The organism is Luteibacter sp. TLI7-4A (assembly GCF_056754745.1).
In genome coordinates this window covers 1-55,882 of the sequence record NZ_JBPGWO010000001.1, presented here as the reverse complement: position 1 = coordinate 55,882, position 55,882 = coordinate 1, and the positions used below count along the sequence as shown (strand labels likewise).

The window sequence follows — 55,882 nt, the reverse complement described above, 5'->3', positions numbered from 1 at the left end:
AACCGAGCACGAAGGTCTCGTGATCGCCGAGGCGATGGAGCAGCGCGAGGCTACGGCCACCTCCGTGCGAGCGGCTGCCGGTGACCCTCAGCAGGCCGTCGGCGCGGCGCGTGTATATGCGTTCACGCGGCCCGTCGATCGTGGACTGCCGCCAGGCACCCTCGCCGCGGGCGGCGGCGTACAGATCGCCCGTCACCGGGACGAGCACCACGCCGAGCACGCTGCGATGGTCCTCGATGAGCGCGATGTTCACCGTGAACTCGCCATTGCGCTTCACGAATTCGCGCGTGCCATCGAGCGGGTCGACCAGCCAGTAGCGCCGCCAGGTACGCCGCTCGGCCCAGGGCGCGGCGAGCGCCTCCTCGGAAATCACCGGCACACCGGGAGCCAGTCGATGCAGGCCTTCCGCGATGATGCGCTGGGCGGCGAGGTCGGCGGCGGTCACGGGTGAGTCGTCGTCCTTGCTGATCACTTCGAAATCCTGCGCATACACCGCGAGGATCGCCTCGGCGGCCTGTCGCGCGATGGCGCAGACCGGATCGAGCCATGCTGCCGGCGATACGCTCATGCGGGACGGTACCGTCCGGCCAGGTATTCGCGGGCCATGAACAGCGCGGCGATCGAGCGGCCTTCGGTCACATCGTCACGTGCGAGCAGCTCGTGCAGCTTGTCCATCCGCCAGGGCACCACTTCCAGTTCCTCGGGCTCGTCGCCTTGCAGGCGCTCGGGGTAGAGGTCTTCCGCGAGGACGACGTGCGCGAGGTGGGTCATGTACGAGGGCGACAACGACAGCGTGCCGAGGATCTTCAGCTTGCGCGCGCCGTAGCCGACTTCCTCCTTCAGTTCGCGATTCGCGCCCTGCTCCGTCGTCTCGTCGCCATCCAGGCGGCCCTTCGGCACGCCCAGTTCGTAGCGGTCCACGCCAACGCCGTATTCACGCACGAGCAGTACCGTTTCCGGGTCGCGCATCGCGACGATCAGCACGGCGCCGAAACCGCTGCCCTTCAGGCGCTGGTACGTCCGCCTTTCACCATTGGAGAACTCGAGGTCGACCTCTTCCGCACGGCGGAGGGGACTGTCGGGCGCATCGCGCGTCGCGAGGATCGTCGGGCGTTTGTTCATCGGGCGATTGTAGCGCCGGTGAATCGCGCCAGTGCCTCGGCGTGGATGGCCGGCGTGCCTGCCAGGACGCTGCGCGTGTCCAGGCCGGGCGCGGCGCCATCCAGGTCGGTGAATACGCCGCCGGCCTCGCGGACGATCACCGCCAGGGCGGCGATGTCGAGGATGTTCAGGTCGGATTCGATCACCAGGTCGAGGCCACCACGGGCAAGCAGGTGGTAATGACAGAAATCGCCATAGCCACGGATGCGATTGCTGTCGCGGATCATCGCGCCCAGCGCGTCCCATCGGGCATCCATCGTGAGGGTCTTCACGTTGCCGGTGGAGATCGATGCCTCGCGCATCGTCGCCGTCGACGCCACGCGCACGGGATCTCCGTCGAGGAAGGCGCCACGTCCGCGCACGGCCCACATGCGCTCGCCGTATACGGGAGCGGAGGAAACACCCAACACCAGTTCGCCACGATGCATCAGGGCGATCTGCGTGGAGAAGAACGGCGTGCGACGGACGAAGCTCTTCGTTCCGTCCAGGGGATCCACCAGCCACAGGTATTCCCGCGAGGTGTCGTCCGCCCCGTATTCCTCGCCATAGATACCGGCTTCCGGCAGGGCTTTCGCGAGGATCGCGCGGATCGCCATTTCCGCTTCGCGGTCCGCGACGGTGACCGGCGTGTCGTCGCCCTTCACGATCACGTCCACGCCGGCGCGCCAGTAATGCTGGATGATCTCGGCGGCCGCTCCGGCGGCGTCGCGCGCGGCGGCAAGCGCCTTGTCGAGGATGTCTGTCATGGTGTGATCGAGGGCGCCAGCCCCGCCTTGCGTTGGAGGTTGACGGAACCGTCGCGGCCCACCGGGCCGAAACGTGCGATGAGATGCGACAACGCGCTGTCGGCGATGCGGGGAACCAGCTTGCCTTCCATGCGCCAGCCCAGCGGCGAAGCGGCCAGCGCCGCGTTCACCGCCAGCGAGCCCGCGCCGTCGTCGGCGAGCGCGGCGCGCAGCACCCCGCCCTGGCTCGATGCCCGCAGCGCGATATCGCCGAGGACGACATAGCCCTCGGGTGTGCGCACGGCGGCCTTACGCCAGGTGATGTCGGCATCGAGGGCCACCGGCCAGTTGCCTTGGAGTTCGGCGCGTGGAATACGCCCTTCCACCACCCCCGCCGGCACCAGTCCGGGCGGCAGGGCCGGTCCGGCCAAGGCGCCGGCATCCATCCGGAAATCGACCCCGCTCCAGGTCGCGTTGTCGCGGCCGGTGCTCTCCAGATGGCCGTCGAAACGCCCCGCGCCGCCGTCAAGGTGGATATCCAGGTGCGTGCGTCCGAGGATCGCGTCTCGCCCGAGACGCCAGGTGGCGACGCCGAGTTCGCGGCCGTCGGCCATCGCCACGCGCCCCGCGCGGCCATTCCACAGCGTGCCCGAGAGTTCGTCGAGCACCACGCCGTGGACCTGCCGCGCCGCGAACGGCACGGCGATGCTCGCCGGCAGGAACCAGTATGAAAGCCCCGCGGCGACGGCCAGCAAGGCGACGAGCAGGGCCGTCCAACGCAACCACTTCAAACCATCACCTCACCTCTCGACTTGAGGACCGGGGGGCACGGGGCGATGATGGGCGGATGACCGACGCCCTTTTCGCTTCCCCGGCCGCCGACGCGCTCGTCGCCCGCGACCTTTCCGTCCTCTGGCACCCGTGCACCCAAATGCACGACCACGAAACCCTGCCCATGGTACCCGTGGTGCGCGGCGAAGGGGCGTGGCTGGTCGGCGCGGACGGCAAGCGCTACCTCGACGCCGTCAGTTCCTGGTGGACGAACCTGTTCGGCCACGCGGAGCCACGTATCGCCGGGGCGCTGAAAGACCAGCTCGACCGCCTGGAGCACGTCATCTTCGCCGGCTTCACCCACGAACCCGCGCTGGAACTGGCCGAGGAACTGGTGCGGATCACCCCGGCGGGGCTGGAGCGCGTCTTCCTCGCCGACAACGGGTCCGCCGCCATCGAGGTGGCGCTGAAGATGAGCTTCCACTACTGGCTCAATCGCGGCCACGGCGAGAAGACCCGTTTCATCGCGCTCACCGGCAGCTATCACGGCGAGACCCTGGGCGCGCTTTCCGTCAGCGACGTGGCGCTTTATCGCAAGACCTATGCCCCCCTGCTGCTGACGCCCGAACTCGCGCCCTCGCCGGACACCTACGAGGGCGAACCCGGCGAGACGGCGAAGGACATCGCCATGCGCCGCCTGGGCGAGATGCGCGCCTTGCTCGAACGCCATGCACGCGAAACCTGCGCCGTCATCGTGGAACCGCTGGTGCAATGCGCCGGCGGCATGCGCATGTACGACGCGTCGTACCTCACGGGCCTGCGCGCGCTGTGCGACGAATTCGACGTGCACTTCATCGCCGACGAGATCGCTGTCGGCTTCGGCCGGACGGGAACCCTGTTCGCCTGCGAGCAGGCCGATGTCTCGCCGGACTTCATGTGCCTGTCGAAGGGGCTTACCGGAGGCTTCCTTCCGCTTTCCGCGGTGGTCACCACCAACGACGTCTACCAGGCCTTCTATGCCGAGTACGCCGCCGGCAAGGCCTTCCTGCACTCGCACAGCTACACCGGCAACCCGCTCGCCTGCCGCGCGGCCACCGCCACGCTGAAGATCTTCCGCGACGATCCCGTGCTCGAGCGCAATCGCGTCCTGGCCGCGCACATGGCGTCGCGTATCGCGCCACTGGTGGATCACCCGCACGTGGCCGACGTACGCCAGACCGGCATGATCGCCGCGATCGAGCTGGTCGCCGACAAGGCATCGCGCAAACCTTTCGCCGCGGTGGAACGCCGGGGCCTGCGCGTGTATCGCCACGGCCTGGAGCACGGCGCGCTGCTGCGGCCGCTGGGCAACATCGTGTACTTCATGCCGCCCTACGTGGTCAGCGAGGCGGAGATCGACTTCATGGTCGACACCGCGATCGCGGGCATCGCGAAAGCGGTGGCCTAGACGCGCGACAAGCCCACCGGCAAATGGCCCAGGCGGTCCATCTCGCCGTCCGCGAACAGGTCCGGATGGGCGAGGTAGTCCATCGCGAAACCATGGGCGTCCGCGCCCCAGAACAATTCATCGCCGATGGCGAGCGTGGGTACGCCGAACACCTGCTGCCGCATCGCCTGTTCGAAGTTGGCCTGCAGCCGGGTCTTCACCTCGGGAGCGGCCAGCGCGGCGCGTACATCGGCTATCCCGAGCGACGCCGCCAGCGGCTCCAGTGCCTCGGCCGTATCCGCCGGACGCCCGTGCGCCCATATCCATTCGAAGATGGCGCCCACCGCCTCCACGCTGGTCCCCGCCGCGATGCACAGGCGCAGGGCCGGCAGCGGATTGAACGGATGCGTGGGCGGGAACCGCAGCGGGATACCCGCCTGGCGCGCACGCCATTGCGCATAGCGGTAGGTGAATTCGCGCTTGCGCGGAATCTCGGCCGGGCCACGCTGGCCCATTTCCTTGAGCAGCGCACCGAACAGGATCGGCCGCAGGGCCACCTCGCGCCGCTCCGCGAGTTCGCGGATCGACTGCCATTGCAGCCAGGAGAACATCGAGACGAAATCGAAGTACCAAGCGATCGGCATGGGCGGCTCCCGGAAAACCCCATGGACGATAGCGGGCCGTGGGGCTGGCTACAATGCACGTTCCGTGACACGAGACACATCATGCGCACCATACGCATCCACGTCGACCTTGCCCTGGCCGCCGGCCAGGAGATCACCCTGCCCGCCCAGGCGGGAGAGCACGTGGCCCGCGTATTGCGGCTGGACGTGGGGGCGCCCGTGGTGTTGTTCTCAGGCGGCGACGGCATGGAGTACGACGCCACCCTCGTCGGCGTGGGCAAGCGTGAGGTCGTCGCGGCCGTCGGCAGCGGGCGCGCTGTCGCCAACGAATCCCCGCTCGCACTCACCCTCGCCCAGGGTGTCGCCCGTGGCGAGAAAATGGACCTCATCGTGCAGAAAGCGACCGAGCTCGGCATCGCCCGCATCGTGCCGATCCTCACCGAACGATCGGAGGTGAAGCTCGATCCGGCACGCGCGGAAAAACGCCTCGTCCATTGGCGCGCGGTGGCCGCCAGCGCGTGCGAACAATCGGGCCGCGCCCGAGTTCCCACGATCGATCCGGCACTGCCCTTGTCGGCGTGGCTGGCATCGCTCGACGGCGATGCATCCCCACGGCTTGCGTTGCTTCCGGAAGGAAGCAAACGCCCCGGCGAACTCGGCCTGCGCGAGTCGGCCATCCTCGCGATCGGGCCGGAAGGCGGCTTCGGCGAACGCGACCGTGCCGCCCTCGCGTCGTCGGGTTTCCTCGGCTTGAAACTCGGCCCGCGCATCCTCCGCACGGAGACCGCCGGCCTGGCGGCGATCGCCGCCCTGCAAGCCCTCTACGGCGACATCTGAGCGAGCAATGCCGCTTCGACGCGGCGCATGACGCTCTCGTCGAGCAGCGGCAGCGCGTCGAGGGCCTTGAGGTTTTCTTCCAGTTGCGCGGTCTTGCTCGCGCCGAGGATCACCGTCGAGACGTTCGGATTCTTCAGGCACCAGGCCAGCGCGAAGCGTGCGAGGGGAAGGCCGAGGTCGGCCGCGATCGGCGCAAGCGCGCGCACGGTCTTCAGGCGCGCGCCGTCGTCTTCCAGCAAGGCCTCGCGCAACCAGGCGTAATCGGGATGGCCCAGCCGCGAATCGTCCGGCACGCCGTCGTTGTACTTGCCCGTGAGCAGGCCCGAGGCCAGCGGCGACCAGACCGTGGTGCCCATGCCGTAGCGCTCGTACAGCAGGGCGTATTCCCGCTCGAACCGCTCGCGGTGCAACAGGTTGTACTGAGGCTGTTCCATCGACGGCGCGATGAGGTTCCGCTCGCGCGCCACGCGATGCGCTTCCTCGATCGAGGCGGCCGGCCACTCGCTGGTACCCCAATACATCACCTTGCCCTGGCGGACCAGGGCATCCATCGCCAGCACCGTTTCTTCCACCGGCGTGTCGGGATCGGCACGGTGGCAGAAGTACATGTCGAGGTAATCGACACGCAGGCGCTCGAGGGCCTGGTGGCAGGCATCGAACACGTGCTTGCGCGATAGCCCTCGCTGGGTCGGCTTGGGTTGCTCGCTCGCGCCGAAGTACACCTTGCTCGACACGGTGTACGCATCGCGCGGCAGGCGCAGGTCGGCGATGACGTCGCCCATCAGGCGCTCGGCTTCACCGGCGTTGTACGTTTCCGCGTTGTCGAAGAAGTTGACGCCATGGTCGTAGGCGAGCGCGATGAGTTCGCGCGCCTGCGAGCGACCCACCTGCCGGCCGAAGGTGACCCAGGCACCGTAGGAAAGTGCGGAGACCTTGAGGCCGGTCGAGCCGAGGCGGCGGTATTCCATGGCGAATTCCTAACGGATGAAGTGGAGGATCGCGAACAATACGATGGCGGCGACGATACCCGCGATCACGTCATCGAGCATGACGCCGAGCCCCCCTTTCACACGCCGGTCGAACCAGGCGATCGGCCACGGCTTCCACACGTCGAATACGCGGAACAGGATGAAGCCCGCCGCCACCGCCCACCATGGCGCGAGCAGCGCGGGCAGCAAGGCGATCCACTGGCCGACGAATTCGTCCCAGACCAGGCTGCGATGATCGGCCACGCCGAGGAGGCGGCCGGCGACATCGCAAGCCCATACGCCGATGCCGAATGCCACCGCGACGACGGCGATCCAGGCGGATAACGGCAGGTCGCGCAGCAGCAACCACGGAAGGATCGCCGCCAGCGAACCGAAGGTCCCCTGCGCCTTCGGTGTCAGGCCCGAGCCGAAACCGCAGGCGATCCACCCTGCCGGCGAAGCGAGCAGGCGGCGGCGATCGGCGGGGTCGAGGGTGTATTTCGTGCTCACGTGGCGAAATGGTTCCAGCCGGTGCGCGATGGTTCATGCACGCCGCCGCGCTCGTCGAGCACGCGCACGCCGCTGCCTTCCACGACGCGGCCCACGCGCGTGGCGCCGCAGCCGAGGCGTGCCATCGTGCTCGACAGCTCGCCCGCCCGGTCGGCCGGCACGGTGAAGCAGAGTTCGTAATCGTCGCCACCGCCGAGCGCGAAATCCAGTGCGTCGGCTTCCGCGAAGTGAGTGAGCAACGCCGACGAGCGCGGCAACAACGGGGCCTCGATGTCGATACCCACGCCACTGGCCGTACAGATATGACCCAGGTCGGCGACGAGTCCATCCGAGATATCGATGCAGGCGGTGGCGATGCCACGCAGCGCCTGCCCGGCCGAGACACGTGGCGTCGGCCGGTTGAGCCGGTCGACCAGGACGGCATAGGGCGAGGCGTCGGCCTCGGCAAGGCAGCGCAGGCCCGCGGCCGCATCGCCCAGCGTGCCGGTGACCATGACCACGTCGCCCACGCGCGCGCCCGAGCGAAGCAAGGCTTCGCCCGGCGTCGTGAACCCATGCACGGCGACCGTCACGGTCAGGGGACCGCGTGTGGTGTCGCCGCCGATGAGGGCAAGCCGGTACGGCGTGGCCAGTTCGGCGAAGCCGCTGGCCAGGCCGTCGAAGAAGGCCTCGTCGCCACCGGGCGTCGTAAGCGCCAGCAAGGCCCACGCCGGGGTGGCGCCCATGGCGGCGAGGTCGGAAAGATTCACCGCCAACGCCTTCCAGCCAATGTCGGCCGGCGACGTACCGGGCGGGAAATGCACCCCTTCGACGAGGGTGTCGACGGCGATGGCCAGCTCGCGGCCGGCCGGCACCGCGACGATGGCGGCATCGTCACCGATGCCTTCGATCACGTCGTCGCGATGGACTTCCGTATGCCGGCGGATGCGTTCGATCAGGTCGAATTCCATGCGTTTCCCTTGGAAAGAAAGCGCGCGGGAATCGCGGCGCCTGGATCAGGATCGCTTTTCGGCGGTACGCCAATGCGTCGCGAGTTTGTCTAGCACGCCGTTCACATAGCTGTGGCCGTGATCGGCACCGAAACGCTTGGTGGCTTCCACCGCCTCGTTGATGACGACGCGGTAGGGGACGTCCGGACGGTACTTCAGCTCGTACGCTCCCATGCGCAAGGCCGCGCGCTCGATCGGATCGATCTGCGCGACCTCCCGGTCGACGAAGGGCTTGATGCCGTCGTCGAGCTCCTTAACGTGCTGCTCGACGCCGCGCAGGATGTCCTCGAAGTATTCGAGATCGGCTACTTCCATGTCCTGCTCGTGGCGGAACTGCTCGATGACACTGGCCATCTTGCTGCCGCCGACCTGCCAGGCATAGAGCGCCTGGAGGGCACGGCGACGGGCACGCGAGCGCGCGGCCAGGTCGATGCCATGCGGAGGGTTGCTGCTCATTTCCCGAGCTTCGTGTAGAGGTTGACCATCTCGATGGCGACCATGGCCGCATCGGCGCCCTTGTTTCCCGCCTTGGTGCCGGCCCGTTCGATGGCCTGCTCGATGCTGTCGGTGGTCAACACGCCAAAGCACACGGGTACGCCCGAGGCGTAGGCGGCCTGGCCGAGGCCCTTGGCCGCTTCTCCGGCGACGTAGTCGAAGTGCGGCGTGGATCCCCGGATCACCGCACCCAGGCCGAGCACGGCGGCGTAGTTGCCCGAGCCGGCGACCTTGTAGGCGGCCTGCGCGATTTCCCATGCGCCGGGGACGCGGATCAGGTCGATGGCGTCGTCTTTCACGCCGTGGCGGACCAGCGTGTCACGCGCGCCCTGGACGAGCGGTTCCACGACGAACGCATTGAAGCGGCCGGCCACGATGGCGAAACGGCCCTTGGGAGTGGCGAAATCGCCTTCGATGATCTTCATGCAAGGTATTCCTGTGGCGAATAGGCCGCCGCGCGACCGGACATTTTACGGGGTTTTCGGCCTGGGGTGGCCGTCGAAATCGAGCGTGGCGCGTCCAGCGGCGACGGCGAGGCGGCCGGGCGCCCCGAACGGCAACGTGAGCTTGGCGGGTCCGTGACCGAATGGCAGCCCGCGAACCACGGGGATGGCGGCCACCTCGGCGATGCGTTCCAGCGCCACGTCGAGGTCGTAGCCGTTGTCGTATTCGGAAACGCGGTAGCTGGTGAAATCGCCCACCAGCAAGGCCTTCTGCGTACCCAGCACGCCGGCATGGAGCAGGTGGTAAAGCATGCGCTCCACCCGGTACGGAGGCTCGGCCACGTCCTCGACGAAGAGCAGGCCGCCCTCGATCGCCGGGAAGTAAGGGGAGCCGACCAGGCCGGCGAGCATGGCCAGGTTGCCACCCCACAGCGTGCCGCTGGCGGTCACGTCCTCGGTGGACGGGGCGACCCACTCGGCATGGACCTCGTCGCTGGCCAGCGTGTGCCAGAAATGGTCCCAGGTGAGGGTATCGAGTTCGCTCGCGCCGAAATCCGCCCCGAGCATGGGCCCGCCGAAGGTGACGACGCCGCCTCTCGCATACAGGGCGCATTGCAGGGCGGTGAAATCGCTGTGCCCGACCAGGGCGACGGGCGCACCGCGCAGCCGGGCGCCGATGCCCTCGTAATCGAGCATCGGCAAGAGCGGATGGGCTCCGTAACCGCCACGGATCGCCAGGGCGATGTCTGGCAGCGGGCGGGAGGGGTCCGCCAAGGCGTTCAGGTCGGCCGCGCGCTGGGCATCGGTGCCGGCGAAACGCAGGTCGCGCCGCGCCAGGACTTCCTTGCCCGTGACCCGGTGGCCCGCCGCTTCGAGGCGGGCGACGCCGCGCCGCATGGCCTCTGGGTTGTGTGGATAGCCGGAGGGGGCGATCAGGCGGATGTCATAGCTGGGTGGCATGCGGGGCGTCGTCGGGGAAAGGGCTAGCAATAAGCTGTGAGGCGTCGTTTCGCAACCCGAGGCCTCGCATCAGCCCGCTTGCTCGACGACTTCCAGGCCGAAACCCGCGATGCCGACGAACTTGCGCGGCGTGCCCATCACGCGCAGGCGGGTTACCCCGAGTTCGGCGAGGATCTGCGCGCCCAGGCCCAGTTGGCGCCATTCCTGGTCGTCCTTCGGCGGCGGCATCGGCGCATGGTCGCGCTTGAGCCGCGCCAGCAACGCCCCGGGGGTATCCTCGCCGGAAAGTACGAGCAACACGCCGCGCCGCTCCGCGTCGATGCGGCGCAGCGCATCGGTCACGGTCTGGCCGAGATCGTCACGCTTCAGGTGCAGCACGTCGGACAATGTGTTCCGCACGTGCACCCGCGTCAGTACCGGCTCGCCGTCGGCCACGTCGCCGCGGACCAGGGCGAAATGCAATCCATGGCGGATCTGGTCGCGGAAGGCAACCAGGCGGAACGCGCCGAACTCCGTCTCCACGTCTTCCTCATGGACACGCTCGACCGTCTTCTCCGTCTCCAGGCGATAACGGATCAGGTCGGCGATGGTGCCGATCTTCAGGCCGTGCTTCGCGGCGAACACCTCGAGTTCGGGACGGCGGGCCATCGAGCCGTCGTCGTGCAGGATCTCGATCAAGACCGAGGAAGGTTCGAGGCCCGCCAGTGCCGCCAGGTCGCATCCGGCTTCGGTGTGTCCTGCGCGGGTCAGCACGCCGCCCGGCTGCGCGGTCAGCGGAAAGATGTGACCGGGCATGGTGATGTCGGCGGGCTTCGCCTCCTTCGCCACGGCCACCTGGATGGTGTGCGCGCGATCGTGCGCCGAGATGCCGGTGGTGACACCCTCGGCCGCCTCGATCGAGACGGTGAAGTTGGTGTGGTATGGCGAACTGTTGTCGCTGACCATCGGCTTGAGGCCGAGCTGGCGCGTGCGTTGTTCGGTGAGGGTGAGGCAGAGCAGGCCGCGGGCTTCGCGAACCATGAAGTTGACGTCTTCCGGCCGCACCTTCTCGGCGGCCATCACGATGTCGCCTTCGTTCTCGCGATCCTCGTCGTCGAGGATCACGACCATGCGGCCGTTGCGCAGGTCCTCGAGGATCTCAGGGATGGTGTTGAATGACATGTCGCGGTATTCCTCAGGCGAAGCCGTGCTGCTTCAGGAAGGCCTCGTCGAGGCGCGGGCCGTCGCCGCTGGAAAGCAGGCGTTCGACATACCGGGCGACCACGTCCACCTCGATGTTCACGGCATCGCCGGGACGGCGCGCCGAGAATGCCGTATGTGCCACCGTATGGGGGATAAGGTTGACCCCGAACCGGTTTCCGGTGACTTCGTTCACGGTGAGGCTCGTGCCGTCGATGCACACCGAGCCCTTGTGGGCGATGTAGCGCGCCAGGTCGGCGGGAACCTCGAACGTCCAGCGCTGCGATCGCCCGTCGGGCAGCACCGACACCACCTTGCCCGTGCCATCGACATGGCCGGAGACGAGGTGGCCACCGAGACGGTCGGCCAGGCGGAGCGCCTTCTCCAGGTTCACCGGATCGCCGGCCTTGTGCTTGCCGAGCGTCGTGTGGGAAAGGGTTTCGTTGGAGACATCGGCGGCGAAACCGGCCGCGTCGAAGTCGATCACGGTGAGGCAGACACCGGAAACGGCGATGCTGTCGCCGAGGGCGACGTCGGCCATGTCGAGTCCGGATGCATCGACGGTGAGGCGGACGTCACCGCCACGCGGCTCCAGCCGCGCGATACGGCCGACGGCCTGGATAATGCCCGTGAACATGTTCAGTGGCCTCCCTGAAAGGAGGCGATGGGGCGAAGCTGGGTTTTCATGAAACGTTTCCCGCGGTGGTGAGCGAAAAACGCCCCAAGGCGCATGGCGACACGCACCCGGCGAGGAGCGCACGACGCCGTCTTCTTTCATCCGGACTGTGACCGTCGGCTCCGGCATCGGACCGGATCTGCTGACCTCCCGGTGGACCGGGAGCGCTCGCGGGCTCGTTTCCTCGCGGAAACCTACCGCCGGTGGGGAGTTTCGCCCCGCCCTGAAGACGCTATGGAAGCCGGTGTCCCGAGGGACCCCAACCGGCGCAGGATAACATGGGGCCACCCAGGCCAATGACAACTCGATAGCGGCGACTCCGCTCTTGCGGGAGCCGCTTCAGCGACGATGGGTGCTTGCCTCAATCTGGCCCGCTGCCGCGGGATCGCCGGCAAAGCCGGCTCCCACAAGCCGGCTCCCACACAGGGGCGGCTCTCGCGCAGGCATCAGCCGCGGAGCACCTGGTCCATCACCCAACTGGTGCGCGCACCCGTGCGAGCCGTCGAGGGACAGGTGCCCCGCCCTGTCAGCTCCGCCACGATGCTCTCGATCAGCGGTTGCTGGATGTGTTCGGGGTTGGCGACGCGGATGTCATCGACACGCCCGCCGGATTCGAGCCGGATCGGGGCGTCGCCGAAGGTGGCGAAGATGAGCCGGCCACGGTCGCCGACGATCTCCACGCGATCCTCGCGCCGGTCCGCGCCGAAATTCCACAGGCCGGTACCGAGCACGCCGCTGCCGAAACGGAACGCCATCGCCACGGTGTCCTCGGCCGGATAGACGTCCATCTGGTTGGAGGCCAAGCCTCGTGCGTCGACGATGGGACCGAGCAGGAAATCGAGGATATCCAGCGTATGGCAACCGATATCGACGAAGATGCCGCCGCCGGAGATCTCCGGACGTAGCCGCCACGGCAGGTTGGCCCGATCGCGGTAGCGCGGATCGAGCGGCTGGTGGAGCAAGACCTGGACGATGCGCGGCGTACCGATGGCACCCTCGCCAAGCAGGCGGGCGATGGTGCGGAAGCGCGGAAGCATGCGACGGTAGTACGCCACGAACACCGGCACGCCGGCGGCTTCGCCCGCCGCGACGATGTCCTCGCACTCCGCGTGGTCGACAGCCATCGGCTTCTCGACGTACACCGGCTTGCCGGCCGCGATCGCCATCAAGGCGTATTCGCGGTGGCTGGAAGGCGGAGTGGCGACATAGATCGCATCGACCTCCGCATCCGCGATCAGGCCGCGCGCGTCGTCGTACCACCTCGGCACGCCATGCCGTTCCGCGTAATCACGCGCCTTGACGGCGTCGCGACGCATGACCGCCACCAGCGACGAGTTCGGTACCTTCGAAAAGGCGGGACCGCTTTTCACCTCGGTGACGGCGCCGCAACCGACGATACCCCAGCGAACGTGCGTCAACGGCGGCACGGCTATCGGCCCACCTCGGCGGACCCTCGCTGGACGGTGGGGCGCAACCGAAGACGGGTATCGTCGCCGACCTGGCGGCGGTCGATGGTGTCGAGCTTCCAGCGCGACGCCATGTCGTCCAGTGGAGGCAAGGTCAGCATCGGCCGTGCCGTATGGCCCAGCAGGACGGGCGCGATGTAAACCAGCAGTTCATCGGCAAGCCCGGCCGCAAGCAACGCGCCGCATAGAACCGGCCCGGCTTCCACGTGCACTTCGTTGGCATCGCGCTGGGCGAGCCCATGGAGCGCGGCGCGCAGGTCGAGGCCGCCGCCATCGTCCTCGCGAATGACGGCACGCTGGACGCCGGCAAGGTGCGCGGGCACGGAGGCATTCTCCGCGTGGAGCAGCACCGTCGGTGCCGCGTCGTCGAGTACATGGGCGCCCGCCGGCGTGCGCAGGCGCGTGTCGAGGATCGCACGCAGTGGCGGCACGAAACGCTCGTCGCCGGGCAGGCGCACGGTGAGGTGGGGGTCGTCGGCGATCACCGTGCCGCTGGCGGAGAGGATCGCCGAGGCACGGGCACGCCAGCGCTGCACATCGGCTCGCGCGGCCTCGCCCGTGATCCATTTCGACGAACCGTCGGCGAGCGCGGTGCGACCGTCGAGGCTCATCGCCAATTTGACGCGCACCCAGGGCCGCCCGCGCTGGATGCGACTGAAGAAGCCGATGTTGAGCTCGTGCGCCGCGTCGCGCATGAGGCCTACCTGCACGCCGATCCCGGCGGCGCGGAGCTTCTCGATGCCGGCGCCAGCGACCTTGTCGAAGGGATCCTCGTGCGCGATCACCACGCGGCCGACGCCCGCGGCGATCAAGGCATCGGCGCACGGTGGCGTGCGGCCGAAGTGCGCGCAAGGTTCAAGGGTGACGTAGGCGGTGGCGCCGCGCGCGGCTTCACCCGCTTCGCGCAACGCGAACACTTCCGCGTGCGGCTCGCCGGCCCGCTGGTGCCATCCGGTACCGAGCACCGTCTCGCCGCGCGCGATCACGCAGCCGACCCGAGGATTGGGCTGGGTGGTATGCAGGCCGCGTTCGGCCAGACGCAGGGCATGGGCCATGTGGACATGGTCCATGGCCGGGAAGAACGGCCGCGACATCAGGGCTTGCGCCCTCGCCGCGCCGCATCCAGCAGCGGCAGTTGCAGGCCTTCGAGCGACGGCAGGTCACGCTCCAGCTTCTCGATCTCCTCGCGGAAGGCGTGGACGTCTTCGAAACGCCGGTAGACCGAGGCGAAACGTACGTAGGCCACCTGGTCGAGCTTCTTCAGCTCACGCATCACCAGTTCACCGACCTGGCGCGAGGGGACTTCGCGTTCGCCCATGCGGCGCAGGTCGTTGATCACCGCGCGCATCGCGGTATCGACCGCGTCGCTGGCGACCGGACGCTTCTGCAAGGCGCGCTCGAAGCTGACCCGCAGCTTATGCTCGTCGAAAGGCTCGCGCCGGTCGCCGGACTTCACGATGGCCGGCAATTTCAGTTCGGCCGTCTCGAAGGTGTTGAAACGCTCGCCGCACTGCGGGCATTCGCGACGGCGGCGTACCGTGCTCCCGTCTTCGGTGAGACGGGAGTCGATGACGCGCGTGTCTTCATGCTGGCAGAACGGACAGTGCATCGATCAGCCGTAAACCGGGAACCTGGCGCACTGCGCGGTGACCTTGTCGCGTACCGAGGCGATCACGGCGGCGTCCGCGGGTGCGTCGAGCACGTCGCAGATCCACTGGGTCAACTCGATGGCATCGGCTTCCTTGTAACCGCGGGTGGTGATCGCGGGCGTGCCCACGCGCAGCCCCGAGGTGACGAAGGGCGAACGCGGATCGTTCGGCACCGCGTTCTTGTTCACCGTGATGTGCGCCTTGCCGAGCGCGGCCTCAGCGTCCTTGCCGGTGACGTCGCGGCCGATCAGGTCGATCAGCATGAGATGGTTTTCCGTGCCGCCGGAAACGATCTTGTAGCCACGCTCCATGAAGGTCTTCGCCATCGCCTTGGCGTTCTTGACCACCTGGGCCTGGTATTCTTTGAAGGCGGGTTCCAGCGCTTCCTTGAAGGCCACGGCCTTGGCCGCGATGACGTGCATCAGCGGCCCGCCCTGGATGCCCGGGAAGACGATGGACTGCAGTTTCTTTTCCAGCTCCTCGCCAAGCCCCTTGGCGACGATGATGCCGCCGCGCGGACCGCGCAGGGTCTTGTGCGTGGTGGACGTGACCACGTGCGCATGGTCGATGGGGTTCGGGTAATGCCCCGTGGCCACGAGACCGGCGACGTGCGCCATGTCCACGAACAGGTACGCGCCCACCTTGTCGGCGATGGCGCGGAAGCGCGCCCAGTCGAGCACCTGCGAATACGCGGAGAAGCCGGCGACGATCATCTTCGGCTTGTGCTCGACGGCGAGTTTCTCGATCTCGTCGTAGTCCACCAGCCCGGTGTCCGCATCGATGCCGTACTGCACGGCATGGAAGATCTTGCCCGAGAAGTTCACCTTGGCGCCGTGGGTGAGGTGGCCGCCGTGGGCGAGGCTCATGCCCAGGATGGTGTCGCCCGGCTGGAGCAGGGCGAAGTACACCGCCTGGTTGGCCTGCGAACCGGAGTGCGGCTGGACATTCGCGTAGTCGGCGCCGAACAGCTTCTTGAGGCGGTCGATCGCCAGCTTCTCGGCGATGTCGACGTATTCGCAGCCACCGTAGTAACGCTTGCCGGGATAGCCTTCCGCGTACTTGTTGGTCAGCGAGGAGCCCTGGGCTTCCATCACGCGCGGGCTGGCGTAGTTCTCCGAGGCGATCAGCTCGACGTGATCTTCCTGGCGACGGGTCTCGTCGGCGATGGCCTTGGCGAGTTCGTCGTCATAGCCGGCGATCGTTGCATCCTTCGGGAACATCTCGACCTCATGGGAACGGGTGGGGAAAGAAGACCGAAAGTGTAGCGTTAGCGGCAGTTTGCGGCCACCACCCGCCTGAATCGGGGGTATTTAGCGGCAAGGGACGGCACATACGCGGGCGTATGCCGCTCGATGGCGTAGGCGGTACCCGCGCCCGCTTTCTTCTGCGTAGCGGATCACAGCCGGCGAACGTAGGCTACCCCCGGGCTCGCACGCCCATCCCCAAACTGAAAGGAATCCCATGAGAACCATGGATAGCGGCCGGCTGCGCCGGCTTTGCCTTGGGCTGGCTCTTGCCAGCCTTTCCCCGCTGGTGGTCTCCGCGGCGGCTCGTGACCCGGCGCCCGACGTGCCGGGCCGCTTCGACACGGCGGTGGCCACAGGCCTCCCTGCCGTCGTCTCGACCGGCGCGCGCGACCCGGCACAGACCATGGCCACGACACCCGCGAACGACGAACTCGTTGTGCGCCGCCGGGTCGAGAGCCGCTCCACCTACTCCGACGCTCGCCCCGTGGAACTCTATGATGTTCAATTCCGTGGTCGCGACGCCGTGGCGCTGCGCCACGGAACAAACCTGCACATCACGTCGATCGATGACCGGATGCTGCGCTCCACCGCGTTCAAGACCGGTGCGGAACATCCGACCGAGGATGTCTTGCCAGTGACTGACGGGTCGCCACAGGGACCGATCGACGAGGAACCCACGCATGAGAGCGGGGAGAATCTCGCGGACGACCCCACGGATGAAAAGGAATCCCAGGACCTGCACGTATTCGCTTTCGTGCACGACGACGTGCGCCTCAACGACGACGACATCTTTGCGCGATTCTTCGGTTGGTGGATCAAGCGCATGGAGTTCGACGTGCTGGAGGATCGGCGCGTCCACGTTCATCTTCGCCGGAACATTCCGGGGGTGACCCAGCCCTCGTACGGTCACAAGGGCGCGCTGTCCCAATGGATAGATGTGGCACGTGAATACCTCCATCCCGAACTCGCACCACCCTCGACCATCATGCGCATCCGCCAGATCCTCCTGGTGAATGGAAAATCGGTCGAACCCGGCGCCGCCGGCATCGCGAATGGGCAGCCGGGCTCGTACGCCATGGCTAGCACCACAGGCAGCATCGCCGTGCCCGCCCACGAAATCGGCCACATGCTGAATGCCTCGCATGGAAACGCGGAGCGGCGATTCACCGGCCCCTTCTCCACCTGCGACACCATCATGTACCCGGTAGATCCCACCGTGCTGTGCAAGGCCTACAGCCTGCCTAACGTCGACCGTATACGCCGCTTGATGGACTACCGCCCTCCCCGCTGAGCGGCGTAAAGGCGCACCGAAGATTCCACGTTCGGCACCTACGAGTTCGCGTGGGCGGGGACTGCAAGCGACAACCGGTGCATCGCGAATACTGGGCGGCCTCGCGCGCATCCATCACGACCGCGACATCTCCACCCGGACCCAAGGACGAACCATGCCCAACCACGACCGCAAGACACACTCCCGCGTGATCCTGAGTACCTCGATGGCGCTTGCCTGCTGCGCGGCGTTCAGCGCGCAAGCCGCGCGTCACGAACCGATATCGCCGGCGGAAAGCACCAATGCAACCGCCGTCGCGAGGTTCGACGCGGCGATCGCACAAGGTCTACCCGCGCGGTTGCGGTTGACCGGGTCGAGGTCAGGTCAGGCCCGCGGCGACGACGACCTGCGCATCGAAGGCAGGCTCGAAGGCGATGTCGTCTTCGCCGACGGGACGCATGGCGTCACATATGACGGCATGTGGCGTGGCGCCAGGGTCGTCGTGACCCGATCGCGCGGCCATCTCGACATCACGTCGCTCACCCGCTCGGGCATCGACGTCACGGGCTATACCGAGGGGAGCGACGAGGTCGAGCATGAAACCCTGGCAGACGATCCGCGTGACCGGTCCGCGCGAGCGGCCGTGGAAGCCTCTCCGTCCGCACCCTCCGACCCCCCCGCCGCTCCCGACGCCGCGGAAGAATTGAAGCCCAATCGCCTCACCTTCCACCTGATCCTTCACGACGACACCCGCGGCACGTACTCGCATCACATCCATGCAGGTTACGTCGCCTGGTGGCTCGCCGATTTCCAGCGCAGGATCGCGCCCGGAAGAGTGGTCGACGTTCTCTACAGCCGGGACATCGCCGGCGTCACGGACGTCCGCTACGGCTACCTCGGTACGCTCCACGACTGGTCCGACGCCATGGAACGCTACGCCAGCGAACGAGGCATCCCGCGCACCTACCGCCACAAGTTCCTGCTCGTCACCAAAGGCATGGTCGAACCCGATCGCTACGGGCGCTCGTGGCAGAAAGGGTTCGATGGCATGGCGTCGCTCGACGGGAGGTACCCGGAAGTCGCCCACCAGCTCGGACACCTGCTGGGAGCGAAGCACGAACGGGCCGAGGTGCGCTACCAGGGTTGGTGGTGCGAGACGAACATGTATGCGCCCAGTCTTGTCCTGCGCTCGAATTGCTACGTGTACTCGCGCGCGAACATGAGCCTGATCGACGACTACGTCAGGACGGGCGAAGGGTTCATCAAGCACAGCCGGTGGTCGGAGGATTGATGCTCGCGTTCATCCATTGAAGGGATCGGCGCACGGACTACCCGGCTAGCCGGATAAACCTGTCCCGATACACCGTCCCGGATACAGGCCAGCGCCTCATCGCGCTGGTTTGGGGCACACCATCGGACGGACAAAATGAGGATCACCAAACAAGCCAGGGAAAGCCACATGAAACATCCGATGACCATGCTGCGTACCGTCGCGGTTCTCGGCGCGAGTTGCGCCATGTCGCCGTCGATCGCCACGGACGGGCCGGACGACGAGATCTCCGTCGTCGCGCGGTTCGACCGGGCCCTTGCCGCGGGGTTGCCGCAGACGATCCTCCTTCCCCGGGACAACGAACACGATATCGAGGAAAGCGAGGCCGGGTCACTGACGTTGCTTTCGCGGATGGCCGTGGACATCCGGATGCCCAACGGCGACACCATCGACATGTTCGACGCGCGCATCGACGGTGCCCGGGCGGTCGTCTCCCGCCGCGCCGACCACGTGGACGTGACGATGCTGCGTGACGACAATCTCGACACACGGGGCTTCACCCTTGGAACGGACGAGACCGAGCATGTGATCCGCGCGGGAGCGGACCCCATCGAATACTCCGGCCAACCGGACCCCATCGCCCAAGGGTCGAGCGGCACGGGTACGGTACATGTCGTGTTTCCGGAGCGGGCGGCGAAAGACGCTCCGCTCACGATCAATATCTTCGTGCACGACGATACCGGCATCGTCGACGGGCACGACCTGTACCGCGACTACCTGTCCTGGTGGCTCGCGGAACTCAGGGAGAAGATCGTGCCCGACCAGGCTATCAAGGTCGACGTCGTCGGCCGGATACCAGGGGTGACCGACATGAAATACGGGGGCAACGCCTCCATCACGCGCTGGACGAGCGTGGTGGCCGAACTGGTGGAGAAACAGGGCTACCGGCGTACCCACAAGGACAAGTACCTGCTGTTCACCAAGAACGAGATATCGCCCGGCCTTTCGGGCGTCGCGCTCCGGAACAAGAGTGAGGCCATCGCATCGAAGGCCGGGGGCTACACCATCATCGCGCACGAACTTGGCCACACGCTCGGGGCGCTGCACGAAGACGCGGAAATTCGTTATGGCGGCTGGTGGTGCGAGACGAACATGTATGGAAACCACTCACCGTTCCGCTCGCACTGCTACGTGTACTCGGACAAGAACCGGGCACGAATCCGCGACTACATCGCCCACGGCGCGTTGTAACGGGGCCAGGGGGAGGGGAAACCCCTCCCCCGCCCGTTTTCGCGACCCGGACGAAGGCCGGGCGGAACGGGGCATGGGCCGGCCGGACGCGGTACAATTGGGGTTTGCCCACCCGGCATCCAGCCGGGGGCGCGGCTGTGCCTTACGGAGCGTCCATGCAATACATCTACACCATGAACGGGGTGAGCAAGATCGTCCCCCCGAAGCGCCAGATCATCAAGGACATCTCTCTGTCGTTCTTCCCGGGCGCCAAAATCGGCCTGCTGGGCATCAACGGCGCGGGCAAGTCCACGGTCCTGCGGATCATGGCCGGCGTCGACACCGATTTCCAGGGTGAGGCACGCGCCAATCCGGGCACCAAGATCGGCTACCTCGCCCAGGAACCGGATCTCGATCCGAACAAGACCGTTCGCGAAGCGGTCGAGGAAGGCGTCTCGGAAGTCCTCGACGCCCAGAAGCGCCTCGAGGAGGTCTACGCGGCCTACGCCGAGGAAGGCGCCGATTTCGACAAGCTGGCCAAGGAGCAGGAGGCCCTGGAGGGCATCCTGGCCGCCAACGACGCCCATGCCCTCGAACGCCAGCTCGAAGTCGCGGCCGATGCGCTGCGACTGCCGCCGTGGGACGCGAAGATCGGTCCCCTGTCCGGCGGCGAAAAGCGCCGCGTGGCGCTGTGCCGCCTGCTGCTGTCCAAGCCGGACATGCTCCTGCTCGACGAGCCGACCAACCATCTGGATGCGGAATCGGTCGACTGGCTGGAAACCTTCCTGCACGACTACCCGGGCACCGTGGTGGCCGTCACCCATGACCGCTACTTCCTCGACAACGCCGCGGAATGGATCCTCGAACTCGATCGCGGTCGCGGCATTCCCTGGAAGGGCAACTACACCGAGTGGCTGGAGCAGAAAGACCAGCGTCTCGCGCAGGAAGCCAACCAGGAAAAATCGCGCCAGAAGGCGATCAAGAAGGAACTGGAGTGGGTGCGCTCGGCGGCGAAGGGTCGCCAGTCGAAGGGCAAGGCCCGTCTCAACCGCTTCGAGGAACTGAACTCGGTCGAGTACCAGCGCCGCAACGAGACCAACGAGATCTTCATTCCGCCCGGCGAGCGCCTGGGCCAGGAAGTGATCGAGTTCAAGAACGTCACGAAGTCGTTCGGCGACCGCGTGCTGATCGAGGACCTCTCGTTCAAGATCCCACCGGGCGCCATCGTCGGCGTGATCGGCCCGAACGGCGCCGGCAAGTCGACCATGATGAAGATGATCATGGGCAAGGAAACGCCGGACAGCGGCGAGGTGAAGCTGGGCCACACGGTCAAGCTCGCCTACGTCGACCAGTCGCGCGACGCCCTCGATCCGAAGAACAACGTGTGGCAGGAGGTTTCCGGCGGCTCGGACATCCTCACCATCGGCAACTTCGAGATCCAGTCGCGCGCCTATATCGGCCGCTTCAACTTCAAGGGCACCGACCAGCAGAAGATCGTCGGCCAGTTGTCCGGCGGTGAGCGTGGCCGCCTGCACATGGCCAAGACCCTGCTCCAGGGTGGCAACGTGCTGCTGCTGGACGAACCCTCCAACGATCTCGACGTCGAGACGCTGCGCGCGCTGGAAGACGCCCTGCTCGAATTCCCGGGCTGCGCGGTGGTCATCTCGCATGACCGTTGGTTCCTCGACCGCATCGCCACGCACATCATCTCGTTCGAAGGCGATTCGCACGTCGAGTTCTTCCCGGGCAATTACAACGAGTACGAAGCCGACAAGAAGCGCCGCATGGGCGACGATGCCGGTCCCAAGCGCGTGAAGTACAAGAAGCTGGTCTGATACGAGGCCGATCGCGGCCAAGGCCGCTTCCCACCCGGGAGCGGCTTCCCACCCGAAGGTAGGCAAAGCCGCCACCTACGGGTGGGACGCGGCCTCGGCCGCGATCCAGTTCGACCCGGTCCAACCCAAAAGCGGTGCCGCCCATGAACTTCTCCAACGCCCTGAAGAACGCCTGGCGTCGCAACGATTCCCTGGTCTGTGTCGGCCTCGACCCCGAGCCGGGCCGCCTGCCCGCCGGGCTCTCGGGTAACGAAGGCATCTTCACCTTCTGCCGCGACATCGTCGACGCCACCGCCGGCCTGGTCTGCGCCTATAAGCCGCAGATCGCCCACTTCGCCGCGCAACGCGCGGAAGGCGTCCTGGAACGGCTGATCGCCTACATCCACGACACGTATCCGGGCATCCCGGTGATCCTCGACGCCAAGCGTGGCGATATCGGTTCGACGGCGAAGCACTACGCGGCGGAGGCCTTCGACCGCTACGATGCCGACGCGGTCACACTGAACCCTTATCTCGGCCACGACTCCATCGCCCCGTTCCTGGAACGCGCCGACAAGGGCGTGATCCTGCTTTGCCGCACATCCAATCCGGGCGGCAAGGATTTCCAGGCACTCGACTGTGGCGGCGAGCCGCTCTACATCCGCGTGGCCGAGACCATCGCCCGCGACTGGAACGGAAACGGCAACTGCGCGCTGGTCACCGGGGCAACCTGGCCGGAAGAGCTTGGCCGGGTCCGCCGGGTGGTGGGCGACATGCCCCTGCTGGTGCCGGGCATCGGGGCACAGGGGGGCGACATCGAAGCGGTGATGACCAACGGCAGGACAGCCGATGGAACGGGCCTGATGATTTCCTCCTCGCGCGCCATCCTCTACGCTAGTGCCGGTCCCGACTTTGCCGACCTAGCACATCGAGCGGCCGATGAAATGAGAAAATCGGTCAACTTGTTCCGTATTTAAGTAGCAAAACCAAAAGCAGTCGCAAATTGTACGATTTAGCAACTGCAAAAGGCTTACGCTGCCGCTCCGCGCTATCGAACAATACCGGGCTAGAAGCGCCACAGCGTTCCACCGGAGTTGTCATGCCACCTATCAACCGAGGTTTTTCCCAACGCCTGCATGTCGCGCTGGACATGGCCGGCGTGAAGAAAGGCCGCGGCCGCATCACCCAGCTTGCCGACCTTTTCGACGTCAGCCGGGAAACGGCTCGCAAATGGCTCAGCGACCTGGGCTTGCCCGAACTGGAGCGCCAGATCGACATGGCGACGCGGTTCGGCGTCAATTTCGAATGGCTGGCCACCGGCCGCGGTTCTCCGAACGGCGCCACCGGCGTGCGCGAAAGTCCCGCCCTTTACCGCGCGGATTCTCGCGAGCAACTGCGACTGGTGGGGCTCGTCAGCCGCCTGCCGAAGGAGCGCCGCAAGGCCCTGCTGGTCATCATCGAAGCACTGGCGGACGCCGAGTAACTCCGGAAATTCTCAGTCGTCCCCGATGTCCATGCCGGGAAACAGCACATCGGTGAAGCCGAACTTCGTGAAATCCGTGATGCGCGAGGGATACAGGCGACCGATAAGGTGATCGCATTCATGCTGCACCACGCGGGCGTGGAACCCCTCGGCGGTACGGTCGATGGGCGAGCCCTTCGGGTCGATGCCCTGGTAGCGGATCAACGAGTAGCGGTTCACGGCACCACGCAGTCCCGGCACGGACAGGCAACCCTCCCAGGCCTCCTCCATGTCCTGGGAGAGAGGCGTGATCACCGGATTGAGCAGGATGGTCTGCGGCACCGGTGGCGCATCGGGGTAGCGCTCGCTGCTGTCGAACCCGAAGATCACCAGTTGCAGGTCGACCCCGACCTGGGGCGCGGCCAGGCCTACGCCACCCGCGTCGTACATGGTGTCGAACATGTCCTGGATGAGGGCCTCGAGTTCGGCCGAGCCGATCATCCCGGAAGGAACGGGCGGCGCGATACGCAACAGGCGCTCGTCACCCATCTTGAGGATCTCGCGAATCATGGGTTTTTCCCTGGGGAGTGGGGATACCCGCAGCATGGCGCCGGAACGCGCCCGGCTCAAGCCTTTTGGTCCGGCGCGGCACGCACCGGGCCTCCTTGACCATTCGACCAATGGCTAATACGCCAAATGCCTTGCGGAGATTGACCCCCAAGGCATGCAGGACGACCCTTGTCGCATCCGCAAGGGGAGCACGACATGCAAAGCGCCATTCCCAAACCCAGTCCCGCGGGCAAGATCCTGTGGACCGCCATCGCCATCGTCGGCGCCTGGTGCCTCGGTGTCGTCGCCCTGCGGCGCGGCGAGCCCATCAACGCCATATGGCTGGTCACCGCGTCGGTGGCCGTCTTTCTCATCGGCTACCGGTTCTATAGCCGGCTGATCGCCACCCGGCTGCTCCAGCTCGACCCCACGCGCGCCACGCCCGCCGTCCTGCGTAATGACGGCCTCGACTACGTGCCGACCGACAAGTGGGTGGTATTCGGGCACCATTTCGCCGCCATCGCCGGCGCGGGTCCCCTGGTCGGCCCCGTGCTCGCCGCGCAGATGGGCTACCTGCCCGGCACGCTGTGGATCCTGGTCGGCGTCGTCTTCGCCGGCGCCGTGCAGGATTTCATGATCCTAGGCCTCTCGCTGCGACGCGACGGCCGCTCGCTGGGCCACATGCTGCGCGAAGAACTGGGCGAAGTCCCGGGCGTCATCGCCATGGTCGGCGTACTCGTGCTGATGATGATCGTGCTGGCCGTGCTGGCGCTGGTCGTGGTCAAGGCGCTGACGCACAGCCCCTGGGGTACCTTCACCGTCGCCGCGACGATCCCCATCGCGCTTCTGATGGGCCTGTACCTGCGCTACATCAGGCCGGGCCGCATCCTGGAGGTTTCCATCATCGGCCTGGTCCTGCTGCTGGCGTCGATCTGGTACGGCAAGACCGTCGCCGACACGCCGGCCCTGTCCGCCCTGTTCGACTTCGACGCGAAAGGCCTGGCGTGGCTGTTGATCGGCTACGGCTTCTTCGCCTCGGTACTGCCGGTATGGCTGCTGCTCGCGCCACGCGACTACCTGTCCACCTTCCTCAAGATCGGCACGATCGTGCTGCTCGCCCTGGCCATCTTCCTCGCGGCGCCGACACTGCAGATGCCGGCCGTCACGAAGTTCATCGACGGCACGGGCCCGGTCTTCTCGGGCAATCTCTTCCCGTTCCTGTTCATCACCATCGCCTGCGGCGCGGTGTCGGGCTGGCATTCCATCATCGCCTCCGGCACCACGCCGAAGCTGCTGGCCAACGAGGGCGAGGCACGCATCGTCGGCTATGGCGGCATGCTGATGGAGGCCTTCGTCGCCATCATGGCGCTCATCGCGGCGGCCTCGCTGCATCCGGGCGTGTACTTCGCCATGAACTCCCCCGGCGCCCTGGTCGGCACCACGGCCGAGCAGGCCGCGCAGACGATCAGCACCTGGGGTTTCCTGGTCACGCCGGCCGAATTGACCGAGACGGCGAAGAACATCGGTGAGAGCACCATCCTCGGGCGCGCGGGCGGCGCACCGACGCTCGCGGTGGGCATGGCGCAGCTGCTCCACGGAATCATGCCCGGCGAGGGCATGATGGCCCTGTGGTACCACTACGCCATCCTGTTCGAGGCCCTGTTCATCCTCACGACGGTCGATGCCGGCACACGCGTGGGTCGCTTCATGATCCAGGAACTGGCCGGCATGGCATGGGCACCGCTCAAGCGGACCGAATCCTGGCTCGGCAACGTCGTCGCCACGGTGATCTGCGTCGGCCTCTGGGGATACTTCCTGTACCAGGGCGCGGTCGATCCGCTGGGCGGCATCAACACGCTATGGCCCTTGTTCGGCATCGCCAACCAGATGCTCGCGGCGATCGCACTGATGCTCGCCACCGTGGTCACCGTGAAACTCAAGCGCGAGCGTTTCGTGCTGATACCCGCCGTGCCCGCCGCGTGGCTGGTGACCTGCACGTTGACCGCCGGTTGGCAGAAGATCTTCGACGCCAAGATCAGCTTCACCGCGGCGGCGCAGAAGTACGCCGATGCGATGGCCAGCGGCAAGCTGCTCGCGCCGGCCAAGTCGATGGACGAAATGCAGCGGATCGTCACCAACAACCGCGTGGACATGGCACTCACCGCCCTGTTCATGCTTCTGGTCCTGACCATGCTGTTCTTCTCGCTCCGCGCCATCGCCCGCGCCTGGCGCGCCAACCACCCGACCGCGCACGAGGAACCCTACGTCGCGCTGTCAAGCGTGGCTCCCTGAGGACAACGCCATGAACCCCGATGCACGAACGGCACCTCGCTCGCTGTGGAAGTGGGCGGTCCAGACCGCCCGCCTCTGCTGCGGCGTGCCCGACTACGACGTGTACGTGAAACACCTGCGCGAGCACCACCCGGAGCGCGCCGTGCCCAGCTACGGCGAGTTCTTCCGGGAGCGGCAGGAAGCGAGGTACCGCGGCACGGGCGGCCGCTGCTGCTGAGGTTCCCGCTACCCGCGGCGACGCTTGCGCATGTTCGCCCGCGAATCCGCGATCATCGAGTGCATGGCCGCCGCGGCCTCGTTCGGACGGCGGCGGCGGATGGCTTCGTACACCGCCCGGTGCTGTGGCAGCGAGTATTTGAAGTTCTTCGCGTTACGCGCGGACATCACGAAGAACGTGGCCAGGGCGGTTTCGATCACGGCGAACAGCGAGCTCAACAACTCGTTGTTCGTCGCCGCGAGCACCGCCTCGTGGAAGCGCAGGTCGGCCTCGGCCCAGGCATCCAGGTCTTCCGCCCCGTCCATGGCTTCGAGGGCCTCGGCGATCGTCTCCAGTTGCGCCGGGTCGCGCCGTCGCGCCGCCGCCATCGCCGCCGCTGGCTCGATGATCCCGCGCATTTCCACCAGTTTCTCGACGAAGTCATCGGTCGGCATGGCCGCGCAACGCCAGGCGAGGACGTCGGCATCGAGGTGGTTCCAATGACGCGGGTCGCGCACGCGCATGCCGGTCTTCTGGCGCGTCTCGATCAGCCCCTTGGACCCCAGCACCTTCAGTGCCTCCCGTAGCACCGTACGGCTGACCTCCATCTGCCCGGCCAGTTGCGACTCGCCGGGCAAGGCGTCTCCAGGTCGAAGCACGCCGCCCACGATCGAGCTGCCGATATCCTCGATCACCTGCGCGTGCAGGTTCCGCGCGCTTGCCGCCTTCAATGCCATGGGCCCTTCCCGATGTGCTACCCGGCGCACATCGTAGCCGCACCCACCGGCGAGGCGATGACGCGGCGCAGCTTGTCATTTGTCGGACAAATGTGGTTTGGTCGCCTGACTTTACCGAAGGGAGTGGACTTGCGATGAAGTTCGTAACGAGCCTGGCCACCGCGATCCTGCTGGCCACCACCACCGCCGCGACGGCCGGCGAAGCAACGAAGGCATCGTTCGGCAGCACGCCGGACGGCACGGACGTGACGCTGGTCACACTCACCAACGGCCACGGCATGACGGCGAAGATCCTCTCGCTGGGCGCCGCGCTCTACGCCCTGGAAGTGCCCGACCGCAACGGCAAGCCCGGCGACATCGTGCTCGGTTACCCGGACATCAAGGGAACCTTCGCCAAGCCGCAGTACTTCGGCGATACCGTGGGCCGCTATGCCAATCGCATCGCCAAGGGGCGCTTCACCCTGGATGGCAAGCAGTACACGGTGCCGGTCAACGATGGCCCGAACTCGCTGCATGGCGGCAAGCTCGGCTTCGACAAGGTCGTCTGGACCGTCGACAAGGTGGAGTCCGGCGCCCGACCCAGCGTCACCCTCACCTATGTCAGCCCCGACGGCGACCAGGGCTATCCCGGCAAGCTCACCACCACCGCGACGTACTCGATCGACGACAAGAACGAACTCACCATCGAGTACACGGCGACGACCGACGCGCCGACCATCGTCAACGTCACCAACCATGCCTACTGGAACCTCGCCGGTGAAGGTTCGGGGAGCGTGATGGACCAGAAGCTGATGATCGCCGCCGACGCCTACCTGCCGACCGACGCAACCGCCATTCCCACGGGCGAAATACGCAACGTGGCCGGCAGCGACTTCGATTTCCGCAAGGCCAAGCCGATCGGCCGCGACATCCGCGACGCGAAGGAACAACAGCTGGTGTTCGGCCGCGGGTACGACCACAACTGGGTGGTTTCGCGCAAAGAGGCCGCGCAACCGCGCGAAGTGGCGCGGGTCAGCGATCCGAAGAGTGGACGCGTGCTTTCCCTGTGGTCGGCGCAACCGGGCCTGCAGTTCTACTCGGGCAACTTCCTCGACGCGACCACCTCGGGCAAGTCCGGCGGCGTCTATCGCCAGGGCGATGCGTTCGCGCTGGAGCCCCAGCTCTACCCCGACACGCCGAACCGCCCGGAGTTCGGCTCGGCGCGGCTGGAGCCGGGCCAGACCTACCGGAACCTGATGATCTACAAGTTCTCGGTGGACAAGGCCACGAAGTGACCCCGCAGCCTGCTCACACTTCGTGATGCAACGCTTCCGCCGGCTTCTTCCGGCGGAAGCGCGGCGCGAGCTCCACCATGTACATCGCCGCCAGCACGAGCCCACCACCGCCGAGCATGCGCACGGTGAGCGCGTCGACCCCCAACAGCACCGCGAAGCCGGCAGCGAACACCGGCTCGGTCGTCATCACGATCGCGGCCCTCGTCGCCGGCATGTGTGCCTGGGCCCAGGTCTGCACGAGCATCGCCAGCGCGCCGGCGACCAGGGCCATGTAGAGCACGGCGATCCACGCCTTGGCGTCCGGTGGCATGGCCGGTCCGCCATGCGGCAAGGTGATCGCCAGGCAGACGGTGGCGATACCGGCCATCTGGATCGCGGACATGCCGAACGCATCGCCCGGCTTCGACCAGTGGCCCAGCCCGACGATGTGCAAGGCGTACAGCGCCGCCGAGGCCAGCGTGAGCAATACGCCCGTATCCACCTCGAAGCCGTTCAACGCCAGCACTCCCAGGCCCACGGTCGCAAGCGCCACGGCGAGCCAGGTGCTCCATGGCATGCGCTGGCGGAACAGCAGCAAGGCGAGGATCGGCGTGATCACCACGTACATGCCGGTGACGAAGCCACTCACGCTGGGCGAGGTGCGTGCCAGTCCTTCGGTCTGCAACCATTGCGCGACGCCATAGAGCAGGCCGAGGCCGAAGCCACGCAGGCGCTGTTTGCGGTCGAGCCGTCTCAGTGGCACCGCGAAAAGCAGCAACATCGTCACCGCGGCGATGACGAATCGCACCGCGAGGAAATCGACCACGGACATCCGGCCGACCACGTCCTTGATCAGGACGAAGGTGGAACCCCAGATCGCCGTGACCGCAAGCAGGCCGAGGGTGGCGAGACCACCGCCACGCGCCGTCCCACTCATCGGCGCTTCCGCAGGAGCTGGCCGGGAATCTTCAGGAGGAAATGGGCACGAATGCCCAGCCATACGACGGCGCGCACCAGTGGGTTGCGCGCGGCGGGGTCGTGGCGGCGGAACCACAGGTACATGCTGCGATGCTTGTGCCGGCTGACGAAGACGGGCCGGTGCCGGCTGGAACCGCCCTTGCCGTGCAACACGCGAACGTCGCCGGCGAGCAGCACCTTGTAACCGGCATCGCGGGCGCGGCGACAGAGGTCCATGTCCTCGCAGTGCAGGAAGAAGGCCTCGTCGAATCCATGGAGACGCTCGAAGACCTCGCGCGGGATGAGGATGATCGCTCCCGAAACGATCTCGACCTCTTCGGCCCCGTCCGGGATCGGCCCCGCGATATCGATGCCCGTGTCGCCTCCGCGGCCCAGCTTCGTGGCGAGCGACCGGCGCAGCAGGGGATCGCGCCGCCGCGAGGCCGGATCGGGCCGGCCTTCGCTATCGCATACGACCGCGCCGACGATGCCCGTGTGGACGTCGACATGCGCCGCCATGCGGGCGATCGTATCCGGCTCGACGAGGCAATCCGGGTTGAGCACGAGCAGGTGGTCGCCACGTGCCTGCGCGGCACCGCGATTCACGGCCGGCCCGAAACCGAGGTTGGTCCGGTTGTAGATCACCCGCACGCGATCGTCGCCGGCGTAGGCACGATCGAGTGATTCAGGCACGCCGTCGGTGGAGCCGTTGTCGACGACGATGACCTCGACCGGCACGTCGCTGGCGAGCGCGTGCTCGACGCACTCGCGCGTGAACGGGCCGCTATCGGCCAGGACGATGACGATGCTGGTGAGGCGGGGACTGTTCACCGGTCGATCCCCGTCCTCAGCCCACCCATACCCGGGCATTGCGGAACATCCGCATCCACGGTGAATCCTCGCCCCACTGCTCCGGATGCCAGCTGAGCTGGGCGCTGCGGAATACGCGCTCGGGGTGCGGCATCATGATGGTGATGCGGCCGTCGCCGGCGGTGAACGCGGCCAGGCCGCCCGGCGAGCCATTCGGATTGAGCGGATAGCTTTCGGTCGGCTTGCCGCGGTTGTCGACGAAGCGCGCGGCGGCATGGCTCTTGGACGGGCTGCACACATTGGGGAAGTGCACACGGCCTTCGCCGTGCGCCACCGCGACGGGAAGGCGCGACCCGGCCATGCCACGGAAGAAGATGCTGCCCGAGTCGAGGATCTCCAGCGTGGCGACGCGCGCCTCGTACTGCTCCGACTGGTTGCGCAGGAACTGCGGCCAGTGCTTCGCGTCGGGGATGATGTCCTTGAGGCCGGACATCATCTGGCAGCCGTTGCAGACGCCGAGGGCGAACCGGGAGCCGTCTTCGAAGAAGCGGGCGAACTGTTCGCGCAGCGCATCGTTGTAGAGGATCGAGGTGGCCCAGCCACGGCCGGCGCCCAGCACGTCGCCGTAGGAGAATCCGCCGCAGGCGGCGAGGCCGATGAAGTCCTTGAGATGGTGACGGCCATTGGCGAGGTCGGTCATATGCACGTCCACGGCGTCGAAACCGGCGCGACTGAACGCCGCCGCCATTTCCACCTGGCCATTGACGCCCTGCTCGCGCAGGATCGCCACGCGCGGGCGCACGCCGGTCACGATGTACGGCGCGGCGATGTCGTCGGCGGGATCGAACGTCAGCTTCGGCGTGATGCCCGGATCGGCATCGTCGAGCCGCCACTCGCTTTCCTGGTCCGCACTGTGCGGGTTGTCGCGCAGGCGCTGCATGGCGTGGCTGGTTTCGTTCCAGGCACGGAAGAGCTCGGTCCAGTTCCACTTGAACGCCGGCTCGCCGTTGAGGTGCAGCTTGATGCCGAGCTTGTCCTTGGGCCGGCCCACGTTGTGGGTCATGCCGGCGAGGTTGTGCTTGACCAGCAACTGTTCGAAGGCCTCGCGGTTGGCGACGGCTACCTGCACCACGGCACCGAGCTCCTCGTTGAACAGGGCGCGCAACGTGGCATCGGCCCAGCCGTCGAGTCGCAGTTCGAGGCCGCAATGGCCGGCGAAGGCCATTTCGAGCAACGTCACGATGGCACCACCATCCGAGCGGTCGTGGTAAGCCAGCAGCAGGCCGGCCTGGTTGGCTTCCTGTATCAGCTCGAACATCGCGCGCAGACGCTTGGGATCGTCCAGGTCGGGTGGTACGCCGCCACCGCGATTGAACACCTGGGTGAGGGCCGAACCACCGAGGCGGTCGCGGCCCGCGCCGAGGTCGATCAACCAGAGGTCGGTGTCGCCGCGATCGAGCTTCAGCTGCGGCGTGAGCGTGCGCCGCACGTCGTCGACGCGGGCGAAGCCGGTGATCACCAGCGAGACGGGCGAGACGGTTTTCTGTGCCTTGCCGTTCTCATCCGTCCACACGGTCTGCATGGAGAGGGAATCCTTGCCCACCGGAATGGCGATGTCGAGCGACGGGCACAATTCCATGCCGACGGCCTTCACGGCGTCGAACAAGGCGGCATCCTCGCCCGGATGGTTCACGGCGGCCATCCAGTTCGCGGACAGGCGCACCTCGTCGAGCTTGATCGAGGCGGCGGCGAGATTGGTGATCGCCTCGCCCACGGCCATGCGCGCGGCATCGGCACTGGAGAGCAACGCCACGGGCGCGCGCTCGGCCATGGCCATGGCTTCGCCGGTATAGCCTTCGAAGTCGGTCATGGTCACCGCGACGTCGGCGACCGGCACCTGCCACGGGCCGACCATCGGGTCGCGTGCGTTCAGGCCACCCACGGTGCGGTCGCCGATGGTGATCAGGAAACTCTTGCTGCCCACGGCCGGCAGCCGCAGGACGCGCATCAGCGCCTCGTCCATGCCGATGCCGGTAAGGTCGGCGACGAGGTCGACGCGCGGCTTCACGCGTACCGCGTCGCGGTGCATGCGCGGCGGCTTGCCGAACAGGACATCCATGCGCAGGTCGATCACGTCGATGTCGCGGCGCGTGTCGCGCACGATGAGGCGCGGTTCTTCCGTCGCTTCGCCGACGACGGCGAACGGGCAGCGTTCGCGGGCGCAGAAGGCCTCGAACAGTTCGATGTCCTCGGCGCCGATGGCGAGCACGTAACGTTCCTGCGACTCGTTGCTCCACACCTGCATCGGCGACAGCGTGGGATCGTCGCAAGGCAGCTTCGACAGGTCGATGACACCGCCGACGCCGGCATCGTTGAGGATTTCCGGGATGGCGTTGGACACGCCACCCGCGCCCACGTCATGGATGCTCACGATGGGGTTGCGCTCGCCGCGCGCCCAGCAGGCGTCGATCACCTGCTGGCAACGGCGTTCCATCTCGGCGTTGTCGCGCTGCACGGAAGCGAAATCGAGTTCGGCGCTGGAGGTTCCGGATGCCACCGACGATGCGGCGCCGCCACCGAGGCCGATGAGCATGGCCGGACCGCCGAGCACGATCACCTTGTCGCCCGGACGCACCTTGCGCTTCTGCACGTGGTCGGGACGGATCGCGGCGAGGCCACCGGCGATCATGATCGGCTTGTCGTATCCGCGACGCACGCCCTTCTCGCCGGTTTCCTGCTCGAAGGTACGGAAATAACCGCCGAGGGCGGGCCGGCCGAATTCGTTGTTGAACGCGGCGGCGCCGAGCGGGCCGTCACGCATGATCTCGAACGCCGAGGCCATGCGCGGCGGCAGCGGACGTTCCTTTTCCCACGGACGTGGCAGCCCCGGAATACGCAGGTGCGACACCGAGAAGCCGGTGAGGCCGGCCTTCGGCTTGCCACCGCGGCCGGTCGCGCCCTCGTCGCGGATCTCGCCACCGGCACCGGTGGCGGCGCCCGGCCACGGCGCGATGGCCGTGGGATGGTTATGCGTCTCGACCTTGATGGCGTACGGGGCGGCCTCGGCCACGGTACGGAACACGCCGTCCTCCGGGCTGACGAACAGGCGATGGCCCTCGTAGCCTTCGATCACGGCGGCGTTGTCGTGGTACGCGGACAACGTATGCGCCGGGGACTTCTGGTGCGTGTTCTTGATCATGCCGAACAGCGACGATTCCTGCGTCGCGCCGTCCAGCGTCCAGGTGGCGTTGAACACCTTGTGCCGGCAGTGTTCCGAATTCGCCTGGGCGAACATCATCAACTCGGCGTCGGTGGGCGCGCGGCCCATCTCGGCGTAGCGTTCCGCGAGGTAGTCGATCTCGTCGTCCGCGAGCGCCAGGCCCAGCTCCTTGTTGGCGGCGGACAGCGCGGCACGGGCGTCGCCGCCCAGTTCCACGCGACCGAGCGGGCCCGGCTCGCCGGCGAGGAACAGGCCCGAGGCCTGGCTCAGCTGGTCCAGCGGCGATTGCACCATCGGATCGCAGAACGCGGCCATCACGGCGGCATAGGCCGGCGTGCCGGCCTCGGGCATGCCGCTGACCCGCCAGGCGGTGCCGCGCTCCACGCGGCGCACGTCGAATCCCGCGCCGTGGAGGATATCGGTGGCCTTGCTGGACCAGGGCGAAATCGTGCCCAGCCGAGGCACCACCCAGAAGGTGGCGTCGTCGGGCGTGGTGTTCTTCGCCTCCAGGACCGCGAGCAGGCGCGAGCGCGCCTCGCCTTCCGGCGGCACGTCGGCATCGACGAAGTACGTGAACCAGGCGGCCTGCACCCGCGTCCCGTGATGCAGGGCATCCAGGTGGGCGTTCAGTCGTTCGAGGCGAAAAGGCGAGAGGGCGCTCTGCCCGTCGAGTGCGATCATGCGGGGGGAATAGGCGCAGCAGGAAAACGCCTATTCTACATGATGTTGCGCGGCAACATTGGGGGTGCCCCGGGGCCGGGGCACCGGGGTCAGCCCCCGCGGCGCCCGGCGCTGCCCGGCGGGGCGCTGAGCGCCTGCAGCAACTGGGACGGGGTGACGTAGCCGCCGACCACGTCGCCGTTCTCGGTGACGATGGTGGGGGTGCCGTTCACACCCAGGCGCTCGCCGAGTTCGAACTCGTCCTTCACCGGATTGGCGCAGCTGGCCGCCTTCGGCGTGGCGCCCTTCATCGCCTCGTTGAAGGCGTTCTTGCGATCGGCGCTGCACCACACCGACACCGCCTTGGTATACGAGGGCGTGTCGTTGCCGGCGGTGGTCTTGACGCCTTCCCGCGGCCAGAACACGTACTCGACAGCGATGCCCTGCTTGTTGAATTCATCGATATGGGCGTGAAGCTGGCGACAGAAACCGCAATCCACGTCCGTGAACACCGTGACCGTGTGCTTCGGGTTCGCCGGCGCGTACACCAGCCGCTGCGAAGCCGGCAGCTTGGCCAGTTCGGCCTTGCGCAGGGCCGCCCAGCTGGCCGCGCTGAGATCGGTCTTGGCCTTCAGGTCGACGAGGTTGCCGTTGATCATGTAGCGGCCGTCGGCGGTCACGTAGACCATGCGGCCAGAGGCGATCACCTGGTAGAAGCCCGGCATCGGCGCCGGGGCGATGCTGTCGACCTTGATACCCGGGCCGAGGGCTTCGACCGCGTCGCGGGCGGCCTTTTCGTCATCGGCCGCGCAAGCCGTCATGGCGAATGCGCCGGCCAGGAGCGCCGGCAGGATTTTCTTCAACATCGGTTACGACTCCATCGGTGACCGGGGGAAACGCGGGAACGCCTTGGAACACGTTCCGCGCATTCGGTTCCCCCGATTGTGGCACGGCTCAGCCGCGCGGGTGGTGTTGGGCGTGAAGCCGCTTCAGACCTTCCTTCGCCACCAGGGTGTATATCTGCGTGGTGCTGAGCGCGCTGTGACCCAGCAGCATCTGCAAGGCACGCAGGTCGGCGCCGTGGTTCAGCAGATGCGTGGCGAACGAATGGCGCAGCACGTGCGGCGAGACCCGCTTCGCCGGTATGCCCACCTGCATGGCGTAACGCTTCACCAGCGTCCAGAACATCTGCCGGCTCATCGCGTCGCCCCGCCGGGAAAGGAACAACGCCGCCGGTTGCCCGTGACCCTTCGCCAGCATCGGCCGGGCCTCGCGCAGATAGGTTTCCACGTGGGCCAGCGCCTCTTCGCCCACGGGGACGAGACGGTCCTTGCCACCCTTGCCGGTGACGCGAAGCACACCCTGGCGCGGGTTCAGGCCCGACAACGGCAAGTCCACCAGTTCCGATACGCGCAAGCCCGAGGAGTACATCAATTCGAGCATCGCGCGGTCACGCAAGCCAAGGGGCGTGGCGAGGTCGGGAGCGACGATCAGCGCCTCGATCTCCCGCTCCGCGAGGGCCTTGGGCAGGCTGCGCGGCATCCGCGGACGTTGCATCAGCAGCGTCGGATCCTCGCGCTTGCCTTCGTCGCGTGCGAGCTGTGCGTAGAAACGGCGGAACGCCGACTGGCGCCGGGCCATGCTGCGCACGGAAACCGGTTGGCTGCCGTGGTACGCGGACAGGTCCTCGCGCCCCGCGCTCGCCAGTGAGCGACCCCGCGTACCGAGCCATCGCGCCAGTTGTCGAAGGTCGCGCCGATAGGCGTCCAACGTGCGATCGGCCAGACCGTCTTCCGCCCACACGCGTTCGATGAAGCGCTCGATCAGGCGCGCGTCATCGGCGGCGAGTTCGGCGGAAGCGGGGCTATCGACGAGGGACATGCGGGCACATCGGCAAGAGATGCCCGCATGGTCTCACGGCCGGCTCGCCGGGCTAAAGCCTCTGGAGACTGGACTGGTATCCCGCGATCACATAGCCGAGCTGGTGCTCGACGGCTTCTTTCAGCAGCGCGCGATCGGCGTCCGTCAACTTCGACTTGCGTGCCGCCAGGGCGAGTTTCTGCATCGCCTCGACCAAGCCATCGGCCTGGCCCTGGAAGACGCCCGCATCGACAGTGACGATACCCGCCAGGTGCCGGTCGGCTCCATCGCGTAGCCACTGGAATTCGGTGGGACTGACCTGTCCATCGCCATCGAAGTGGCGAAGGTGGGCGTCGAGTTCGGAAAACGACGACTGAAGCTTGAGGCTCATGGCAATACTCCCTATCGCGATAGAAACGCTGGTGGACTCCCCTGTCCGATGTGAACGTTACGACTCCGCGGCGTTAAGCCCGCGTGAACCCTTCCGAATTTGCCCTTTGTTGCGACAATAGACGCCTGACAGCCCGGGGACACCATGACCGATGCATCGATAGCGCCCGCATGGCGCCGTTTCACCGCCATCGTCTACGACGCGCTCGCCGTCGTGGCCATCGTGATGGTGGTTGGCCTCCTGGCCCAGTTCGCGACGGGTGGGCACCTCGTCGATGACACGGGCCACCTGCTGGCATGGTGGTACCAGCCCTTGCAGGGCCTCGTCGTCGGCGCCTACTTCCTCGCATCGTGGATGCGTGGCGGGCAGACGCTCGGCATGCGCCCGTGGCGGATTCGCGTGACGGACAACCAAGGCCAACCCGTGAACGGAAAGCGTGGTCTGGTGCGCCTCGTGGTGGCCGCCTTGCCATTGGCGCTGCTGACGATCTACCCGCTGGTCCCGCTGAAGGCGGCCCTTCTGGCGCCGCTCGCGGGCTGGGCCATCCTGCTGCTTCCCACCTTCTTCGATCGCCGTCGGCGCGCGATCCACGACATGGTCGCGGGCACGGAAATCCGGAACCTGCCTACTTGAACTGATCGGCGGCGGGGACCCACGAACCGGAGCTGGGTGACGGGGCGGGCACGTTGATCTTGATGGAAGGCTCGCACCCCGGCGGCAACGGTCCCCCCGTGATACGCGCGGTGGTGCAGAGCGCGGTGTTGTCCAATGCCACCGGAGCCGCGGCCACGGTGGCGCTATTGGCGGGGGGCAGGTTCTCGGCCAGCGGCTTCGCCGGCGCCATGGTCTGGTTCTTCACCAGTTCGTCGGGATTGGCCGGTTTCGGCGGCGGGTCGCCACCGCAGCCCAGGGTAAACAACGACAGTGCCTTCATCGTGCCGCCCGCGTTGCCAGGACCGGCGACGCAATTGATCCGGATGCCGCGCGGCAACGAGATCGTCGGGCGCACCGTCGCCGCCTCGACGCCCTGCCGAATCGCCGTGTCGACCGAGGATTCGCCCTTGGGCGTCCACGCCCCCTCGAAGCGCGTCGCCTTGTAATCGATGTGCACGCGGGCGCCGGACTGGGGCTCGAGCTTTCCACGGGGCTTGAGTTCCACGTACGCACCGACCTGGCCGGTCTTGTCACCTTGTCCGCCGACGACACCATCGTCGCGCTGGGACATGCCGTTGGCGCCGGTGAGCCGCGTGCCCTCGTCCATGCCCCGCGCGGCACCGGGCTTGCCGCTGTCAGCGGTGGCACCCGGCGTGTTCGAGCCAGATTCGCCGGCCGTGGTCTGGCCGGGAACGAAAGCTTGTGCGGGCGCGTTGTCTCCCTTCGTGGCAGTCCGTTCGCTGGCCGCCTTTCCTTCTTCAGCCTGTGTCTTGGCGGTGGACTCGCCCGCTGCGCTATCGCCGGGCGCCTGCCCCGGAGGCGCCGGCGCGGTGTCCACGCCCGCCACTGGCCGTTGCAGGTCCGCCGGCGCGACCGCCGGTGCCTGCACGGCCGGCTTGTCGGTGCTGGCGACCGGTGCGGAAACGGTCGGCTTCACCGTGGCGTCCGGCAACGGGACGGCGTCCAGTTCGGCGGTGGCCTCCACGGCGGGCGCGCGGACCGTCTCGACCGCCACCTTCGGCGGTACGGGCCGGGCATCGAGCGTGAGATCGGGCTTCGGCGCGGACGGTTCCGGGGAAACGTCGGGAAGTGGCGTGTCCTGCGGCGTCGGCGGAGCGGACGACTCCTCCACCTCCGGCCGTGCCACCGTGGCGAGCGTCACCGCCGTGGTCGGCACGGGGGCGGTGTGCTCCGACGTGAGGGTGGGCGGTGTCGGCGTGACCGCCATCTGCGCGGCGGGCGTCTCGGGAATGGCCAGCGACGCCGGCGGTGGCATCGGTGCCAGGCCTTCGGCCTGGGCCTTGCGTACCGGCTCCGGCTGGAAACGTGGCGGGACGACCTGCGGCTTGGGCGTATCGACGGCGAGATCCGGTGGCGCCTGCGCGGGCACGGGTACCTTCTGGAGTTCGGGCTGCGCCGGCGGCGCCTTCGGCTGGGTCAGCGGCCGTTCGATCGTCGCCGCCACGCTCGGCGGCGGCGCGCTGAGTTTCACGTCGGGCCTTGCCTGCGGCGGCGGAGGCGCCACCGGCACGGCGATGGCGGGAAGCGCCTTTTTCGTCGAAGCGACCGACGCGGCGTGTGAACCGCTCGACGCCCGGCTGGCCTTGGATCGCGAGGTGGACCAGCGCGTCTTCACCACCGGGGCCTTCGAAGGCGTGCCACGCACGGGAGGCAGCGGCGGTGGCGGCTTGTCGATCAGCCGCACCTGCAAGGCGTTGGTGTCTTCCGGTTCCGGTGGTGGTGGCAAGAGTTCGTAGGCCGGACCGAGGATCATGCCGAACAGGAACATCAGGTGGACGAGGATCGTACCGACCCAGCCAGCGATGCGAAGAAGCCGGTCGCGCGGCTTTTGACGCAGGCGGCGCCGGTAGACGAGCGCGTTCATGGCCGCCTCGCGGGGCGAGACGGGCAAGGAGTTCGCGGCGACCTGGCGATCGCTGTCCGGCAGGAAATGCTTCGGCATGGACCGCTAGTGTCCATGCTGCGTTACAAAGGCACAATCGCCACCTTCGCGCGGCTCACCTGCCGAAGCGGCGTTCGCGCTCGGCGTTCTCCTGGTCCATCGCCTTGATCGGGATGTCCGTGGCGCAACCCTGCGGCAGGGGCTTGTCGGCGCGGAACGCGGCGATGCATTCGGCTTCCGTCGGCGGCGCGGGCTGGTCGGGGAGGTCTTTCACGGCGGGATTGGCCGGCGCCATGTTGAGGCGCACGTCGCCATCCTTCTTGGATGCCTTCGATGGATCTTCGCCGCCACAGCCCACCGGGAGCACGAAGAACACGGTGGCGCACTTGATCCGCGTGCCGTGGCCGAGATCGATCGTCTTCTTCACCGTGGTGGATTCGATGGCCCGGCGCAGGCCCTTGTTGAGCACGTTCTCATCGCGCGGCGCCCAGTCCTTTTCGAAACGGGTTTCCTTGTAGGTCACCGTGGTCTTGTGCGACATGATCGTGGTGTCGTCGGTCGGCTTGCGCGCCACGAAATCCGCCTGCGTCGTGGTGCCCTGCTGTTTCGGCATGACGATGGAGCCGTCGGCACCGAAAAGAGCGGGTGCGGGCGACGGGGCGGCCGGCGGCGCGGGCGTGCTTTCCGCGGGCGGCTGTTCGGGCACGGGCTCCTTGCGCCGGGGTGGTTCGGGTCGCGTCGCCTCGGGCGAGCGAACCTTCGGCGGAGGTTCGGCGACCGGTGGCGGAGGCGGCACGTCGGCCACCGGTGGCGCGGGGCGAGCCGGTTCGATGAAGCGCACTTCGAGCACGTCGTCACGATCGACCGGCGGCAAGAAACCGGCGGGCAGTCTCGGCTGCATCTCGTAGCGCACCACCATCACGATGAAGACGTGCAGGACGAGTGCCACGACCATCGCCAGCACACGCCGCAGGCGGTCGCGTGGGGGCGGCCGCCTGCCGATGGCGTGCAGCGCCGACAGCGTCGCGGCATCGATCGGCTGCAGCCCACGCGGGCGCGCGGCGTCCTCCGGCTCCAGACGGTGGGGTTCGATGAAGGGCGGTGGCGCCTTGCCGGGGTATTGCACGCGTGCGAGGGTCCCTTTGGCCTCGTGGAGAAAGTCGAACAGCTTAGCGGCGATCCGCTAAACGCAGCGTAAGGCCTGGCCCTCAGACCGTGGGCACCCCGGAAGATTCCCGACGCCACTTGATTCCGGGGCGGGGAAGGAGAAGGCTTGGGTCCGGGCCCTGCCCCGAATCACCGCCATGCCGTCCGGGACACCCGGACACACCGAAGGAGGGACGCATCGTGTCGCCATCCACGGAACACATCCGCAGCCTGGCCCTTGCCGGCCACGCCGGAGCCGGCAAGACCACCTTGTTCGAAGCGATGCTCCACGCCGGCGGCGCGCTGACCGGCATGGGCAGCGTCGAACGTGGCAGTACCGTTTCCGACACCGATCCGATGGAGAAGGCCCGCGGTCATTCGATCGACGCGTCCATCGCCTCCATCGAGCGCAACGGCTATCGCATCCACCTGCTCGATACGCCCGGTTATGCCGACTTCCGTGGCCCCGCCCTAGCCGCGCTCGCCGCCGCCGACACCGTCGCGATCGTCGTCAATGCCGCGAATGGCATCGAGCATGGCACGCGCTCGATGATGGCCCATGCGAAGCAACGCGGCATCGCCCGCATCGTCGTCGTGAACCGCATCGATGCGGATGGCGTGGACCTCGCCGCGCTGGTCGACGACCTGCGCGAGGAGTTCGGCAACGAATGCCTCCCCCTCAATCTTCCCGCGTCGAAGGGACATTCCGTCCGCGACGCCTTCTTCCAGACCGCGGGCGACACCGATTTTTCCTCCCCCGGCGAAGCTCACCGGCGAATCATCGACCAGGTCGTGGAGATCGACGACGAGGTGATGGAACACTACCTGGAAGCCGGCGAATCCGCCTTGTCGGCGGCGGAGATCCGCGCCGCGCTCGAACATTGCCTTCGTGACGGGCATCTCGTGCCCATCGTGTTCACCAGCGCTCGCGACGGCGTCGGTGTCGTCGAGTTACTGGACCTGGTCGAAAGGATCCTGCCCTGCCCCAGCGAGACGAACCCGCCCCCGTTCCTGGACGCGAACGACAAACCCTTCGACGTGACCGCCGATCCGGCACGCCATGTCATCGCCGACGTGTTCAAGATCGTCAACGATCCCTTCGTCGGCAAGCTCGGTGTCTTCCGTGTATGGCAAGGCTGCGTGCGCAAGGACTCGTCGCTGTTCGTCGACGACGGGCGCAAGCCGTTCAAGGTGGCCCACCTGTTTCGCCTGAAAGGCCGCGAACACGTCGAGATCGACGAAGCGTTGCCGGGAGACATCGCGGCCGTGGCCAAGATCGACGATATCCACTTCGACGCCGTGCTGCACGATGCGTCGGACGAAGGACGCATCCACCTCGAACCGGCCGCCTTTCCCGCGCCGATGTACGGCCTTGCCGTGGAGCCCGCGCACAAGGGCCAGGAACAGAAGCTGTCGCAGGCCCTGGGCAAGCTGGCGGAGGAAGATCCCTGCTTTCGCGTGGAGCATCACAAGGAACTCAACGAGACCGTGGTGCGGGGTCTTTCCGACCTGCACCTGAAACTCATGCTCGAAAGGATGAAGGCGCGCTACGACGTCGATGTCATCACGCATCCACCGCGCATCGCGTATCGCGAAACCATCGGTGCGGCGGCGGAAGGCCACCACCGCCACAAGAAACAGACCGGCGGCGCGGGCCAGTTCGGCGAGGTGTTCCTGCGCGTGGAACCGCTGGATCGTGGCGCGGGTTTCGTCTTCGACGACCAGACCAAGGGCGGCGTCATACCGGGGCAGTTCATGCCGGCGATCGAGAAAGGCGTCCGCCAGGCCTTGGATCATGGCGCGATCGCGGGATATCCCATCCAGGATGTTCGCGTGATCGTCTACGACGGCAAGCACCATCCGGTGGATTCCAAGGAGGTCGCCTTCATCAGCGCAGGCCGCAAGGCCTTCCTCGATGCCGTCTCCCGCGCGCGGCCGCTGGTACTGGAACCGCTGGTGGACCTGGAGGTGTCGATTCCCGATCACTACGTGGGCGACGTGACCGGCGGCCTCGCCTCGCGACGGGCGCAGATCATGGGCACCGATTCGCTACGCGGCAGCGAGACGCTGATCAAGGCCCGCGTGCCGCTGGCGGAACTCGTCGACTACCCGACCCAGCTCAAGGCCATGACCGGAGGCCAGGGGCGCTATGCGATGGCCTTCAGTCACTACGACACCGTTCCGCCGGGGGTGCAGAAGAAGCTGGCCGAGGCGTGGAAGCCGAAGGTGGAGGAGGACTGAGCCTGGCCCGGGAACTGGGGCGGGCTGAATCGCCGACAGGGTCGGCTCCCACCGGGATCCCACAGGCCTGGTGGGAGCCGACCCTGTCGGCGATTGGCCGTCAGGCCGTCTTGCGCTTCGGCTTCAACATGGTGCCGATGCACTTGGACGAACCGCAGCGACAGCCCCATACCTTCTTCAACCGCGCCGTATGCGGCATGTCGAGCGTGATGCCGTAGTCGTAGGTGAGTTCCTCACCCGGCGCGATATCGCGAATGGCCTCGATCAGCACGCGGTCGTTCTTCGACGGCTTGCCTTCCACGGCTTCCTCGATCAGCGCCTGGCAGTTCGGATCGCAGCTGTGGTTGATCCAGCGCGCGGTGTTGCCATGGCTGTTGCCGTCGACGATGAAGCGTTCGTTGAGGGTGAACAGGAAGGTATGCCCGGTTTCACCGCCGTCGCCGTAACGCTTGTCGGCCTGCGCGTGGGTGATGCGGTCGCCCTTGTATTCGATGATCTCTTCGCCGGCCTTGATCGGGGCGGTGGCGAAGACGCCGTTTCCGTGGATGGGCGAACGTCGTGCGGCGATGCGTCGGGTCATGGGGAAATCGAAGTCTCGGAGATAATCGCTGATGATGCCTGCTCGCCAGCCGCTTGGGAACCGCGTTTGAAACGCACGTCTCGCGCGCACGGCCCGGGCGGCGCTACCATCGAACAGCTGTTCGACTCCCCTTGCCGGAAGCCCAGGGAATGATCTCGATCGTCCGCCGTCCTTTCATCCGTTCCGCCCTGCTCGCTTGCGTGGCCCTGCTGGCCGCTTGCGGGCCCGCCAGGAAGAGCGTGTTTCCGCCCTCCGTCACCCTCCAGGAGGTCACGGCCAAGCCCGGCGGGGTGTGGCACATGACCTTGCGCATACGCAACAACAGCTACGGCGGAATGTCCTTCGAGACCTTCCAGGGCACGCTGCGCGTCGGTGAGCTCGGCGGCGTGCTGCTCGACGCGAAGATCGACCAGGACATCCCCTCGTTCGCCGCCGACGTCGCGACGATCGACCTGTTGCCGACCGCCGAGATGTCGAAGGCTCTCGCCGAACTGGCCGCCAAGGGCAGTTCCGGCGCCCTCCCCTACAGCATCGATGGCCGGGTCAGCGCCACTCCGGAGAAGGAAGACGCGTCGCGATCCTTCCCCGTCCACGGCAAGAACTGGCTTTCGCCCGTGCCGGGCATCCCCGATACCTACCGTTCGCCCTGACCCAGGATCATCCGCATGACGATTTACAAAGCACCCCTCGACGACATGCGCTTCGCGCTCTACGACGTGCTCGGCGCCGAAGCCGTGCTCGCTCGCCTCGAGGGTGGCGAAGGGCATACGCGCGACCTGCTCGATGCCGTGCTCGATGAAGCGGCCCGGTTCAATGAACAGGTACTGGCGCCGTTGAACGCACCGGGCGACGAGGAAGGTTGCCATTTCGACAAGGCCACGCGCACCGTCACCACGCCGAAGGGGTTCAAGGAAGCCTATCGGCAGTACGCGGAGGGCGGCTGGGCCGGCCTCACCGCGCACGAGAAGTTCGGTGGGCAGGCGTTGCCCGCCGTCCTCGGCACGCTGACCAAGGAAATGATCGACTCGGCGAACCTCGCCTGGGGCATCTATCCCCTGCTCTCCCACGGTGCCACCAGCGCCCTGGAGCATCACGGGGACGAGTGGCAGCAGGAGGTCTTCCTCAAGCCCCTCGTCGACGGCCGCTGGACCGGCACCATGTGCCTCACCGAACCGCAGGCGGGTTCCGACCTCGGCCTGCTGAAGACGCGCGCCGAACCGAACGCCGACGGCAGCTACCGTGTCACCGGCACCAAGATCTTCATCAGCGCCGGCGAGCACGATTTCGCCGAGAACATCGTCCATCTCGTGCTCGCGCGCTTGCCGGATGCGCCCGAGGGCAGTCGCGGCATCTCGATGCTGGTCGTGCCGAAGTTCAAGGTGAACAAGGACGGCTCCATGGGCGAGCGCAATGCCGTCGCCGCCGGTGCCATCGAACACAAGATGGGCATCAAGGGCTCCGCCACCTGCGTGATGAATTTCGACGAGGCGGAAGGCTGGCTGGTCGGCCCGGCACACAAGGGCCTCGTGGCGATGTTCACCATGATGAACGCGGCACGCCTGGCCGTCGGCATCCAGGGCCTCGGCCTGGCCGAGCGCGCTTTGCAGAACAGCCTCGCCTATGCGCGCGAGCGCCTGCAGATGCGTGCGTTGTCGGGACCGAAGCTGCCGGAGAAACCGGCCGATCCGCTCACCGTGCATCCGGATGTGCGCCGCATGCTGCTGACCCAGCGCGCCTTCGTCGAAGCCGGACGCGTGCTCGCCACTTACGCGGCCTTGCAGAGCGACATCGAGGCTCGCGACACCGATCCCCAGGCGCGCAAGGCGGCCGGCGAACTGCTGTCCTTCCTCATCCCGATCGCCAAGGGCCTGCTCACCGAGGCCGCCCAGGAATGCACCAAGGAGGCGCTGCAGATCTTCGGTGGCCACGGCTACATCGCCGAGCACGGCATGGAGCAGTTCGTCCGCGACGCCCGCATCATCACGCTCTACGAGGGCACCACGCAGATCCAGGCGCTGGACCTGCTCGGCCGGAAGATCATGCAACTGCAGGGCGCCGGCCTGAAGCATTTCCTCGGCGAGATCTCCGCGTTCTGCCAGGCGAACCAGGCCAACGAGGACATCAAGGCCTTCGTCGGGCCGTTGGCCGTGGCGACCAAGGCCTGGGGCGACCTGACCCAGGCCATCGCGCAGAGCGCACAGGCCAATCCGGAGGAACTCGGCGCCGCCGCCGTCGACTACCTGTACTTCTCCGGCTACGTGACCCTTGCCTACTTCTGGGCGAAGAGCGTGCTGGCGGCAGGTGGCTCCGCCCTTTCCGCCGACGCGAAGCAAGCCAAGCGCGACACCGCGACGTTCTACTTCACCCGCATCCTGCCACGCATCCACGTGCACAAGGCCGCGATCGAGGCGGGCGTGGCGACATTGCCCGAGGTTCTTTGACCGCACCGCCCGCTGACCGGACTGGTGGGAGCCGACCTGGTGGGAGCCGACCTGGTGGGAGCCGACTCTGTCGGCGATCCCACGGCAGCGGGCGAGTCCGGAGCAAGCACCCATCGCCGATGAATCGGCTCCCACAAAGGCACGCCTACAACCTCGCGGGGCTTTCCCCCGCATCCGTGAAGGTGTAGAAAAAGGCTTCCGCCCGGACCTTTCGCCACGACGGTGCCAGATACGATGAGCGACGCCACGTTCCTGATACGTCTCGCCGAGAGCGACGACGACGAGTTCATCCTTGGCCTGGTCCCGCGTTTCGTCGACTTCCCCCTGCCTAACGGGCGCAGCCGCAGCGATTGCCTGAAGGGCATCGAGGCGGACCTGGTGAAGCACCTCGACGAGCAACCTTCGAACAGCTACATCTTCGTCGCCGAGAACGAGGACGGCGAACCCGTGGGATTCGTGCACCTCCAGAAGACGAAGGACTTCTTCACCCATCGCGACAACTGCCACATCTCGGACATCGCGGTCGCCGAGGCCTACGAGGGTGCCGGGGCCGGCAAGTTCCTGCTCGACCATGCCTACGCCTGGGCCAAGGAACATCGCTGCCAGTTCGTGACGCTGGCGGTCTTTCCCGGCAACGAGCGCGCCCGTGACATGTACATGAAACACGGTTTCGACACCGACCTCATGCGCATGGCGAAACCCGTTCGCTGACGAAACACCCAACCCTGGTGGGGCCGACCCTGTCGGCGATCCCGCGGCGGCAAGCCAGGTCGACGCAACATGGTGGGAGCCGACCTTGTCGGCGATCCCGCGGCAGCGGGCCAGATTGAGGCAAGCACCCATCGCCGACAAGGTCGGCTCCCACCAAGGATTTCCTGCCCACAAAAAAAGGCCGCCCGAAGGCGGCCCTCTCCGATCGATCCGAACGAGAGCCGGTCAGGCCTTCGCGGTGGTCTCTTCCAGGCGCTCGCGCGCATCCAGGCGAGCCGCCATGCGATCGATGTTGGCCAGCGACACGAGATGCGCGTAGATCCAGCCCAGTGCGCCTTCGCGCAGGAACTCGTGGGCGGTCTTCTCGTCGAGGCTGCGAAGCTTTTCCTCGTTGATCACGAAGAGGCCGTTGAGGTTGATGCCCTTGCCTTCCTTCTGCAGCGTGATGGTGCGCGGCTCGAGCAGGCCGTGTTCGCGCAGCTTGCCCATGAACCACTGCGTGCGCGCGACGTGGTCCTGGAACTCGCCCAGGAAGTTCACGGCATTGGTCAGGGCCGGCGCGTCGGTGCCGTCTTCATTGAAGAGGCGCTCGCCTTCGCTGTCGTTGAAGCCTTCATAGGCCTCGTCGAGGAAGACGGTGAAGTCGTCGCCCTCGGCACCGGCCGGCTTCTCGGCCAGCACGAACGGGTAACGGCGGACGAAAGCCGGCACATAGATGCCCTGCTCCCAGAAACCGTTATCGCCGACCAGCAGGTTCTCGCCCTGGCGCAAGCCGAGCAAGGCCATGGGGCCCGCCTCTTCCATCGTGTTTCCGGCGAACAGGATCGGGAAATCGCGCGCGGCCGGCGCGAACTCCACGCCCGTCAGCGGCACGGAGTGCGCGGTGGCGGCGAAACGGATGTTGTTCACGGCCTTCAGACGCAGGTCGCGGTGGGCGGTACGGTTCAGGGGAACCGGACGCTCGTAGAAAAGCACTTCTGCCACTGTGTAACCCTCATGGACCCGCCGGACCTGGGAAGCCACCCCGGCCCCCCTTCCAAACCCGCCGGGCGCTCGAATGCGAACGCCCACTATAACAGCGGTCAATGACAGGAAAAGCCCCCGCAAGAAGCGTACCGGGGGGTGCTTTTCTGTCGCAATTATCGGCTATGCTCGGGTCGAAGGCCTTGCGAGGCCGAGGATCGGATGGTCGATCCGCACGGAGTTCGGCTTGCTGGAACGCTCTTTCGCTTATGTGAAGGACGAGACACGATGACGATGGAAGTGCTCCAAGAGGACCTGCCGAGGGTGTCCGCGCTGCATGCGACGCGGGTGCTTTCCCTCGATGCGGCGGGTCGCATCCTGGACTGGATCAGTTGGCAGGATGCGGTCTGCCTCTATGTACGCGGCGTGGTGGCCTGGACCCTGGGCGACCCCTGCGTCACCGTCCATGGCGGCATCAACCGGACCAGCGGCCTGCGCAGCAGCCTGGAACTCCACCCGATCGTGGCCAGCACGGGCCACTGCCGCGAACACGCGATCGATCCCGCTCCCGCCCTCACCAACACCGCCCTCTTCGCCCGCGACCGGCACATCTGCCTCTATTGCGGCCACCAGTACACGCGTCACGAACTGACCCGCGACCACGTGGTGCCGTTGTCCAAGAAGGGTGCCGACGAGTGGGAGAACGTGGTCAGCGCCTGCCTGGCCTGCAACCTGCGCAAGAGCAACCGGACCCCACAGCAGGCCAACATGCCCCTGCTGGCCGTGCCCTACCGTCCGAGCTGGGTCGAACACCTGATCCTGTCCAACCGCAATATCCTGGCCGACCAGATGGAATTCCTGGTCAGCCACCTGCCACGGGACCGGCGTCCGGCCTGAGCCGGGCCCAAACCGCCCGCAAGGATTCACGCCTCGTCCCTTGCCCCGGCCCCGCCGGAGGCGAACAATAGGCGGATGAACGACCTCTCCCGCTACCCTTATCTGGCGCAGATCGATTCGCCGGAGGACCTCCGGCGCTTTCCGGTGGACGAACTGCCGGCGATCGCCGATGAATTGCGCCGCTACCTGATCGAGGCCGTGGCCTCGTCGGGTGGTCATTTCGGTGCGGGCCTGGGCGTGGTCGAACTCACCGTCGCCCTGCACCACGTGTTCGAGACCCCGCGCGACCGCCTGGTCTGGGACGTCGGCCACCAGTGCTATCCGCACAAGATCCTCACCGGCCGGCGCGACCGGATCACCACGATCAAGAAGAAGGACGGGCTCGCCCCCTTCCCCCGCCGCGAAGAGAGCGAGTACGACACCTTCGGCGTAGGCCACTCGTCCACCTCGATCTCCGCCGCGCTGGGCATGGCCCTGGCGCTGCAGCGCCGTGGCGACCCGCGCAAGGTGGTCGCCGTGATCGGCGACGGCGCGATGACCGCCGGCATGGCCTTCGAGGCGCTCAACCACGGCGGCGACGTCGAGCCGAACATGCTGGTGATCCTCAACGACAACGGCATGTCGATCAGCGAAAACGTCGGCGCGATGACCAAGATGATGGCCCGCGCGATGTCCAGCCGCACGCTCAATGCATGGCGCGAACGGGCCAAGAAGGCGATGCCGCGCGAATCCTTCTTCGGCCGCTTCTTCAAGCGCTGGGAAGAACACGCCAAGGGCATGTTCGTGCCGTCCACGCTGTTCGAGGAACTGGGCTTTCACTACACCGGCCCCATCGACGGCCACAACATGGCCCAGCTGGTGAACGCGCTGGAGACGGTGAAGGCCCTGCCCGGCCCGCAGCTGATCCACGTGATGACCACCAAGGGCAAGGGCTACGAGCCGGCCGAGAAGGCGCAGATCGAATACCACGCGGTGGGACCGTTCGACCCGGTCGCCGGCCTGGTCAAGAAGGGTGCACCGGCCAAGCCGACCTATACCGATATCTTCAGCGACTGGCTCTGCGACATGGCGGCGGCCGACGAGCGCCTGCTCGGCATCACCCCGGCGATGCGCGAAGGCTCGGGGCTGGTCCGCTTCTCGAAGGAATACCCTCAGCGCTATTTCGACGTGGCGATCGCCGAGCAGCATGCGGTGACGCTGGCGGCGGGCATGGCGGTCGAGGGAGCGAAACCGGTGGTGTCGATCTACTCCACCTTCCTGCAGCGCGCCTACGACCAGGCGATCCACGACGTGGCCTTGCAGAACCTGGACGTCACCTTCGCCATCGATCGCGCGGGCGTGGTCGGCCCCGACGGCGCCACGCATTCGGGCAGCTTCGATCTCTCGTTCATGCGCTGCCTGCCGAACATGGTGATCATGGCGCCGGCCGACGAGAATGAATGCCGCACCATGCTCAGCACCGGCTTCCAGTACAACGGCCCGGCCGCGGTGCGCTATCCGCGCGGCACCGGCCCCGGAACGAAACTGGCCGAGACGCTGGAAACCTATCCGATCGGGAAGGCCGAGGTGCGCCGCCGAGGTCACCACGGCCTGGCCATCCTGTCGTTCGGCACGATGCTCGCCCCCGCCGCCATCATCGCCGCGGAAGTCGACGCCACGCTGGTGAACATGCGCTTCGTGAAGCCACTGGACGAGGAGCTGATCCTCGAACTCGCGCGCTCTCACAAGGCCTTCGTCACCATCGAGGACAACGCCATCGCCGGCGGCGCCGGCGCGGCCGTGGCCGAATGCCTGGCGGCGCACGGCGTCACGTTGCCGATCCAGCACCTTGGTCTTCCGGACGTCTATCTGGAACACGGCAGCCGCGAGGAAGTGCTGACCATGGCCGGCCTGGACCTGCCGCAGATCCGTCATGCGATCCGCGCGCGGTTTCCGCAGTTCGTGGATGCTCCGGTGGCTAGCGCGGGGTGACCCGCGCCTTAGTTTGGGAACACCGGCAATGCAAGCAGCGGCGTATCGTCGGTCTTCCAGATATCGACTTCGTAGGGAATCTTGTTTCGATCCACGAATAACGATGCGAGCACGTGCACGCCGTCCAGATCGGTGAAATCGACGTCGGCGATCAATTCGCCATGATCGCGATCCGCCTGCCGCTGGAGGACGAAGCCGCCCCTGATGCCTTCATCGTCCAGGTTCTCGACACGCACGTCGTCCATCCAGGCCGCGCTCGGGCGAACCAGCCCCCCTTTTCGCATCAGATACGCCAGCAGGGAGCGCTCTTCTGGTGTCAGTGGCCTCATGCCCTTAGTCCCGATGTTGAAGCAAGGGCAAAGTGACACTCGGCTGGAGTGAGTTCTCTCATGCTGAAGCCGACGTTTCGCACACGAGTTCGTACATTCGCTTGCCGTCGTAGTCGAGCAGCAGGGTGCCGAACCGATCGATCGCCTCAATCCCTGATCCAGACAAGAGTTCCTTCAGTCGCATCGTGCGATCCGGCGGATCATTTCGACGGGACACAGGATCTAATGACACGAGTTACTCCAGAGTCGCATGACCAATTTCTTATCCAGTGCCTCGACCGATGGAGGCAGGGAAAATTCCTCGTAAGGAATACTGCTCCGTATCACCTCGCCCGCAGCCATGCGGAAATCGCACGATGACGGGCAAAACCCGAGGTTCCTTTCCCTGATGGGAAAGATCCGGCCATTTACCTCGACCCGTACATCACGGCTATGTGAATCGAGGTACCCAGCGCTGTTAGGCCATGAACCCTCCTCGATGCACCAAGCCTTTCCTGACGTGTTCTCGAGTTCGACGTCGAATCTCTTCAGTGCCCGATTGTCGGAGACGTGTACGAGGTTGCTGATGTCCTGGTGGTTATGCGACCTGAGTGACGCGCAGGAGACCACGCACGCGAAGATACCTACCAGCAACGATTGTCGAAACAGGGTGCTCATCGAGAGATATCCGTCAAACGATTGGGGCAAGCCGGCTCTCCTTTCCGCGTCAGACACGCCCACAGTGAGCGATCTTCCGGCGTCGGTGCTCTGTTCCTTATTCCTCCCGTTGAAGTAGAGGCAAAGTGACTAGGGGGAAAAATCAACTTTCCAGAGATCTACTTCGTAGGGATGATCGTTCACATCGACGTATAGCGACGCCAATACCTTGACACCGTCACTATCGTCAAACTCGACCTCACTCAACAAATGGCCGCGTCCCTGATTCGCTGGCTCGACGATGACGTAACTTCCCATACCCCCATCGTCCAAGTCGTCCACTTTGACGTCTGCCAACCATCGCTCGCTCGGTTGCCTTAAGCCACCTTTTTCCATCAAGTGCCGCAGAAGCGAGCACTCAGCTGGAGTAAGTTCTCTCATGGTGAAGTCCTCGGCGTCGTTAAGCGTCCGACATTTATTGAACCACTCGGAGTACGAAAGGCGTTATACGTAACCTCCACACCATCCACCTGCACTGTTCCCCTGTACAATTGACCCGACTGAATTTGCCTTGAAACTTTCGCCAAGTCGGTCATAACAGCATCACTTACACTTTTCCGCGAAAGGCCTGCTTCTTCTACATGTCGGAATGCATGGAATGCCTGATTCTCATTACGCCCAAAGGTCACTGCGACACGCTCGCTAATTCGCAGAGCGCCCGCAACACGGCCCACCAACTTACCCAAGAGGCCGCCAGCCATCATCATCGCGCCCTCTTTCGCCCCAAATGCACCTGCTTTCTCCAAAGCATCTGCTTGGTCGCGCATAATATGCGTCCGGGTTTGCCGAACCTCGTCGCATTCAGAAGTGTCGCATCCACTGTTCTGCTCTGGCGGCTCGACGCTGCTAGATAAGGCAAAAGGGGACGAAGATGGCATTTCACCTCTGATGCGAGGTTCCGGATAGACACATCCAGCGGCATTCATGCCACTGCCGCAGCTAACCATACCTGTTGGATCGGTGAATCGATACGGATTGCTCGATGCGTATTGATAGCGACCATATCCATTGATCATTCCAGGCTCATAGACCGCAGGATCAGTCGACAAGAATCTCGAAAGTGATGGATCGTAGTATCGGGCTTGCATGTACAGCAAACCGCTTTCGCTATCTCCGATATGCCCCGCATAGCCAGGACCATCAGCTCCGCTACCCGCGACCGATGAGCCGTAGGGGTTGTAATCTTGCCAAGCGATCACCCCACCACTGGCATCCGTTATAGCCAACACCGTTCCTTGCTCATCCGTATAAAAATAAGAAATGCTTTTCCCCGCAAATACATTAAGACTAGTCGATAGAAAAACAATACATACGAAAATGTTGAAACAACTTCTCAGGTAGCGGAACAACTCCTTCCGTGGCCGAAAATCAGGTGCCCCGTCGTCAGAAACTTGCATAGACATAGCCACTCCACGGTGAGCATCCACTGGCGTTACATGCCCTGACTCGCATGCTGATCTGGCCTATCACCTCGCCCGTTTCCTCGATGAAAATCGACGAAGGTGTCGTACCCGCGTCTTGGTAGTCGGTTCCAATTCCCGGAATGTTCCGTTCGATCTGATAGTTCGTGGTGGTGGCGACCGCGTTCCAATGGATCTCGTACTGACGTTTGTAGCCAGGCCCTGTCCGCCCGCCGGATACGCCGGATGGCGTGGTGGGAGGTAGTGCCACGGTGACGACGGCCTGACCGCTCCAGGGGCCGCATCCCCCTGCGTTGCACGCCTGCACGGCGTAGTAATAGGTGCCATTCTGCTTGCCACTCAGGCTCCAGGCGCCGCCTCCCGTATTGCCGATCAGCGCCCAGCCCCCTCCGTTGACGTTCTCGAACACGTTGTACGACGTGGCGCTGGCTACACCACCCCAGCTAATCGTGTAGGCACCGTTGATACTGGTGCCGCCCCCCGCTATTCCCGGTGCGGCTGTTGGTGGCAAGGTAATGCCCACCGCATTGCTCAACCGATAGCCGCTGCATCCGCTGCTGTTGCAGGCCTGCACCTGGTACTGGTACGTGCCGCTGGCCGGCGTGCCGAACGCCGCGCTGGTGGCCGCGCCGTCGTACACCGTGGTCCAGGCCCCGCCGTTGACCTGCTGGATGACCACGTAACGCGTCGCCGTCGCGCTCGCCGCCCAGCTCAACGTCACCGGTCCGGCGACCGGGGCCGAGGCGCTGGCGCTGCCTGGCACCGGCGGTGGCAGCAGCACGCTGACGGTCCAGGTCGGCCCGAACGGCGCGCAGCCGCCCGAGGCACAGGCCTGCACCTGGTAGCCGTAGGTGCCCGTGGCGCGACCGCTGGCCGACCAGCTCGTCGCCGTCGAGGCCGAGACCGTCGTCCACGCACCGCCGTTGACGCTTTCCCGCAGCGTGTAGGACGTCGCGCCGGCGATCGGCTGCCAGCTCATCGCGACGCTGCCGTTGGCGCTGCTGCCCGCACCGCTCAGCGTGACATACGGTCCGGCCACCAACGGCGTGAAGCCGAAGCTCTGGAACCAGGCGATACCCTCCTGCACCGGCTCGAACTGCACCCGGCGCCCATTGCCCAGCAGGAGCGCGGACGGCGTCGCGATCGTCACCGCCGCGTGCTGGCCCGGGGCGATCTCCGGGATGCCCTGGCGGGTGACGTCGAACTGCACGGCGTTGCCCGCCGCGTCGATCAGATGATTGCCCAGGTTCACCGGATGCGGCGCGGCCGAGGCCAAGGTCACCGTGCCGTTGTTGGCGATGTCCACCGTGGTCAGCACGCTCTGCCCGTCCGCCGACAGCGAGGGCGCGGCGGTGATCGTCAGGGTCACGTTGACCTGCTCGCGGCTCAAGCCGGTGACGTTGTTGCAGAGGTTGCCGGTGCCGGCCGTGGGGCAGGCCGAGTACGGGCCGGCGTCCACGGTCGTGTTGTTCGGCCAGTCCTGGAACCAGCCCACGCCGGCCTGCAGCAGGCTGAAGCGGATGCGCTTGCCGGTGCCCAGCACCGCGGGCGCGGCGACATGCAGGGTGATCGTGCCGTGGCCGCCGACCGGGATGTCCGCCGCCAGGTTCACTCCCGCTTCCGGCTGGGTCGCGGCGCCGGCGCTGTCCAGCAGGTGATACCCCATCTGCACCGGGTACTGGCTGTTGGCCGTGAGCGGCCGCGTGCCGTTGTTGGCGATGTCCAAGGTCACGTCGATGGTCGTGCCGTCGAGCGAGAGGCGCGGCACGCCGACGATCGCCAGCGCCGTCCTGACCTGGGCGGGTTTGAGGATGTCGATGTTCTCGGTCGCCTTGGCGACCAGCTTCTTGCCCAGGTAGACGTACGCGCTGCCCAGCCGCGTGGCCGGGTCCAGCTCCCACATCAGCTGCCCGGCGCTGTTGTACGCGTAGTAGGTGGTGCCCGCCGGGGTGACCTTCTTCACCCGGCGGCCGGCCGCGTCGTAGGTGTACTCGCCCTTGCCCGGGATTGCCGTCAACCGGTTGGCCAGGTCGAAGGTGAGCCCCTGCCCGTCCTTGTTCACCGTGTTGCCGCGCGCGTCGTAGACGAAGGCATGCACCGTGGTCGCGCCATTGACGATCGCGGTCAGCCGGTTGCTACCGTCGTAGGCGTAAGTGTTCGTGCCGCTGCCGTTGCTCAGGCTGCGGATGTTGTTCAAGGTGTCGTAGGTGTAGCTCTCCGTGCCCCACAGGTTGCTCGCCGTGGCCGAGAGCAGGCGGTTCAGGCCGTCGTAGCCCATCCCCTTGGTCCGCTGGCCGTTCGCCCGGTCGAGGATCTGGCTGACGTTGCCGTTGCCGTCGTAGGTGAAATCCTCGCTGACATTCAGCGTGGCGCCCTGGCCGTAGGTGAAGTTGCTCAGCAGGTTGCGCGCGTTCTTCTGCGCCAGGTAGCTGCGGCCGTTGCCCAGCGTGTACGAGCGCACGTCGCCGTCGGCGAAGTAGGCGATGCCGTTGGCGTAGCCGCCCACCGTGGTCGGCCGGCCCAGCGCGTCGGGGTTGTAGGCCATCACCTCGCCGTCCGGGTACAGCACGGTGCTCAACGCCCCGTTGGGGTCGTAGCCGTAGCCCAGCGCCCAGCGCCAGCCGTCCACCGCCAGCACCTCGGCGGTGAGCAGGCCCAGCTTGTTGCGGCCGAAGGTCCAGCCCACCGTGCCCGAGGTGGCCGTGGCCGGGTTGCCCAGGGCGTCGTAGGTGAAGGTGCTGGGCGCGGTGCCGGTGGGATAGACCACCGAGGTGACCCGGTTCATCGCATCGTAGGCGCGCACCGTCCGGGCCGTCTCGGCGACCTGGTCCTGGCCGCAGCCGGCACCGTTGAACGAGGCACCGGACACACTCCAGGCCAGGTTGTCGGCCCCGTCGTAAGCCAGGATCTCGCTGCCGGACTCCGGCTCCCACGTGCGGCACAGGCGATGCTCGCTGTCGTAGGTCATGGTCTTGGTGACCGACTGGCCGGCGCCGCCCTGGGTGATCGACAGCGGGTTGCCATAGACATCGCGGGCGATGGTCTGCACCACGTTCTCCGGCGCCTGCACGCTGACCACGTTGTCGTAGGCGGGCTGGTCGAAGACCTGGTACCAGGTGGTGGTGACGTTGCCCTTCGGATCGGTCACGCGCTTGGCCGCGCCGGACAGGTACTGCGTGGTGGTGGTCAGGTTGCCCAGCTCGGAACTCTGCGTGGAGCTCGTCGGCCGGCCCAGGGCGTCGTAGCCGGTCGCCACGCCGGCGACGATGTTGGTTAGGTCCACCGCGCCGTCGACCGGGTAGGACGCGAACACCTTGCGCCCCTTCCAGTCGTAGTCGGTGCGCGAGGACACGTAGAAGGCCTGGTCGCTGGCCCGCGCCGAGCCGGACATCACCGGACGCAGCATCGCGTCGAAGTCGGTGCGCTGGAACCGGTCGCCCTGGTAGACGATCCGCACCCAGTGGTTGCCGTTGACCCCGCGCGCGGGGCCCACGTAGCTGTACTGGAAGGTCTTCGGCGCCCAGGCCACGGCGTCGCCGGCCGGGTAGTCGATCCGGGCCAGGCGGCCGATCGCGTCGTAGCCGTAACTCGTGGTCGCGCCGGCCTGGTTGGTGATCGCGGCGATCTGCCCGAAGTCGTCCACGCTGAGCGTTTGCGAGGTGGCGTCCGGGTAGCCGATCGCCTGCGGGATGCCGCGCTTGTAGTTGCCCAGCGTGGTGGTCTTGCCGTTGCCGTCGGTGAAACTGGCCAGCTGGCCCTGCGCGTTGAAGGTGTAGCCCATCACCTTGCGGCCGAACCGGTAGCGCTCGGACAACGTCAGGCTCGCTGGGTCG

General features: G+C 66.5%; 52 protein-coding genes and 1 riboswitch (1 of these 53 cut by a window edge). Of the genes, 18 read left to right on the top strand and 34 right to left on the bottom strand.

Annotation, left to right across the window (positions count from 1 at the left end):
• The 4 genes in view from cysQ to gspN are tightly spaced (each overlapping or abutting the next) and all read right to left on the bottom strand, a layout consistent with a single transcriptional unit that may run on beyond the window.
• Nucleotides 1–568 carry the 5' portion of a 3'(2'),5'-bisphosphate nucleotidase CysQ gene (gene cysQ / locus ACR9Y6_RS00260; protein WP_481279498.1) on the bottom strand. The gene continues 251 nt to the left of window position 1, outside the view, so only the first 568 of its 819 coding nucleotides appear in the window; its start codon is at nt 566–568; the stop codon falls past the left edge of the window.
• Complete coding sequence (gene nudE / locus ACR9Y6_RS00255) at nt 565–1,122, bottom strand: ADP compounds hydrolase NudE (RefSeq protein ID WP_426285456.1); 558 nt, start codon at nt 1,120–1,122, stop codon at nt 565–567. The genes cysQ and nudE overlap by 4 nt, the downstream gene beginning before the upstream one ends.
• A complete protein-coding gene (locus tag ACR9Y6_RS00250) occupies nt 1,119–1,907 on the bottom strand; it encodes an inositol monophosphatase family protein (RefSeq protein WP_481279497.1) in 789 nt (262 codons plus the stop codon). Before ACR9Y6_RS00250 ends, nudE begins: the two co-directional genes overlap by 4 nt.
• The gene (gene gspN / locus ACR9Y6_RS00245) at nt 1,904–2,677 is read right to left on the bottom strand and encodes a type II secretion system protein N (RefSeq protein WP_481279496.1); all 774 of its coding nucleotides are present in this window, start codon (nt 2,675–2,677) and stop codon (nt 1,904–1,906) included. Before gspN ends, ACR9Y6_RS00250 begins: the two co-directional genes overlap by 4 nt.
• A 56-nt stretch (nt 2,678–2,733) precedes the next feature.
• Between gspN and ACR9Y6_RS00240 the strand changes: the two genes are divergently transcribed.
• Nucleotides 2,734–4,104, top strand: a complete 1,371-nt coding sequence (locus ACR9Y6_RS00240) for an adenosylmethionine--8-amino-7-oxononanoate transaminase (RefSeq protein ID WP_481279495.1) — start codon at nt 2,734–2,736, stop codon at nt 4,102–4,104.
• Here the strand turns inward: ACR9Y6_RS00240 and ACR9Y6_RS00235 are convergent.
• A complete protein-coding gene (locus ACR9Y6_RS00235; protein ID WP_481279494.1) occupies nt 4,101–4,727 on the bottom strand; it encodes a DsbA family protein in 627 nt (208 codons plus the stop codon). The genes ACR9Y6_RS00240 and ACR9Y6_RS00235 overlap by 4 nt on opposite strands.
• Before the next feature lie 81 nt (nt 4,728–4,808).
• Between ACR9Y6_RS00235 and ACR9Y6_RS00230 the strand changes: the two genes are divergently transcribed.
• Nucleotides 4,809–5,543 (top strand): 16S rRNA (uracil(1498)-N(3))-methyltransferase, encoded by a 735-nt coding sequence (locus ACR9Y6_RS00230; protein ID WP_481279493.1) that lies wholly within the window; start codon nt 4,809–4,811, stop codon nt 5,541–5,543.
• Here ACR9Y6_RS00230 and ACR9Y6_RS00225 read toward each other — a convergent pair.
• The 12 genes from ACR9Y6_RS00225 to glyA form a co-directional block, all read right to left on the bottom strand.
• Nucleotides 5,528–6,511: a potassium channel beta subunit family protein gene (locus tag ACR9Y6_RS00225; RefSeq protein WP_481279492.1), complete on the bottom strand. Its 984-nt coding sequence runs from the start codon at nt 6,509–6,511 to the stop codon at nt 5,528–5,530. The genes ACR9Y6_RS00230 and ACR9Y6_RS00225 overlap by 16 nt on opposite strands.
• 9 nt (nt 6,512–6,520) lie before the next feature.
• Nucleotides 6,521–7,021 (bottom strand): phosphatidylglycerophosphatase A family protein, encoded by a 501-nt coding sequence (locus tag ACR9Y6_RS00220; RefSeq protein ID WP_481279491.1) that lies wholly within the window; start codon nt 7,019–7,021, stop codon nt 6,521–6,523.
• Nucleotides 7,018–7,971, bottom strand: coding sequence for a thiamine-phosphate kinase (gene thiL, locus ACR9Y6_RS00215; RefSeq protein ID WP_481279490.1), 954 nt, complete (start codon nt 7,969–7,971; stop codon nt 7,018–7,020). Before thiL ends, ACR9Y6_RS00220 begins: the two co-directional genes overlap by 4 nt.
• Before the next feature lie 45 nt (nt 7,972–8,016).
• A complete protein-coding gene (gene nusB, locus ACR9Y6_RS00210) occupies nt 8,017–8,466 on the bottom strand; it encodes a transcription antitermination factor NusB (RefSeq protein ID WP_306849703.1) in 450 nt (149 codons plus the stop codon).
• Entirely contained in the window at nt 8,463–8,930 is a 468-nt protein-coding gene (gene ribH / locus ACR9Y6_RS00205) for a 6,7-dimethyl-8-ribityllumazine synthase (protein ID WP_306849701.1), read from the bottom strand. The genes nusB and ribH overlap by 4 nt, the downstream gene beginning before the upstream one ends.
• A gap of 45 nt (nt 8,931–8,975) precedes the next feature.
• Nucleotides 8,976–9,908: a muramoyltetrapeptide carboxypeptidase gene (gene ldcA / locus ACR9Y6_RS00200; protein WP_481279489.1), complete on the bottom strand. Its 933-nt coding sequence runs from the start codon at nt 9,906–9,908 to the stop codon at nt 8,976–8,978.
• A gap of 69 nt (nt 9,909–9,977) precedes the next feature.
• Entirely contained in the window at nt 9,978–11,069 is a 1,092-nt protein-coding gene (gene ribBA / locus ACR9Y6_RS00195) for a bifunctional 3,4-dihydroxy-2-butanone-4-phosphate synthase/GTP cyclohydrolase II (protein WP_481279488.1), read from the bottom strand.
• A 13-nt stretch (nt 11,070–11,082) separates the two neighbouring features.
• Nucleotides 11,083–11,724 carry a riboflavin synthase gene (locus ACR9Y6_RS00190; RefSeq protein ID WP_481279487.1) on the bottom strand — a complete coding sequence of 214 codons (642 nt, stop codon included), beginning with the start codon at nt 11,722–11,724 and terminating at the stop codon, nt 11,083–11,085.
• A 125-nt stretch (nt 11,725–11,849) separates the two neighbouring features.
• A riboswitch (FMN riboswitch) is annotated at nt 11,850–11,998 on the bottom strand.
• Nucleotides 11,999–12,209: 211 nt separating this feature from the next.
• Nucleotides 12,210–13,196 carry a Gfo/Idh/MocA family protein gene (locus ACR9Y6_RS00185; protein WP_481282666.1) on the bottom strand — a complete coding sequence of 329 codons (987 nt, stop codon included), beginning with the start codon at nt 13,194–13,196 and terminating at the stop codon, nt 12,210–12,212.
• The gene (ribD, locus tag ACR9Y6_RS00180; RefSeq protein ID WP_481279486.1) at nt 13,193–14,323 is read right to left on the bottom strand and encodes a bifunctional diaminohydroxyphosphoribosylaminopyrimidine deaminase/5-amino-6-(5-phosphoribosylamino)uracil reductase RibD; all 1,131 of its coding nucleotides are present in this window, start codon (nt 14,321–14,323) and stop codon (nt 13,193–13,195) included. The genes ACR9Y6_RS00185 and ribD overlap by 4 nt, the downstream gene beginning before the upstream one ends.
• Nucleotides 14,323–14,838 (bottom strand): transcriptional regulator NrdR, encoded by a 516-nt coding sequence (gene nrdR / locus ACR9Y6_RS00175; RefSeq protein ID WP_306849690.1) that lies wholly within the window; start codon nt 14,836–14,838, stop codon nt 14,323–14,325. Before nrdR ends, ribD begins: the two co-directional genes overlap by 1 nt.
• A 3-nt stretch (nt 14,839–14,841) precedes the next feature.
• On the bottom strand, nt 14,842–16,098 hold the full coding sequence (gene glyA, locus ACR9Y6_RS00170; protein ID WP_481279485.1) for a serine hydroxymethyltransferase: 1,257 nt from the start codon (nt 16,096–16,098) through the stop codon (nt 14,842–14,844).
• Nucleotides 16,099–16,339: 241 nt separating this feature from the next.
• On the opposite strand from glyA, the gene ACR9Y6_RS00165 reads away from it, so the two are divergent.
• The 6 genes from ACR9Y6_RS00165 to ACR9Y6_RS00140 all read left to right on the top strand — a co-directional run bounded on the left by ACR9Y6_RS00165 (nt 16,340) and on the right by ACR9Y6_RS00140 (nt 23,192).
• On the top strand, nt 16,340–17,416 hold the full coding sequence (locus ACR9Y6_RS00165; protein ID WP_481279484.1) for a hypothetical protein: 1,077 nt from the start codon (nt 16,340–16,342) through the stop codon (nt 17,414–17,416).
• A gap of 154 nt (nt 17,417–17,570) precedes the next feature.
• Nucleotides 17,571–18,686: a hypothetical protein gene (locus ACR9Y6_RS00160; protein WP_481279483.1), complete on the top strand. Its 1,116-nt coding sequence runs from the start codon at nt 17,571–17,573 to the stop codon at nt 18,684–18,686.
• A 168-nt stretch (nt 18,687–18,854) separates the two neighbouring features.
• A complete protein-coding gene (locus ACR9Y6_RS00155; RefSeq protein WP_481279482.1) occupies nt 18,855–19,916 on the top strand; it encodes a hypothetical protein in 1,062 nt (353 codons plus the stop codon).
• 155 nt (nt 19,917–20,071) lie between these two features.
• Complete coding sequence (gene ettA, locus ACR9Y6_RS00150; protein WP_306849679.1) at nt 20,072–21,730, top strand: energy-dependent translational throttle protein EttA; 1,659 nt, start codon at nt 20,072–20,074, stop codon at nt 21,728–21,730.
• 143 nt (nt 21,731–21,873) lie between these two features.
• Entirely contained in the window at nt 21,874–22,686 is an 813-nt protein-coding gene (gene pyrF, locus ACR9Y6_RS00145) for an orotidine-5'-phosphate decarboxylase (RefSeq protein WP_481279481.1), read from the top strand.
• 122 nt (nt 22,687–22,808) lie between these two features.
• The gene (locus ACR9Y6_RS00140) at nt 22,809–23,192 is read left to right on the top strand and encodes a hypothetical protein (protein ID WP_029213475.1); all 384 of its coding nucleotides are present in this window, start codon (nt 22,809–22,811) and stop codon (nt 23,190–23,192) included.
• 12 nt (nt 23,193–23,204) lie between these two features.
• On the opposite strand, the gene def is transcribed toward ACR9Y6_RS00140, so the two are convergent.
• Nucleotides 23,205–23,741 carry a peptide deformylase gene (def, locus tag ACR9Y6_RS00135; protein WP_481279480.1) on the bottom strand — a complete coding sequence of 179 codons (537 nt, stop codon included), beginning with the start codon at nt 23,739–23,741 and terminating at the stop codon, nt 23,205–23,207.
• A gap of 195 nt (nt 23,742–23,936) precedes the next feature.
• Here def and ACR9Y6_RS00130 point away from each other — a divergent pair, with 195 nt between their 5' ends.
• A complete protein-coding gene (locus ACR9Y6_RS00130; protein ID WP_481279479.1) occupies nt 23,937–26,012 on the top strand; it encodes a carbon starvation CstA family protein in 2,076 nt (691 codons plus the stop codon).
• Nucleotides 26,013–26,022: 10 nt separating this feature from the next.
• Complete coding sequence (locus ACR9Y6_RS00125) at nt 26,023–26,229, top strand: YbdD/YjiX family protein (RefSeq protein WP_481279478.1); 207 nt, start codon at nt 26,023–26,025, stop codon at nt 26,227–26,229.
• Nucleotides 26,230–26,237: 8 nt separating this feature from the next.
• Here the strand turns inward: ACR9Y6_RS00125 and ACR9Y6_RS00120 are convergent, their stop codons facing one another.
• Complete coding sequence (locus ACR9Y6_RS00120) at nt 26,238–26,945, bottom strand: FadR/GntR family transcriptional regulator (RefSeq protein ID WP_481279477.1); 708 nt, start codon at nt 26,943–26,945, stop codon at nt 26,238–26,240.
• Between the two features lie 134 nt (nt 26,946–27,079).
• On the opposite strand from ACR9Y6_RS00120, the gene ACR9Y6_RS00115 reads away from it, so the two are divergent.
• Nucleotides 27,080–28,219, top strand: a complete 1,140-nt coding sequence (locus tag ACR9Y6_RS00115) for an aldose epimerase family protein (protein ID WP_481279476.1) — start codon at nt 27,080–27,082, stop codon at nt 28,217–28,219.
• A 13-nt stretch (nt 28,220–28,232) separates the two neighbouring features.
• Here the strand turns inward: ACR9Y6_RS00115 and ACR9Y6_RS00110 are convergent, their stop codons facing one another.
• The 6 genes from ACR9Y6_RS00110 to ACR9Y6_RS00085 all read right to left on the bottom strand — a co-directional run bounded on the left by ACR9Y6_RS00110 (nt 28,233) and on the right by ACR9Y6_RS00085 (nt 36,096).
• Entirely contained in the window at nt 28,233–29,135 is a 903-nt protein-coding gene (locus ACR9Y6_RS00110) for a DMT family transporter (protein WP_481279475.1), read from the bottom strand.
• Nucleotides 29,132–29,986, bottom strand: a complete 855-nt coding sequence (locus ACR9Y6_RS00105) for a glycosyltransferase family 2 protein (protein ID WP_481279474.1) — start codon at nt 29,984–29,986, stop codon at nt 29,132–29,134. The genes ACR9Y6_RS00110 and ACR9Y6_RS00105 overlap by 4 nt, the downstream gene beginning before the upstream one ends.
• A 16-nt stretch (nt 29,987–30,002) precedes the next feature.
• Nucleotides 30,003–33,866 (bottom strand): phosphoribosylformylglycinamidine synthase, encoded by a 3,864-nt coding sequence (purL, locus tag ACR9Y6_RS00100; RefSeq protein WP_481279473.1) that lies wholly within the window; start codon nt 33,864–33,866, stop codon nt 30,003–30,005.
• Between the two features lie 89 nt (nt 33,867–33,955).
• Complete coding sequence (locus ACR9Y6_RS00095) at nt 33,956–34,711, bottom strand: DsbC family protein (protein ID WP_481279472.1); 756 nt, start codon at nt 34,709–34,711, stop codon at nt 33,956–33,958.
• An 88-nt stretch (nt 34,712–34,799) separates the two neighbouring features.
• Nucleotides 34,800–35,726 carry a site-specific tyrosine recombinase XerD gene (xerD, locus tag ACR9Y6_RS00090; RefSeq protein ID WP_481279471.1) on the bottom strand — a complete coding sequence of 309 codons (927 nt, stop codon included), beginning with the start codon at nt 35,724–35,726 and terminating at the stop codon, nt 34,800–34,802.
• 52 nt (nt 35,727–35,778) lie between these two features.
• Complete coding sequence (locus ACR9Y6_RS00085) at nt 35,779–36,096, bottom strand: hypothetical protein (protein ID WP_481279470.1); 318 nt, start codon at nt 36,094–36,096, stop codon at nt 35,779–35,781.
• 144 nt (nt 36,097–36,240) lie between these two features.
• Between ACR9Y6_RS00085 and ACR9Y6_RS00080 the strand changes: the two genes are divergently transcribed.
• On the top strand, nt 36,241–36,729 hold the full coding sequence (locus ACR9Y6_RS00080) for an RDD family protein (protein ID WP_481279469.1): 489 nt from the start codon (nt 36,241–36,243) through the stop codon (nt 36,727–36,729).
• Here ACR9Y6_RS00080 and ACR9Y6_RS00075 read toward each other — a convergent pair.
• Nucleotides 36,722–38,713 carry a hypothetical protein gene (locus ACR9Y6_RS00075; protein WP_481279468.1) on the bottom strand — a complete coding sequence of 664 codons (1,992 nt, stop codon included), beginning with the start codon at nt 38,711–38,713 and terminating at the stop codon, nt 36,722–36,724. The two genes, ACR9Y6_RS00080 and ACR9Y6_RS00075, sit on opposite strands and share 8 nt — an antisense overlap.
• 55 nt (nt 38,714–38,768) lie before the next feature.
• A complete protein-coding gene (locus tag ACR9Y6_RS00070) occupies nt 38,769–39,779 on the bottom strand; it encodes a hypothetical protein (RefSeq protein ID WP_481279467.1) in 1,011 nt (336 codons plus the stop codon).
• Between the two features lie 221 nt (nt 39,780–40,000).
• On the opposite strand from ACR9Y6_RS00070, the gene fusA reads away from it, so the two are divergent.
• Nucleotides 40,001–42,040: an elongation factor G gene (fusA, locus tag ACR9Y6_RS00065; RefSeq protein ID WP_481279466.1), complete on the top strand. Its 2,040-nt coding sequence runs from the start codon at nt 40,001–40,003 to the stop codon at nt 42,038–42,040.
• A 100-nt stretch (nt 42,041–42,140) separates the two neighbouring features.
• On the opposite strand, the gene ACR9Y6_RS00060 is transcribed toward fusA, so the two are convergent.
• Nucleotides 42,141–42,620, bottom strand: a complete 480-nt coding sequence (locus ACR9Y6_RS00060; RefSeq protein ID WP_306849642.1) for an SET domain-containing protein — start codon at nt 42,618–42,620, stop codon at nt 42,141–42,143.
• 149 nt (nt 42,621–42,769) lie between these two features.
• Here ACR9Y6_RS00060 and ACR9Y6_RS00055 point away from each other — a divergent pair, with 149 nt between their 5' ends.
• The 3 genes from ACR9Y6_RS00055 (at nt 42,770) to ACR9Y6_RS00045 (ending at nt 45,772) form a co-directional block, all read left to right on the top strand.
• Nucleotides 42,770–43,270: a hypothetical protein gene (locus tag ACR9Y6_RS00055; protein ID WP_481279465.1), complete on the top strand. Its 501-nt coding sequence runs from the start codon at nt 42,770–42,772 to the stop codon at nt 43,268–43,270.
• A gap of 15 nt (nt 43,271–43,285) precedes the next feature.
• Nucleotides 43,286–45,061: an acyl-CoA dehydrogenase C-terminal domain-containing protein gene (locus ACR9Y6_RS00050; protein ID WP_481279464.1), complete on the top strand. Its 1,776-nt coding sequence runs from the start codon at nt 43,286–43,288 to the stop codon at nt 45,059–45,061.
• Between the two features lie 234 nt (nt 45,062–45,295).
• Nucleotides 45,296–45,772: a GNAT family N-acetyltransferase gene (locus ACR9Y6_RS00045; protein WP_481279463.1), complete on the top strand. Its 477-nt coding sequence runs from the start codon at nt 45,296–45,298 to the stop codon at nt 45,770–45,772.
• A 225-nt stretch (nt 45,773–45,997) separates the two neighbouring features.
• On the opposite strand, the gene ACR9Y6_RS00040 is transcribed toward ACR9Y6_RS00045, so the two are convergent.
• Nucleotides 45,998–46,756, bottom strand: a complete 759-nt coding sequence (locus tag ACR9Y6_RS00040; RefSeq protein WP_481279462.1) for a SapC family protein — start codon at nt 46,754–46,756, stop codon at nt 45,998–46,000.
• Between the two features lie 273 nt (nt 46,757–47,029).
• On the opposite strand from ACR9Y6_RS00040, the gene ACR9Y6_RS00035 reads away from it, so the two are divergent.
• Together ACR9Y6_RS00035 and dxs are read left to right on the top strand one after the other, a co-directional pair.
• A complete protein-coding gene (locus ACR9Y6_RS00035; RefSeq protein WP_426285494.1) occupies nt 47,030–47,632 on the top strand; it encodes an HNH endonuclease in 603 nt (200 codons plus the stop codon).
• 75 nt (nt 47,633–47,707) lie between these two features.
• Nucleotides 47,708–49,603: a 1-deoxy-D-xylulose-5-phosphate synthase gene (gene dxs, locus ACR9Y6_RS00030; protein ID WP_481279461.1), complete on the top strand. Its 1,896-nt coding sequence runs from the start codon at nt 47,708–47,710 to the stop codon at nt 49,601–49,603.
• Between the two features lie 8 nt (nt 49,604–49,611).
• Here the strand turns inward: dxs and ACR9Y6_RS00025 are convergent, their stop codons facing one another.
• The 5 genes from ACR9Y6_RS00025 to ACR9Y6_RS00005 all read right to left on the bottom strand — a co-directional run.
• Nucleotides 49,612–49,932 carry a DUF6984 family protein gene (locus ACR9Y6_RS00025; RefSeq protein WP_481279460.1) on the bottom strand — a complete coding sequence of 107 codons (321 nt, stop codon included), beginning with the start codon at nt 49,930–49,932 and terminating at the stop codon, nt 49,612–49,614.
• 58 nt (nt 49,933–49,990) lie between these two features.
• On the bottom strand, nt 49,991–50,116 hold the full coding sequence (locus ACR9Y6_RS00020; protein WP_481279459.1) for a hypothetical protein: 126 nt from the start codon (nt 50,114–50,116) through the stop codon (nt 49,991–49,993).
• Nucleotides 50,117–50,718: 602 nt separating this feature from the next.
• Nucleotides 50,719–51,009: a DUF6984 family protein gene (locus tag ACR9Y6_RS00015; protein WP_481279458.1), complete on the bottom strand. Its 291-nt coding sequence runs from the start codon at nt 51,007–51,009 to the stop codon at nt 50,719–50,721.
• Complete coding sequence (locus tag ACR9Y6_RS00010) at nt 51,006–52,031, bottom strand: RHS repeat domain-containing protein (protein ID WP_481279457.1); 1,026 nt, start codon at nt 52,029–52,031, stop codon at nt 51,006–51,008. The genes ACR9Y6_RS00015 and ACR9Y6_RS00010 overlap by 4 nt, the downstream gene beginning before the upstream one ends.
• Nucleotides 52,012–55,882, bottom strand: a 3,871-nt coding sequence (locus tag ACR9Y6_RS00005) for a fibronectin type III domain-containing protein (protein WP_481279456.1), incomplete at its 5' end; no start/stop codon positions are given. The genes ACR9Y6_RS00005 and ACR9Y6_RS00010, both read right to left, overlap by 20 nt.

Excerpts from the sequence above, each read along its gene's own strand:
- ACR9Y6_RS00015 (WP_481279458.1), bottom strand. The coding sequence starts at position 51,009 with ATGAGAGAACTTACTCCAGCTGAGTGCTCGCTTCTGCGGCACTTGATG.
- nudE (WP_426285456.1), bottom strand. The coding sequence starts at position 1,122 with ATGAACAAACGCCCGACGATCCTCGCGACGCGCGATGCGCCCGACAGT.
- ACR9Y6_RS00235 (WP_481279494.1), bottom strand. The coding sequence starts at position 4,727 with ATGCCGATCGCTTGGTACTTCGATTTCGTCTCGATGTTCTCCTGGCTG.
- xerD (WP_481279471.1), bottom strand. The coding sequence starts at position 35,726 with ATGTCCCTCGTCGATAGCCCCGCTTCCGCCGAACTCGCCGCCGATGAC.
- thiL (WP_481279490.1), bottom strand. The coding sequence starts at position 7,971 with ATGGAATTCGACCTGATCGAACGCATCCGCCGGCATACGGAAGTCCAT.
- ACR9Y6_RS00085 (WP_481279470.1), bottom strand. The coding sequence starts at position 36,096 with ATGAGCCTCAAGCTTCAGTCGTCGTTTTCCGAACTCGACGCCCACCTT.
- ACR9Y6_RS00120 (WP_481279477.1), bottom strand. The coding sequence starts at position 26,945 with ATGGCATTGAAGGCGGCAAGCGCGCGGAACCTGCACGCGCAGGTGATC.
- glyA (WP_481279485.1), bottom strand. The coding sequence starts at position 16,098 with ATGTTCCCGAAGGATGCAACGATCGCCGGCTATGACGACGAACTCGCC.
- ACR9Y6_RS00080 (WP_481279469.1), top strand. The coding sequence starts at position 36,241 with ATGACCGATGCATCGATAGCGCCCGCATGGCGCCGTTTCACCGCCATC.
- ACR9Y6_RS00240 (WP_481279495.1), top strand. The coding sequence starts at position 2,734 with ATGACCGACGCCCTTTTCGCTTCCCCGGCCGCCGACGCGCTCGTCGCC.
- ribH (WP_306849701.1), bottom strand. The coding sequence starts at position 8,930 with ATGAAGATCATCGAAGGCGATTTCGCCACTCCCAAGGGCCGTTTCGCC.
- ACR9Y6_RS00130 (WP_481279479.1), top strand. The coding sequence starts at position 23,937 with ATGCAAAGCGCCATTCCCAAACCCAGTCCCGCGGGCAAGATCCTGTGG.
- purL (WP_481279473.1), bottom strand. The coding sequence starts at position 33,866 with ATGATCGCACTCGACGGGCAGAGCGCCCTCTCGCCTTTTCGCCTCGAA.
- ACR9Y6_RS00055 (WP_481279465.1), top strand. The coding sequence starts at position 42,770 with ATGATCTCGATCGTCCGCCGTCCTTTCATCCGTTCCGCCCTGCTCGCT.
- ACR9Y6_RS00050 (WP_481279464.1), top strand. The coding sequence starts at position 43,286 with ATGACGATTTACAAAGCACCCCTCGACGACATGCGCTTCGCGCTCTAC.
- ACR9Y6_RS00140 (WP_029213475.1), top strand. The coding sequence starts at position 22,809 with ATGCCACCTATCAACCGAGGTTTTTCCCAACGCCTGCATGTCGCGCTG.
- ACR9Y6_RS00035 (WP_426285494.1), top strand. The coding sequence starts at position 47,030 with ATGGAAGTGCTCCAAGAGGACCTGCCGAGGGTGTCCGCGCTGCATGCG.
- ACR9Y6_RS00230 (WP_481279493.1), top strand. The coding sequence starts at position 4,809 with ATGCGCACCATACGCATCCACGTCGACCTTGCCCTGGCCGCCGGCCAG.
- ribD (WP_481279486.1), bottom strand. The coding sequence starts at position 14,323 with ATGTCGCGGCCGTTCTTCCCGGCCATGGACCATGTCCACATGGCCCAT.
- ACR9Y6_RS00110 (WP_481279475.1), bottom strand. The coding sequence starts at position 29,135 with ATGAGTGGGACGGCGCGTGGCGGTGGTCTCGCCACCCTCGGCCTGCTT.
- ACR9Y6_RS00075 (WP_481279468.1), bottom strand. The coding sequence starts at position 38,713 with ATGCCGAAGCATTTCCTGCCGGACAGCGATCGCCAGGTCGCCGCGAAC.
- ACR9Y6_RS00020 (WP_481279459.1), bottom strand. The coding sequence starts at position 50,116 with ATGCGACTGAAGGAACTCTTGTCTGGATCAGGGATTGAGGCGATCGAT.
- ACR9Y6_RS00045 (WP_481279463.1), top strand. The coding sequence starts at position 45,296 with ATGAGCGACGCCACGTTCCTGATACGTCTCGCCGAGAGCGACGACGAC.
- ACR9Y6_RS00160 (WP_481279483.1), top strand. The coding sequence starts at position 17,571 with ATGCCCAACCACGACCGCAAGACACACTCCCGCGTGATCCTGAGTACC.
- nrdR (WP_306849690.1), bottom strand. The coding sequence starts at position 14,838 with ATGCACTGTCCGTTCTGCCAGCATGAAGACACGCGCGTCATCGACTCC.
- ACR9Y6_RS00250 (WP_481279497.1), bottom strand. The coding sequence starts at position 1,907 with ATGACAGACATCCTCGACAAGGCGCTTGCCGCCGCGCGCGACGCCGCC.
- ribBA (WP_481279488.1), bottom strand. The coding sequence starts at position 11,069 with ATGTCATTCAACACCATCCCTGAGATCCTCGAGGACCTGCGCAACGGC.
- ACR9Y6_RS00025 (WP_481279460.1), bottom strand. The coding sequence starts at position 49,932 with ATGAGGCCACTGACACCAGAAGAGCGCTCCCTGCTGGCGTATCTGATG.
- ettA (WP_306849679.1), top strand. The coding sequence starts at position 20,072 with ATGCAATACATCTACACCATGAACGGGGTGAGCAAGATCGTCCCCCCG.
- ACR9Y6_RS00125 (WP_481279478.1), top strand. The coding sequence starts at position 26,023 with ATGAACCCCGATGCACGAACGGCACCTCGCTCGCTGTGGAAGTGGGCG.
- ACR9Y6_RS00165 (WP_481279484.1), top strand. The coding sequence starts at position 16,340 with ATGAGAACCATGGATAGCGGCCGGCTGCGCCGGCTTTGCCTTGGGCTG.
- ACR9Y6_RS00060 (WP_306849642.1), bottom strand. The coding sequence starts at position 42,620 with ATGACCCGACGCATCGCCGCACGACGTTCGCCCATCCACGGAAACGGC.
- ACR9Y6_RS00010 (WP_481279457.1), bottom strand. The coding sequence starts at position 52,031 with ATGTCTATGCAAGTTTCTGACGACGGGGCACCTGATTTTCGGCCACGG.
- ACR9Y6_RS00155 (WP_481279482.1), top strand. The coding sequence starts at position 18,855 with ATGAAACATCCGATGACCATGCTGCGTACCGTCGCGGTTCTCGGCGCG.
- ACR9Y6_RS00225 (WP_481279492.1), bottom strand. The coding sequence starts at position 6,511 with ATGGAATACCGCCGCCTCGGCTCGACCGGCCTCAAGGTCTCCGCACTT.
- ACR9Y6_RS00095 (WP_481279472.1), bottom strand. The coding sequence starts at position 34,711 with ATGTTGAAGAAAATCCTGCCGGCGCTCCTGGCCGGCGCATTCGCCATG.
- def (WP_481279480.1), bottom strand. The coding sequence starts at position 23,741 with ATGATTCGCGAGATCCTCAAGATGGGTGACGAGCGCCTGTTGCGTATC.
- dxs (WP_481279461.1), top strand. The coding sequence starts at position 47,708 with ATGAACGACCTCTCCCGCTACCCTTATCTGGCGCAGATCGATTCGCCG.
- ldcA (WP_481279489.1), bottom strand. The coding sequence starts at position 9,908 with ATGCCACCCAGCTATGACATCCGCCTGATCGCCCCCTCCGGCTATCCA.
- nusB (WP_306849703.1), bottom strand. The coding sequence starts at position 8,466 with ATGAGCAGCAACCCTCCGCATGGCATCGACCTGGCCGCGCGCTCGCGT.
- ACR9Y6_RS00115 (WP_481279476.1), top strand. The coding sequence starts at position 27,080 with ATGAAGTTCGTAACGAGCCTGGCCACCGCGATCCTGCTGGCCACCACC.
- pyrF (WP_481279481.1), top strand. The coding sequence starts at position 21,874 with ATGAACTTCTCCAACGCCCTGAAGAACGCCTGGCGTCGCAACGATTCC.
- ACR9Y6_RS00190 (WP_481279487.1), bottom strand. The coding sequence starts at position 11,724 with ATGTTCACGGGCATTATCCAGGCCGTCGGCCGTATCGCGCGGCTGGAG.